The following is a 57,671-nucleotide window of genomic DNA, read 5'->3' on the forward strand; positions in this document are numbered from 1 at the left end:
AACGGAGCAACATCTTGGTACGGAATTGGAGGTATGACGTTTCAACCTAGTGAATTCGCTAAGGCAGCAACAGCACTAGCTATAGCTAAATATGTAAGTGATTTACAAACAGATATTCGTAGGTTTCCAGATCAGATTAGAACCTTTATAATCATATTAGTTCCTGCTTTTTTAATCTTATTACAAAACGATGCTGGAAGTACTATTGTTTATGGTGCATTCTTTTTTGTTTTGTATCGCGAAGGGCTTCCTCAAATCTATTTAACACTTGCCGTAAGCGTGGTATCTATTGCCATACTATCATTAAAATTCGGACCTATAGTTACATCTATAATTGGTGTAATAATTATATTTACTCGGTATTTTTTAAGCAAGAAAAAGCCTATAATTTTTCAGCCAATACTTATTACAATTATAGTTATTGCCATGTCTGCTAGTGTCCATTTTTTCTACGACAATGTACTTCAAGCACATCAAAAAGACAGAATAAGCTTATGGTTAAAACTAGAAAAGGACCCTACTAAAATTGCTGAAATGCGTCGCGATATCTTGTATAACCTTTACGAGTCTGAAAAAGCAATTAGCTCTGGAGGGTTTAGAGGAAGAGGCTTTATGGAAGGGACTAGAACAACTGGTAAATTTGTACCTGAACAACACACAGATTATATTTTTAGTACTGTTGGAGAAGAATGGGGATTTATAGGTAGCTCTTTAGTTATTATTTTATTTGTACTACTTATGTTACGTGTACTGCATCTGGCAGAATTACAAAAATCGCAATTCAGCAGAATTTATGGTTACGCCGTAGCAGCTATACTCTTTTTTCACTTCATGATTAATATTGGAATGGTAATGGGACTTATTCCTACTATTGGTATACCGCTGCCCTTCTTTAGTTATGGTGGTTCTGGTCTGTGGGGCTTTACTATTTTACTCTTTATTTTTATAAAATTAGATTCTAATAGAATTAACGAATGGTAGTAGATTATTAATTTCTAAAGTTTTAACACTAATTTTAGGTAATACAAATTACAAGAGCTAAAAAAAACAATAATTTTTAATTGTTAGTTAATAGCAATATCTTAATTTTAAGACATCCTACAAACAGGATTATTCTTTTATAAAAGAGCTATTATGAACAGGAAGCTTATATATTTTGTATTCTTTTTATGTATTACTTTCCAGACACAGAGCCAAAATCTATCTTCGGAAATTACAATAAAATCTCCATCAGGAAGATTAAATATTGATCAAGCGCTTAGCAAATACATTCAATTCAAATCTATTAGTGGGGACGAAAAAGAAGCCGGTATTTGGTTAAAATCGCTATGCGAACAAAACGGTTTATATGTCTCGCAAATGGGAGACACCAATGGAAACTACAATTTCACAGCATCTATTTATCCGTTAAGCAGTAAGCTTCCTAATATTATTTTATTAAATCATATTGATGTTGTTCCTGCAGGAGATCTAACTAAATGGGACCATGAACCATTTTCCGGAGACATTACAGATACCGAAATTTGGGGTCGAGGTGCTTTCGATAATAAAGGTAATGGTATTATGCATCTTTTTAGTGTAATCGAAATTTTAAAGAAATATGGTAAAAAGCAAATGCCCTATAATGTTACTTTACTTGCAGTCTCTTGCGAAGAAAAACAATGTGATGGTGGTGGTGCAGAATATGTAATAAAAAATCACTTCGAAGCATTAAACCCTGCTGTTGTTTTAGGAGAAGGTCCTCCGGGTTTTAACGGCATTTTAAAATCAAATCCTGACCAGAATTTATTTGGAATCTCTGTAACAAACAAAAGACCTTTATGGCTAGAATTGTCTCTTAAGGTAAAAACCTCTGCGCATGGCTCTATAACACCTATTAACTATGCCAACAAAGGCATGATAAGAGCTTTAGACAACCTTATAGATAAAAAGCAAAAAGCGGTTTACAACGAAACAAATCTTAATATATTAAAACAGTTAGGCGAGTTAGAAAACGGAGCAGAAGCCTTAGTACTTAAACACCCCAGATTATTTAAAATACTACTAGCTCCTGTGCTTAGACATAAGCCCGAATTATTCTCTTTATTTTCAAACTCTATAACCTTAACCAGTGTAGATAGTCACAATAATGTAATTAACGTAATTCCTGATGAAGTTACAGCCTTATTAGATTGCAGATTGCTTCCACACCAGACTAATAAAGAATTTGTTGCTTCTGTAAAAAAGCAATTAAAAAATAAACGCATTAAGATTAGAGTTATAAAAGAGTCTCCAATTGTACCTCCGTCAGATGATAAATCTATGTTTTTTGTAAATATTGATAATGCCATCAAAAAGAATTATCCAGAAGCCAATACATTAAGTGTTTCTGTCCCGAATTATAATGATGTAACCTTCTTTAGAGAAAAAGGAATTAGTTCTTATTGTTTCACACCTATAGAATTAGATCGCCATTATTTAGAACATATTCATAACGTAAATGAACGTATTCCTCGTGGTGTATTAACAATTGGAAAACAAACTTTTGTCGATTTTATAGAGAGTTGTCTTAATGAATAATCACAACCTCTAAAATTCAAACGTTTTAGTTAAAACAGTCTCGCAAAACCACCAATATCACTGACATAAAGCTTAATTTGAATCGTTAAGTTACATTTAAAATCATTTAAAAATTGGTGTATTTAAACTACCTTTATTCCTACAAAGTTTAAAAATTCACACACTATGAAAGTAGCTTTTTTTAGCACAAAATCTTATGATATTTCTTCCTTCGAAAAACATAATATTAAAGGTGCACATGAGATTATCTTTTACGAAAGTACATTAAACACAAAAACCGCAAAATTAACACAAGGCTGTGATGCCGTTTGTGCCTTTGTAAATGATCATTTACATGAGCGAACGATAAAATTGTTAAGTGAATATGGTGTAAAGCTTATTGCAATGCGTTGCGCTGGTTTTAATAACGTAGATTTAAAAGCTGCTGAAGCTGCAAACATTAAAGTTGTTCGTGTACCTGCCTATTCCCCAATGGCTGTTGCAGAACATGCCTCTGCTTTAATTATGACTTTAAACAGAAAAACACATAAAGCCTATAATCGTGTACGTGATGGAAACTTCTCTTTAGAACGTTTAACTGGTTTTGATATGTATGGCAAAACAGTAGGTGTTATTGGTACAGGTAAAATTGGCCAATATTTTAGCAAAATCATGATGGGTTTTGGCTGTAAAGTTATTGCTTACGATTTATACCCAAATGCCGATTTAAAAGCACTTGGCGTTACTTATGTCTCTGTAGATAAATTACTAGAATCTTCAGACATTATTTCATTACACTGCCCTTTAACAGACGATACACATCATTTAATTAATAAAGAAGCCTTTTCTAAGATGAAAAAAGGAGCCATGTTAATTAACACCAGTCGTGGTGCATTAATTAACACTGTTGATGCTGTTGAAGCTTTAAAAAACCAAACATTAGAATATTTTGGAATTGATGTTTACGAACAAGAAGAAAAATTATTCTTCCGTGATTTATCTGAAAACATTATTATGGATGATGTTATTTCACGTTTAATTTCGTTCCCTAATGTTCTAATTACTTCTCACCAAGGATTTTTAACTCGAGAAGCTTTAAATAAAATTGCAGAAGTTACTTTAAGTAACCTTACTGCCTTTGAAAACAAAGATGTATTAGAAAACGAAGTTGCTATATAACTTCTTAAATTTATAAAAACACTTACAAAACCCTGATATATTCAGGGTTTTTTTATTATATTTTTACAATATAATTTAAAATCATAACTATGTCCCTAGGCGCTTTTTCTATCAGTTTAAATGTAAAAGACATCAATGTATCAAAACTATTTTATGAAACTTTAGGGTTTACCGTTTTTGGTGGAGATATCGAAAAAAATTACCTCATCATGAAAAACGACCAAACGTTAATCGGGTTATTTCAAGATATGTTCGATAAAAATATTCTAACCTTTAATCCTGGTTGGGATCAAGATGCAAAAACACTTGATAAGTTTACAGACGTAAGAATCATTCAAAACGAATTAAAAGCAAAAGGAATTACATTGTCTTCTGAAGTAGACGAAACAACTAAAGGTCCTGGAAACATTATAATCATGGATCCAGATGGTAATCCAATCCTTATAGACCAACATATCTAGTCTGTTTTAACCTCAAGTTATAATTACACTGTTAAATATTAAAAACCAACAAGTTAAATGCATTGTTTTCATTATCTTGTTGTTCGTTTTAATTTTATATTTTATAAACAGTATAGTGTAAATATGGGAGAATTTTATTCATTTAAAAACAGTATTAAAACTCCTAGATTATTTAATTTAGGCCTAATTTGTTTATGTATTTCCACTAGTTTATGTGCTCAAAACACAGATTCTAAATCAGAAAAAGAACAAGAATACAATATCTCCACAGGCATTTCAACGTATAATCCTTTAAATTATCTCACATATTCACAGAAAACAAATAGCCAAGAGTATTATGCTTTAGGTCATTATAAAGTATTTAGCAATGCCTTTACTTTAGAGCCAATAGCAGACTTAAAACTAACTGCAGAAGGCGGCCCGGTAGAACAACAATCGTTTTTTAGCGTACTGCCACCAAATATTCATTTATACTATCGCGCAGAAGTTTCTTATGCAATATCAGATTATGTGCAACCTTACATTTACACACAACATCTAAGTAAGCCTATGAACCAGAATTCAGGTATTGAAAGTGCAAACTTACGACTGAATCCGTTTTTTATGCAATCGGAAATTGGTACCGGTATAAAAACACAAGTAAAAGGATATCTTTTAGAAACTGGCGTTAGAACAATGACAGATCCTACACTTGACAATCAGACATCTAAAACCCAAGTATTCTCTAAACTAAGTGCAAAATTTTAGAGCTTCAAATAAAGTCGTTTTCTAAAGCGTTAGAGTTAAAATTGATGATATTTTTCTCTTATCTTTATGTTAGTTTCAATATCATTACACATAAAACTTATTCTTTAAAATTTATATGAAAATACTTTTAACAGGTGCCACTGGCTACATTGGCAAACGTTTACTTCCCGTTTTAGTTGCTCAAGGTCATCAGGTTGTTTGCGCAGTAAGAGATCCTAAACGCTTTAATCCGCCAGACTCTATTGCACCAAAAATTAGTGTAATTACGATAGATCTTTTAGATAAGGACAGCTTAAAAAACATTCCAAAAGATATTGATGCTGCTTACTATTTAGTGCATTCCATGTCTACATCTAGTCATTATCAGGAGTTAGAAAAGCAATCTGCCATACTTTTCAGGGAAGCCATTAATAATACACAGGCCAAACAAGTTATTTATCTAAGTGGTATTATAAACGACGATAAATTATCTGAACATCTAAATTCACGCCAAACTGTAGAAAAAGAATTAAACAAAGGAACTTACAGTTTAACAACATTGCGAGCAGGAATTATTATTGGTTCTGGGAGTGCTTCCTTTGAAATTATACGCGATTTAGTAGAAAAACTTCCTGTAATGGTTACACCAAGATGGTTGGAAACTAAATGCCAACCCATTGGTATTACAGATGTTATTTCTTTTTTAAGCAAAGCTTTAAACAACAAAGAAACCTTCGATAAAAATTTCGATATTGGAGGTCCAGATGTCTTGTCTTACAAGGAGATGCTTTTACTATTTGCAGAAGCACGCGGACTAAAACGACACATATACATAGTGCCTGTTATGACGCCTCGCCTATCGTCTTATTGGTTATATTTTGTAACATCAACATCTTACAAACTCGCAATTGCACTTGTAAATAGTATGAAAGTTGAAGTAATTTGCAGAGATAATAAAATTGATACTATTTTATGCATTACCCCTATTTCTTATAAAGAAGCACTAAGTAAAGCCTTTAAAAAAGTAGAAACTAATGAAATTGTCTCGAGTTGGAAAGACGCATTAAGTAGTGGTAAAATGAATATTACCATGTCCGAATTTATACAAGTACCCACACACGGTTGCTTTATAGACAAACGTGAAAAAACATTTTCTAACAAAGCAGAATGCATCGATCGTATTTGGCGTATTGGAGGAGAAACGGGTTGGTATTACGGCAATGGCTTATGGAAATTAAGAGGTTTTGTAGACAAACTTTATGGTGGTGTTGGCCTACGTCGTGGACGTACAAATCTAGACGAACTTTATCCTGGTGATGCCCTAGATTTTTGGCGCGTTTTGTATGCAAATAAAGAAGAAGGAAGATTACTTTTGTTTGCAGAAATGAAACTACCTGGAGATGCCTGGCTAGAGTTTAAAGTTAAAGATAAAACCTTAGTACAAACAGCAACCTTTAGACCTGTTGGACTATCTGGCCGATTATATTGGTATAGCGTATTACCTTTTCATGGTTTTATTTTTAAAAACATGCTTAAACACCTTACAGCTTAGATACACAATTATTACAATTTATTTTTTATGACACATACCATATTTTGGTTTAGACGCGATTTAAGATTAACAGACAATACAGGCCTTTTTGAGGCTTTAAAGCACAATAAAAATGTACTTCCTATTTTTATTTTTGATGAACATATTTTAAATGAATTAGAGACAGATGATGCCCGATTACAATTTATTCATGAGTCTTTAAAACATATAAATTCTGAATTAAACACATTCAATTCTTCTGTTTTATGCTTAAAAGGGAAACCTTTAGACATTTGGAAACAGCTTATAAAAGATTACACTATTAAATCCGTATACACCAATACAGATTACGAACCTTATGCTAAAACACGAGACGCAGAAGTTGAAGCTTTATTAACCGAAAACAATATCTCTTTTCACAGTTTTAAGGATCAACTTATTTTTGAACCGCATGAAGTTTTAAAACAAGATGGAAACCCTTATACCGTTTACACACCTTTCAAAAATAAATGGTTAGAACATTTTAAAGGCGTCTCTCTTCTTACAACTCCTCAGTTTGAAAATTTACATAAACATACCTTCGATTTTCCAAGTTTAGAGGCTATCGGGTTTAAAGCATCTTCAATAACTATAAAACCATTTCAATTAGAACACGTAGGGCAATATGCTCAGTTCCGAGATTATCCTAATAAAGATATTGGTAGTTATTTGGGGCCGCATTTACGTTTTGGAACTGTTAGTATTCGTAAAATTATTTCAGAATTAAAACCTGAAGACAGCACCTTTTTAAGTGAATTAATTTGGCGAGAATTCTTTACCCAAATTTTATTTCATTTTCCGAAAGTAGTACATCATAATTTTAGAAGCAAATACGATGATATTGCTTGGCGAAATAATGAAGCTGAATTTAAATTATGGTGTGAAGGAAAAACCGGATACCCAATGGTTGATGCCGGCATGAGACAATTAAACAAAACAGGCTATCTGCATAACCGAGTACGCATGGTAACAGCCGCATTTTTATGCAAACATTTACTAATTCACTGGACGTGGGGAGAAGCTTATTTTGCAAAGCATTTATTAGATTACGAATTAGCATCTAACAACGGAAACTGGCAATGGTCTGCAGGAACAGGTTGCGATGCTGCGCCTTATTTTAGAATTTTTAATCCGATTACGCAATTAGACAAATTCGACAAAAATTTAGAGTATGTAAAAACATGGATTCCAGAATTTGGTACCGATGCATATCCAGAACCTATGGTAGACCATAAAACAGCAAGATTACGCGCCTTAGAAACCTATAAAGTTGGTATTAGAAATTAGTTTCGTTTAGATTCAAAATAACGATAACCTTCAATATTTAAAAAGATAAGAAGCAATCCATAAACGCTATCTTCAATAGGAATAGTAAACAACCTAACTCCCATATTTTCGGCATCATTATACCAAACTATGGGAGCTTCTAAAAAAGAACCTGTTAGCAAGCCATTACTTGCAAAAAAGAATGGCAAAATGAATAAATAGGTAAGATAATGGTAACTTAAATCTACTTTTTTCAATTTTAAATACAATAAATATAAAGCTGTAAATCCGAAAGCTGTTGCAGTATACCATCTATTAAAATAAACAATAGTAAGACCTATTAATAGAATAATTAAGACACTAGTAATATAATTCTGGTTATTTTTAAACGGACTATTTTTTACCAAATACGTAAAAGCAAAATACGAAAACACGCAACAAAACGGAATACATATAAAAAACAAAGCTTCTTCTAAAGGTAAATTACCAATAAATATGCCTGTTAAATAATCCGGATTAAAACCCCAAACGCCTATAGCAGTAAAAGCATAATCCCAAATTAAAAACAATAGAGTTATTATTACATTAGCTTTAAAAAAGGATAGCCAATGTTTGTAAAATGCATGTTTTGTATAAAAACTAGCAATTAAAGGTACAAACACACAAGCCAAGTCTATTATTAAATATGTGAATGGCTTCATTTATCTCTTGTATTGTTCATGATATTTTTTAGGCACGTTTAACATACCAAAACACTCACCTTCTTCTTTCCCTAAATGTTTATGGTGTACTTTATGTGCTTTTCGTAATCCTATTAAATATTTATTTTTAGTCTTACTAAACCACTTAAAACGCTGATGTATTAACACATCATGCACCAAAAAGTAAGCCATACCATAAAACATAATTCCTAATCCAATAAAAAACATAACATTTAATTCTGGATTAATTCCAAAGTACATTAATGCTATACTAGGAATAGCGAAAATGACAAAAAATATATCGTTCTTTTCAAACACATGTGGGTATTTTGGTTGATGATGGTCTGCATGTAAATACCATAAAAAACCATGCATAACAAATTTGTGAGTTAACCACGTAATCCCTTCCATAATTAGAAAGGTAGATAAAGTAACTGCTATGTATAATATGATTTGCATCATTATTTGTTTGTATGTTTTTTAATATTAAACAACATGATTTTCTTAAAATCTGCAGGTAAGTCTGCAGCCTGTAAATGCGAATTTATATATATTCTATCTTCGTCCTTAGTATCATAATTCAAGAAACTAGGCGCATTGAGCTGACAAAGTAAACGTATATATCGAGCCTCAACATTAGTGGGATTTTGTAGTATAAAATCATCTAAAATTTCTTTTCCCTCTTTAAAATAATTCAATTTTCTTAATGGCCAACTTGTAAATTCTGCTTGTCTCATCACAGCAGAAGCCCAATAAGGTGTTTTTAAATCGCAATCTACTTTTTCTATAGCTTCTAAGAATACAACAAGTTCTTTTTCGGTGATTATGGCGTGAAAGTCTGACCTTACAGTAGACATTTCATTACAGTGTGTTGCTGGATTCATTGATAATAGGAATAGTATGATAATAGATTTAAATAACATTGAGTTTATACCTTATATATGCTTTGGTTAAAATAACCAATTTTAACGGATTTGAGATACGAATTCGTTCATATAATAAGCGCTTAGAGTCTAACCTCTTTAATTTGAATAGTAATTTTAAATAATATTTATAGGCTAAATACACACCTAACCTGCTTTCCATTGGCAATTGCACAATTCCTTTATAAGCTTCGTTAAAATCGAATTCAATATCTTTTATAATATCTTCTTTCACCAAATTTGTAAGACCGTTTTTATTTACATTAGGAAAATATGAACGTCCTAAAATCTCAGTATCGTCTTTAATATCTCTTTAGAAAATTTACTTTTTGAAATGCAGACCCTAAGTATTTTGCAGATCCTTTTAAAGCATTAAACTGATCTTCGTTATTATTAACAAAAACACGCAAACACATTAAACCTACAACATCTGCAGATCCATAAATGTAATTTTTATAAGCTTCGTCTGTCTCGTAATCTGTAACCTGTAAATCACATTCCATTCGTTTTAAAAAATCTTCTACATACGTTTGTAAATTATAATTTCTTACAACTTCTTGAAATGCATTAATTATAGGGTTTAAACTTATTTTACGCTCTAATGCTTTATGATAATCTGCGACAAATTCATGAAATAACTCCTCCTGATTGTAACCCTCAAAAGAATCTACAATCTCATCTGCGTAACGTACAAAACCATAAATAGCATAAATATGCGGACGAATAGATGGTGCAAATAATTGAATACCCCATGAGAATGAGGTACTATATTCTTTAGTAATTATTTTACTACATTTTAAACTAGATGTGTCGAAAAGTGCTTTCATTATTTAGAATATTTTAAAAATTAATTCGCTTACAATCTTACCCGAAATAAGAGAAGGAGGAACTCCAGGTCCAGGCACAGTTAATTGTCCACAGAAATATAAATTATCTACTTTTTTACTTTTTAATTTCGGACGCAATACATGGGTTTGTAATAATGTATTTGCTAATCCGTAAGCATTTCCTTTATAAGAATTGTAATCGTCTTTAAAATCGTTTACACAATATGATTCTTTAAATAAAATATGAGATTTTACTTCGCAACCAGCCGTTTTTTCTAATCTAGAAATTAAAGTATCGAAATACTTTTCTCTAATTTCTGGTGTATCTTCTAAATCTGGTGCTATAGGCATTAAAAATATACCCGCTTCTTTACCTTCTGGAGCCGCAACAGTATCTGTTTTACTTGGGAAACTTGCATAAAACAAAGGTTTCTCAGGCCATGTTTTGGTATCGTAAATAGTTTCTGCGTGAGCTTCAAAATCTGTATCGAAAAATAAAGTGTGATGTGTTACATTTTCAATAGGTTTATCGAACCCTACAAAAAACAATAAGGCCGAAGGTGCAAATGTTTTCTTATCCCAATACGATTCTTTATACTGTCTGAATGTTTCTGGTAATAACGTTTCTGTGTGATGATAATCTGCGCCGCTTAACAATATATCGCAAGGATAATCTTGCTGTGCTGTAGAGACACTTTTTACCTTTTTATTTTCTAAATTAATAGAAGAAACAGCACTATCTGTTTCAAATTTAACACCTAAACTTAAGGCTAATTTTTCAATTCCTCTTACAACTTCGTACATACCTCCCATTGGATGCCAAGTTCCTAATTTAAAATCGGCATAATTCATGAAATTATAAAATGACGGCGTTGTACTTGGTTTTGCTCCTAAAAACAACACTGGGAATTCTAATATTTTTTGAAGCGATTCGTTTTTAACGTAACTCGCTACTTGTTTTTTTATAGTCTTTAAAAAGGCTCCCGATTTTGTTATAGTATCCCAATTAACAATTTCGAATACATTTTCTCCTGGTTTATAAACTAAATCTTTAATAGCAATGTTATAATTATCTTCAGATTTATTTATAAATTTTTGCAATGCCTCACCACTATTTGGTTCTACAGCTTCAAAAATTGATTTAATTTTTTCAAATTCATCTTCTATAGCAATCGATTCATTAGCATTAAAGTATATTTTATAAGCTGGATTTAACTTTTCTAACTTATAAAAATCTGCTGTAGACGATTTAAAATCATAAAAAAAAGATTCAAAAACATCTGGCATCCAATAAAAGGTTGGGCCAATATCAAAGACAAAACCATCCTTTTTAAACTGTCTAGCGCGACCGCCAATGGTAGCATTCTTTTCAAGTATAGTAACGTCAAACCCTGCTTGTGCTAAATAGCAACTTGCAGACAGTGATGAAAAACCAGAACCAATAATAACTACTTTTTTATTTTGCATACATTTTTTAATCTTTTAAATATTCCTGAGATTACATATATAACCTCAGAAATATACACCTCTAACTAATTATTTGTATATCAATCTAATATAACAATATATTTTTACCTTCTAAATATTAATTTAGCAAAAGCACACGACACTTGTCGTGTGCACATTATCCTCAATCTTATTATCACAAAAACAATTCAAGAACTAGATCTATGAATTATTATGAGCTGGTTAAATAATATTTTTACTAGAAACTATATCTATCTCTTTATAATTACAAAAAAACCACAAGGTTAATACACAGACAAGGAATTCTATTTCAAAACAAATTAATGTCCATGTTCTATATAGTAATTGTTTGACAAACCTATAACTTTATTTTCCTTTGTCCAACTTATTTTAAAAATACTTTGACAAATGTATTTTAACTAAAACCTTATAAAGTCCTTTTTTTGTTTAACTTTGCCTACCAAATACTTAGACATGAGTAATTATACAATGGCGCAAATTGTGTCTTTAACAGGCATAAAATCACATACATTAAGGAAATGGGAAAGTCGTTATAACTTCCTAGAGCCATTACGTACAGATACTAATATTAGATATTATACAGACAAACAACTAAAAAAACTGCTAAACATTGGGATACTAACACGTAATGGATTTAGGGTCTCTAAAATTGACGGCATGACTGATAATGAGATACATGAACAGGTATCTCATATATTATTAGAAGGATCTGCAGAAGATGAAATTACCGCTTTAATTTTAAGTATTATGACTTTAAATGAAGACGAGTTTGACAAAACTGTAAATGCAGAAATACTTAAAACAGGTATAATCTCTACCATTACAGGCCTTATTTATCCATTTTTAGCACAAGTTGGAGTACTTTGGGGCGTAAACAAAGTCATGCCTGCACAAGAACATTTTATATCTAACTTAATTAGACAAAAAATATTTACAGCTATAGAACTCTTGCCAAAACCTTTACCAGATGCACCAAGAGCTGTTTTATTTTTACCAGAAAATGAAAATCATGAAATAGGATTATTACTAGCGTCTTTTATTGCTCAAAAAATAGGATGGCGCGTGTATTACCTTGGACAAAATGTACCTAACGAAAACATTAAAATGGTTACAGAAATTACAAAACCAGATGTATTAGTTACTATGTTTATCACACACACCTTAAAGTCTATACAAAAAAGATTAACAAGTATTACTAACGAGCTTAACATACCAATAATAGTTTCTGGTTATATTGAAGAACCAGGAAGTATTGAATCTATTTCTAGTTCTATACATTATTTAAGTAAACCCGATGAATTTATACCGTTATTAAATTCTATTAAAGCATAACAAGAATATTATATCTTTTAATGAAATGTTTTTATAATTCTGAACCTAAAAACAATACCACTACGACAATGGCGTGTATTATGTAGCAGAAAATGATGGATATACCGTAGTTCAAGCACCAGTTGGCGCTACAGTACAAACATTACCTAAAGAGGCAGAAACAGTTGCCGTAACAGAAACCACGAATAACTATTACTACGGTGGTGCATACTACGAAAAAGATGCTAACGGATATACTGTTGTCCCTGCTACTGCCGGAACTATTGTTCCTAGCTTACCAGAAGGTAGTGAAGAAATTAAAATTAGAGATCAGACTTATGTTCAATTTAGAGACACATACTACCAACCTGTACAAGTAGATGGCAAAGACATGTATGAAATTGTAGAAGTAAAAGATGAAGAATAGATTATTCTTTCACTTATAAATTAAAAGCGCTTAAATTTAATTTAAGCGCTTTTTTTATGTTTTAAATTGTCTGTTACAAGTCCGCTTCAGGAGTATAGAATTTACCCTGCCAAATATTTAATTCTGTAAGTTTTTGATCTATTTTATCTACAATTTCAAAATTTTTAAGTCCATCCCATTTCGGAGCGATAAGCAAATCTTGTTGCGCTTGGCTTATAAAACGTTCTATAATAAGATTTGGTCTTAAAAGACCTATAAATTCAGCAATAAACTCAATGTAATTATCTTGACTAAACAAATTAAATTGTTCTGGTGCATGTTTATATTGATGCGCCATTACCGTTTTTTTTACAATTTGTAAATGATGTAGTTTTAAGGTATCTATCGGTAATTTTGAAACAGTTCTAGCGTGCTGTAATAATTCTGCTTTAGACTCTCCGGGCAAGCCCATAATAAGGTGTGCACCTAAATGCAACCCTTTATTTTTACATCTTTCAAAAACAGAAATGGTATCTTCAAATGTGTGGCAACGGTTAACACGTTCGAGTGTTTTGTTTAAGGTGCTTTCTATACCAAACTCGAGAGCGACATAATGGGTTTTAGAAAGGAGAGACAAATAATTTATAATCACATCGCTAATACAATCCGGACGAGTTCCAATAACTAAACCTATTACATTGGGCACACGAAGTGCTTCGTCGTACATTTTTTTTAAAGATTCAAAATCGGAATACGTATTGGTATATGCCTGAAAATAGGCTAAATATTTTTGAGTTTTATATCGGGCAGAAAAACGTCTAATTCCTTCCTCCAACTGTTTAGTAACACTATTTTCGGGTTCGCAGTAATCAGGATTAAAAGAATTATTATTACAGTATGTGCAACCTCCATACCCTTTAGAGCCATCTCTATTAGGACACGAAAAACCAATATCTATAGATACTTTTTGAACTCGCTCGCCAAATGTTGATTTTATGTACGACGAATAATCTAAATACCGTTTACCTGTAATCTGCATAATTTTAAAAAACTAAACACAAAATTACCGTAAACATTTATCTCAAAATATGATATAAGTTATACTATTAAAAGAAAAGCGACTTATAAAGATACTAGAACAAAGCTTACTTCTACTTTATTCATCTAACACACTTATTTCAGTAATAATGTTAAAAATGCGATATTCATTCAATTTTGGATCAAACAGTTCTTGTTCTATATAACTAAGGCTAACTCTCTTATCTTTTAATTTTTTATACTCATATTGTAAATTATCTATAGAATTAGAAATAAAAGAAAGCCAATAAAACTTTGCTATTTTCCCTTCATTATTCTTTAACATAAATACTACAAAATCTGTATTAGAAATTTGTTTTATTGTACCCTGAACATTAAAAGTAGTAACCTTTTCTTCCGTATCGTTTAAAGCGGCTAGTCGTTTTAAAGTCTCCGGACAATTCCCAAACATTTTCACACCAATTATACGCCCTAATTCTTCTCCATACTCATCAATATGTGTCATATCTATATTAAAATCTCTTAATATTTCATCTGGAAATTTTACGGCTTCACTCATTAAACAAATACCAACATTTTCTGTTGTAAACTCCTCATCCGGAATAGCTTTAACACAAGAGCAAGCTTGGTCTACAATTTGTTGCATATAATCTTCTTGAGCATAAAAGACAATAGATATAAGACTTATTACTAAAGTTAAAATATATTTTTTCATAATTGGTATTAATAATAATTAAGTGTTTTCTATTTATAATATTTTGATAATCGTTAATCTAAGCTCATTACAAATCCTCTTCATTAAAAACTATTTATCAGATAAATCTTACCTTAAAGATGAATTCAGAATGATGGTTAGATATTATGTTTTTCAGCAGAACGAGACTAAAAAACAAAGCTCTAATGTAAATAAGATATCACAAAATGTATTAAAAAACGGTGACTAATTATTATTTGCATACAATTTTGTAACCCAGTCAAAATTAATAGTACCTTCTAAAGAAACAAAATAATCCAACTGCCAAGACTGTGTACGTTTTGCCTGATTATTAGTTGGTAAATCCCAAGGCGGATATACCCGAAATCCGCGTTTTCCTTCTTTAGTTACTGTAGATACTAATCCCTTTGCCACACCAACAGCCTTAGGAATTACAAACTGACCAAACTGTTCGTCTTTACTCACGTTAATGACATAAAAATCGAAAGCATCAGTCTCACTAAAAGGTTCTGTAACGCCCTCTGTATTCCGTTTCCAAAACGTTACAAACTGCCCAATTTTCTTAGGTGTTATTTTAGCTGTCCGGCAAATAACATAACTATTATTTAATGTAAACCTACAAGCTTCGTAGGCAGCACCTTCTTTTTCTACTTTATAATTCGTAATTACAAGAGCACAAGGTTCGTATATTTTGGATTGTATTAGGTTCTGGATGGGAGTCATATTGTTATTAACGTCTAAACTCAAAAGTAAATAATTTAATAAAAAGCATGTACTCTAAACGCAATCATCTTTTTAAAGATATTTCAGTATTAAAAACTAAAAAGGCTTCACAATATAATATTATGAAGCCTTTTTATGTATTCTTTAGTAAAGATTTACTTTTTGTTTATCTCTAACTTTTCAGCAAAGTATTCACAGAAATCTTTCATTGTTGCTGTCATTTTTTCATCTTGAGTTGCACGATTAAACGTATCGCTCATGGCAACTAAAGTCTGATGAAAAAACACTTTCATTTCATCTACAGGCATATCTTTTGTCCATAGATCTATACGTAAAGATTCTTGTGCTTTACTGTCCCAAACCGAAAGCATCATGGCCTTAGCTTCTTCATTTTGTATACCACCATCTTCTGCCGTCCAATGTAAATTTTCAGGAACACGATTATCGTCTAATTCTACGGTTAATTGTATAGTTGATTTAAGGTTTGCCATTATTTCTTAGGTTTAAATTTTGATTGATTAAAAATATCTTCAGCACTCATGTTAAACATGTCTTTAAAAGATACATCTTTATGATGTTCCATATACGCTCTTACAATTTGCCAGCCCATATACGCTCCAATTCTTCCTGGAGACTCATTATCTATTTCTGCTAAATAAAATTTAGAAAATGGAGCTGGATTTATAAAACGAGAAGGTAATTTAGAGTCGGTACTATATAACAATTCGCGCTCTACAAAATACTTCCAAATATATGTTTCGTTTGCTGCAGCCCATTCTAATTGTGCAGTTGAATATTCTATTTTTTCTGCATCTGTTTTAAACGGAATCATAAGATCTTTAAAATATAAGCGTTTCCCTGCAGAAATCATTTCATCTAAAAGCGTTTTATTTTTAGTTGGCAAAATATAACTATCTGCATAAGCACCTGCTAAATCGACAACAATTAACCCTTTAGTAAATCCATTTCTTATGTATTCTTGAACGCCTAAATAAAACTCATGATCTGGCCCTAAATAAGTATCTAAAGCAATAATATCTATAGAATCTGTAACAATAACTTTGTTGCGATAATCTACATAAGATGTCGTACCTATAACACGTGGCTTATTAAATTCTGGATAATAATATATTAAATGCTGAAATAATGATGTAATATCTTTTTCAACATCATTTGTTTTAGGAAATGTTTTTAAAACAGCCTTAGATAAATCCTGTTGTAAAGTATCCTGAATTTTATTCATCCAAAATGCATCTGGATACGTTTTTGAAAACATAAACGGATAATTTGCTTTTAATCCGGCTAAATCTGCAGGAGTTGCTGCAGAAAATTCCTTATCGAAACGCTCAATATGCACTGGCATCTTAATTTTCGAAATCTCATCAGTAACTTTAGTCTCGTTTTTACAAGAAGCTAAAGTGACCATTATTAAAAGGAAAAAACTTAAATATTTCATAGAAAACTAAATGCTGTTAATTTTTGTTACTTAAACGATTCTTTTATTTTTGTTCGGCAAAGGTAAGATTCTTTGTTTTAAATCCTTCATAAAAATGCAAACAGAAAAAATTGTAGATCATATTGTTAATTGGTTAAAAGATTATGCAACACAGGCTAAAGTAAATGGTTTTGTTGTTGGAATTTCTGGCGGAATTGATTCTGCAGTAACCTCTACATTATGTGCTCTTACAGGTTTAGATATTTTATGTGTAGAAATGCCAATACATCAAGCTCCTAGTCATGTGTCTAGAGCTGTTGAACACATTACACAACTTAGCAATAAATTTCCTAATATTAGAGAGACTCGCGTAGACTTAACCCCTGTATTTGAGTCTTTTAAAACAGAAGTCTCTTTAGAAGGACAAGATGCCACAGTTGCTATGGCTTTAGCAAATACTAGAGCACGTTTACGTATGTCTGCACTATATTATTATGCAGGGTTACAAGATCTTTTAGTTGCAGGAACAGGGAATAAAGTGGAAGATTTTGGTGTTGGTTTTTTTACTAAATATGGTGATGGAGGAGTAGATTTAAGTCCGATTGCCGACTTAATGAAATCTGAAGTTTACGCTTTAGCCAAGGTGTTAAATGTACCAACTTCCATTATTAAAGCAACTCCTAGTGATGGTTTATTTGGCGATGCAAGAAGTGATGAAGACCAAATTGGAGCCTCTTATCCAGAACTAGAATGGGCTATGAAAATGACTAATCTCGGAAAAAAAGTTGAAGAATTTTCCGACAGAGAAAAAGAAGTTTTTACCATATACAGCAGCTATAACAAGACTAACAAGCATAAAATGGACCCAATTCCCGTGTGCAAAATTCCTCACAATTTTTTATCTAAAAACTAGCTTATAAATAAATAGTTTTTTTCTATATTTACATAGACTGGTTTCTTAATAGAATCTGCGCCCCAACAGTCGTTTTATTTTTAAAAACAAACAAACCAAACTATAAAATTATGATAAAACTGTTAGTAGCGGATCACCACCCTATTATTCGGAAAGGACTTGAGTTATTGTTCTTAACATCGCCTGTTATTAAGGTAGAAGGCGGTGTAGATGATGGAGAATCAATATTTGATTTTTTAAAATCTAACCCTGTAGATATTTTGATTTCTGAAATCGATTTACCAAAACTTAATGGTATAACTGCCTTAAGACGCTTAAAAAAAGAATATCCACACATTAAAGTATTAATGTTTAGTACACATCCAGAAGAAGTTTATGCTATGAGTTCTATTAAAGCAGGAGCATCTGGATACATTTCTAAAACAGCAAATATTTTAACTTTAAGAGAAGCTATTTTAAAAATAGACCAAGGCGGTATTTACTTAAGTAACGATTTAACGCATCGTTTAGCCTTTGGAGAACGCGTACAAAGAACCGGTTCTTTCTATAAAAAACTATCTACTCGCGAGGTCGAAGTCCTTAAATTACTTTCTATTGGAAAGAAAAATAAGGAAATTGCTAAAGAATTAGATATTAATGAAAAAACCGTAAGCACGTACAAAGCGCGATTAATGAAAAAATTACAAGCTTCTAACTTAGTAGAATTACTAAATCAAGCTAAATTATTAGAATCATAACACGCGTGTTAATTTTCTAGACAATAACATCTTTAGACCATAGTAATCTTTAACTTCTTCAAGAATACTTCTATTAGTTTCGTCTCTATGTTCTAAAGTTGTTTGTTGAAATTCAAGCACTTTTTGGTCAATTAAAAAACAGCGTAAACTTAAAATAGTTTCGCTAACTAATTGAGCAACACCTTCTGTTTTAGATTTTGGGAAAATATTATTTCGTTCCCAATCGTGTAACGTATGGCGTTCATCATCCATTAAAATACTTGTTATTTCTTGAGACAACTTCATATCTACCGTATTCACAAACTGTTCTAAAACAAAATTTGCATCCTGGTTTAATTTTTCAATAATAATATAATACAAGGTTTTAAAAGTCTCATTACCAAAATGCATTTCGTCTTCTTGTAAGTCTAAAAATATTTTTTCGTAGACTTTAGCTTGCTGCACAACGGGTTCTAAAACAAGATCTCCTTTCTCATTTTCTTTTAAAATTAAATCTTCAAAATCTTCTTCTCTATTTCCGTAAAGCAATAAGATTTCAATAATTTTTCGCTCTAAAAGATACTGAACATCAACTTTATTATTAGGTTGTTCTTCATTTCTTATTACTTCAAAAAAATCTGGTGGTGGCTCTTGACTACTCCCATAACCACCTCCGTAACTACTACCACTACTACTTTTACTACTATTACCTCCAGAAGGTTTATTAGCCTCCTTACTACTTATTTGCGCTAAAGAACTAAACAATACAGCTTCGCTAATATCCATAATTCTAGCACATTCTTGCAAATAGACTTCTTGCTTAATACGATCTGGAATTTTAGAGATACTCTGAATAATATCGCGAATAGTTTCTGCTTTTTTTATAGGATCGTTATTAGCATCTTCAACCAATAATCCTGCTTTAAACTGAATAAAATCTTTAGAATTAGACTCTAAATAGGCACGTAATTCTTCTTCCGTATTTTGTTTTGCAAAACTATCTGGATCTTCGCCTTGCGGAAATGTACATACACGCACATTCATACCTTGTTCTAGAATTAAATCTATACCACGAATAGAAGCACGCATTCCTGCAGCATCACCATCAAACAATACTGTAATGTTTTTGGTAAGCCTATTTATTAAACGAATTTGATCTGGAGTTAATGCCGTTCCAGAAGAAGACACCACATTTGTAATTCCTGTTTGATGAAACTGAATCACATCTGTATACCCTTCAACTAAAAAACAATTATCTTCTTTGGCAATCGCTTGTTTGGCATGATAAATACCATATAACACTTTACTTTTATAATAAATCTCACTTTCGGGAGAATTCATATATTTCGCAGCCTTCTTATCATTCGTTAAAATACGACCTCCAAAACCTAAAACACGACCACTCATACTTTGTATAGGAAACATTACACGTCCTTTAAAACGGTCGAAATACTTCTCTCCTTTTACAATAGTAAGTCCTGTTTTTTCTAGAAACTCTAACTTATAACCTTTCTTTAAAGCAGCATCAGAAAATCCTTGCCACTCATCTAAAGCATATCCTAAATCAAAAGACTTAATAGTTTCTGGTGTAAATCCACGTTCCTTGAAATAGCTTAAACCAATAGATTTCCCGGCATCGGTTTTATGCATAATTTCCTGAAAATGTTTACTAGCAAATTCACTTACCAAATACAAACTTTCGCGAGTATCTTGCTTTTCTTTTTCCTCGTTTGTTTGCTCGGTTTCTTCAATTTCAATACTATACTTTTTAGCTAGATATTTTATAGCCTCTGGATAAGTAAAATGTTCGTGCTCCATTAAAAAGGCCACAACATTTCCTCCTTTCCCACTAGAGAAATCTTTCCAGATTTGCTTTACAGGAGAAACTACAAAACTTGGCGAACGTTCATCACTAAAAGGACTTAATCCCTTATAATTGCTCCCTGCTTTTTTAAGCTGAACAAAATCGCCAATAACTTCTTCTAATCGTGAAGCTTCAAAAACAGTGTCTATGGAAGATTTTGAAATCAATGAAATATGGTTTTAAATGATATAAATTACAATACAAATATACTTTAAAGATTTTCTCTAAAGGCTCTAAAACAACTCCATTTTTACATATAAAATATTAAGTCTAGCTAATATTTTCTCATCACAGTATGTACCAAATGCTTAACTTAGCTTCTTATCCAAAATAATTTTTAAACCTCAAGAATGAAAAATAACACATTGTCCTACCTTTTAATTTTATGCCTTTGTATTTCGGCAAACCTTATTTCTGCACAAACAAAAGCAACTCCTGTTTTTAAAAACGGTGAAGCTCAAATAGTAAAAGCGTTTAGCAATCCTGAAAATTGGGTTAGACATGATTTATGGGTCGAAACAGAATTTGACACCGATGGCGATGGAAAATTAGACCGTATGCATGTAGATGTGACACGACCAAACCAAACAGATACAGAAGGCTTAAAACTACCTGTTGTTTACGAATCTAGTCCGTATTATGCAGGTGTTGCAGCAGATATTCCTGGAGTGTTTTGGGATGTAAACCATGAACTTGGCGAAAAAGCAAAAGAACGTGTACACCCAGAAGTGATTCGCACAGGCGAGGGTCCTATAATTTCTAATTCTCAAATCAGAAAATGGGTACCTCGTGGATATATTGTAGTACATTCTTCTTCGCCAGGAACCGGGTTATCTCAAGGTTCTCCAACTGTTGGAGGCGATAACGAATCTTTAGCTCCTAAAGCGGTTATAGATTGGTTAAATGGTCGGGCAAAAGGATATACAACCCCTTACGGAACAGAAACTGTAGTCGCATATTGGTCTACCGGAAAAGCAGGTATGACTGGAACATCTTACAACGGAACCATTCCTTTAGCGGCAGCAACAACTGGAGTAGACGGTTTAGAAGCGATTATTCCTGTATCTCCAAATACATCGTATTATCATTATTACAGATCTAACGGATTAGTCCGTTCTCCCGGTGGTTATTTAGGTGAAGATATTGATGTGTTATACGATTATATACATAGCGGAGACGAATCTAAACGTGCTTATAGTAACAAAACAATTCGCGATACCGAAATGAAAAACGGTATAGATAGAGAAACTGGTGATTATAATGATTTTTGGGCTGGACGTGATTATTTAAACGACATGAAACCTATGAAAGCCGCTTTATTAATGTCTCATGGTTTTAACGATTGGAATGTAATGCCTGAACACAGTTACCGTATTTATAAAGCTGCTGAAGAAAAAGGATTAGATGTACAAATTTATTATCACCAAGACGGACATGGCGGACCACCTCCAATGGTTTTAATGAATCGTTGGTTTACACATTATTTACACGGCGTAGATAATGGTGTCGAAAAAGATAAAAAAGCATGGATTGTAAGAGAAAACGATGAGCATGATAATCCGACACCTTATGATGACTATCCTAATCCGGAAGCTAAAATGGTTACATTACAATTACAATCGGGAGGACAAAAAGCAGGAAAGTTAGGCTTTACAAATACTAAAACTAAAGAAACGCTTATAGATGATGCCTCATTTTCTGGAGATTCTTTAGCTAAGTTACCAGAATCTAAACATCGTTTATTATATGTTACGGCTCCATTAACTAAAGACATTCACATCTCTGGATTGGCAAAAACGAATATTAAACTAGCAAGCAATAAGCCTGCCGCTAACTTATCTGTTTGGTTGGTATCTTTACCTTGGAATCCAGCAATGGAAGCGCCTATTACAGATAATATAATTACGCGTGGATGGGCAGATCCTCAGAATTCTAAATCTATTAGAACAAGTGAACCTTTGATTCCTGGACAATTTTACAACTTGTCTTTTAACTTACAACCTGACGATCAAATTATTAAAAAAGGACAACAAATTGGACTTATGATTTTTTCTAGTGACAACCAATTCACCTTACTGCCAAAACCTGGCACACAATTAACCATAGATTTAGACGGAACAACCTTAGAGTTACCCGTTATTGGTGGAGAAGATCTCTTAAAAAAAGCAATACATTAATAACAAAAAGGCTTCAATTAATTTTGAAGCCTTTTTTATTGTATTTAATCCATATCGAAACGTAAACCTACAGATATATTATTTTGGTCGAAGGCTTGATTTTTAAATATGGGAGACAAATCGTACTTAACATATAGCCCGACGCTTCCTAAAGACACATAACTACTAACCCCATATACAAAGCTATTTACTGCATCGTAATCTTTATATTTCTTTTTCTGATTACTTCCATCTTCTTTGTATTTCACTTTCTGAAGCGATGAAATATTGAAGCCACCATATCCTCCAATTCCGAATTTAAATTTTTTATGTGTAGAATATCTAAAGTAATCATCATGTTCAATCTTCTTAGAAGGTCCAAATTCAAAATGCACAGGAAAAACTAGATTTGTGGTTCTAAATTTTGATTTTCTCACATTATATGGAAATTCTTCAAAAACAACCTGATTACCATCTTCCTTAAAATACATATTATTCTTGATATCCAGTTTATTCCACTGTAACGAGAATCCATATTTTAAACGTAACGCATTAGAGTTTTCAAATACACGTGTTTTCCATGCCCAACCTAACTCTACAAACCCAGAACCACCAAGTTTATATGGAGAATCGTTAAGGCTTTCACCTTCAATTATTGCATTATTAAAGCCTATAGCAAAAACTAAATCACTTGTGGTACGTTTATCAAATATAGGAGTACGTTTAGATTCTTTACCTATAAAAATAGATGTTTGATCGCCAGAGACATCACTATCGTAATCTTTTCCTATTCTAATAACAATCTGTCTTTCATCTCCAAAAGTATACGATTCGGTATTCCGTTCCATTAAATCTATTTTATTATCGATTATGGCAACACGATTTTCAATGTTTAATGCTCGTTTTTTAGCAATTTCTTGTTTTAATATTTCTCCTTCTGCCGAAGTAATATAACCAGCATCTACTTTCTCGTTAATAGATTCTACTTCCTGTCTTAACAGTTCTTTTTCTTCACTTCTAACGGCTTCTTTCTCCGTTTTTAAAATCTGAATAGTCTCTATATTAAGAGAATCTTTCACCTCCGAAACTTGAGCAACACTAACTTGTGAAGCTAAAATAAAGGTGAGCGTAATTGTTAATTTAGTAATAATGTTCATACTCTTCGTTTTTTGATTGATTGATTGATTGATTGATTGATTTTGATGAAATATTTTAATTATTGCGTTCTACAACTGCTGTTTTAACCTTCACAAAGCCTGATTTTACAGCGTCGAAAACCTTTTCCCTAAAACTATACTCGATGTCATTTTCTACACTTTCTAGAAGCGTTTTTGAGTTTACCGTTTGCTGACTTTCTTTTAATGCTTTTTCTGAAACAATTTGTTGTTCTGCCTGTTGTAACAAATCTTCAATATAATCTTCACTAACATCTTCCTCTTCATGTACTAAAGCAGAATTTAATACCGTATCTTCTATAATAGAATTTAATTCTTTAGAAGTATTTTTCTCTTCCTTTTTATCTAAACTGGATGCAACTACAGAAGTAGATTTATTTATTTTAGCAGAAGAAACAACTTTAGAAGCAATAGCTTCTTTTACAGTTTCCACCACTTCTTCTTTTGGAAGTGCTACAAGCTCCTCTAAATTTGAAGCAGAAGAATCTATTACAGCTTCTGTGTTTTTAATAGTAGTTTCGGTATCTACAACTTGTAAATCAGGATTAGAGTTTGATGTAAACATCCAAGTACTCAATAATAAAACACCTATAAAACTCGCCGCAATACCTATAAACCAATACCGTTTAGAAGACTGTTTATCTTCCTGAGTATTTAATTGTGATTGCAATTGATTCCATGACTGGGCAGAAGGTTGTAACCGACGCTCTTCCAGATTTTTTTTTATGTTATTTTCGAAATTATTGGATGCCATAACTATCGGAATTTAGTGCGTTTAATTGTTGTTGAAGCAACTGTCTTGCTTTATACAATTGCGATTTAGAAGTTCCCTCAGAAATTTTAAGTATGCTGGCTATTTCATGATGCTTATAACCTTCGATAGCAGACATTACAAATACCATTCTATAACCTTCCGGTAAATTATCTATTAGATTTTGAATATCGTCTACGGCTAAATTCCCTTCACTAGAAAGTGGTGAAGCTTCGGTAGTATCATCATCAACTTCTACAAAAACAACTTGTTTTTTCTGCCTTAAAAATGAAATAGATTCTCGGACCATAATTCTACGAATCCAGCCTTCAAAAGAACCTTTATTTTCAAACGTTTTTAATTGTGTGAATACTTTTAAGAAACCATTTAGCATTGCCTCTTCTGCATGCTGTACATCTTTAATATAGTACCGGCAAACACTTAGCATTTTAGGCGCATGCCAATTGTACAACGCTTGCTGTGCTTCGCGGTTGTTTTGGATAGCCTTTTTTATAAGCTGAGTTTGGTTTTTATGTAATTGTATAACTTTCAAAAACGGTTTCATTTGGTCTTCTATTTATAAAGACGCAAAAACATTTAGAAAGGTTGCCTGAAGATTTTATTTTTTTCTATCGATAACATAATTCACCATTAAAATTAATGATGTTTTGAATGCAGACTCAGGATAAGGCTCTAACATTTTTAAAGCTTCTTCTTGAAATGCTTTCATTTTTGTAACGGCATAATCTAAACCACCATTATCTTTTACAAAAGCAACAACTTCTTTAACGCGTTTGGCATCTTTGTTATGGTTTTTAATAGAATTAATTAACCATTTATTATCTTTTTTAGACACCGTATTAAGCACGTAAATTAGTGGAAGTGTCATTTTTTGTTCTTTAATATCGATTCCGGTAGGTTTACCAATTTTTTCTTGGCCATAATCGAATAAGTCATCTTTAATCTGAAAAGCCATCCCGATAAGCTCTCCAAATTTACGCATAGTTTCTACATGTGTAGATTCTGGCTTAACAGATGCTGCACCTAAACTACAACATGCTGCAATTAAGGTTGCTGTTTTCTGACGAATGATTTCGTAATACACGTCTTCGGTAATATCTAACCGACGTGCTTTTTCTATTTGAAGTAATTCACCTTCGCTCATCTCACGAACAGCGATAGATATAATTTTAAGTAAGTCGAAATCGTTATTATCGATAGATAATAATAATCCTTTAGACAATAAATAATCACCAACAAGCACCGCAATTTTATTTTTCCAAAGTGCATTTACAGAGAAAAAACCGCGACGTCTGTTACTATCATCAACAACATCGTCGTGTACTAAAGTTGCAGTATGAATTAATTCGATTACAGAAGCACCACGATAAGTACGCTCGCTAACCTCGCCATTAGACACCATTTTAGAAACTAAAAACACGAACATTGGTCGCATTTGTTTTCCTTTTCTATTTACAATATAATGTGTAATTCTATTAAGCAAAGCCACTTTAGAAGACATAGAAAGTAAGAACTTTTGTTCAAAAAGTTCCATCTCGTAAGCTATAGGTTGCTTTATTTGTTCTACAATTTTCAACTAGAAGAAGATGCTATTTATTATCTATACAAACCTAATAAAAATGCACGTTATAAACTATTTAATAGTTCTGAATACTATTTAAAAAAGGACAAAATTAACTTTTATTAGCTAATTGTCCGCAGGCAGCATCTATATCCTTTCCTCTAGAGCGTCTTATAGTGACAGTAATATTATTTGCTTCTAAAACTTTAACGTACATATCTAGAGCATCGTCTGGAGCTTGCTGAAATTCGCCATCATCAATAGGGTTATATTCTATTAAATTAACTTTACTTGGCGCAAATTTGCAAAACTGAACCAAAGCATCTACATCTTTACGTTTATCGTTAATACCTTTCCACACTACATATTCGTAAGTAATTCTACTTTTTGTTTTACTAAACCAATATTCTAAAGCAGATCTTAAATCGGCTAAAGGAAATGTTTCGTTAAATGGCATAATAGACGTTCTTACCTCATCTATAGCAGAGTGTAAAGACACTGCAAGTTTAAATCTAACTTCATCGTCTGCCATTTTTCTAATCATTTTTGGCACACCAGACGTAGACACCGTAATACGTCTTGGAGACATCGCTAAACCTTCTACATCTGTAATTTTATCAATGGCTTTAACTACGTTATTATAATTCATAAGAGGTTCTCCCATTCCCATGAATACAATATTACTTAGTGGTCTGTCTTGATATAAACGACTTTGGTTATCTATTGCAACAACCTGATCGTAAATCTCGTCCGGATTTAAGTTACGCATACGTTTTAAACGTGATGTTGCACAGAAACGACAATCTAAACTACAACCTACTTGGCTAGACACACAAGCTGTTGTTCTTGTTTTTGTTGGAATTAAAACAGACTCGACAACCAAACCATCGTGCAATTGCACAGCATTTTTAACGGTACCATCGCTACTACGCTGCATGGTATCGACTTTAATGTGATTAATAACAAAATTGTCTTCTAACATTTGTCGGGTCTCTTTCGAAATATTTGTCATATCGTCGAAATGATGCGCACCCTTGCTCCATAACCATTCGTAAACTTGATTTCCACGAAATGCTTTGTCGCCTTGAGATTCAAAAAAAGTTCTAATTTGATCTTTTGTTAATGCCCGAATGTCCTTTTTCTTGTCTGCCATAATACTGCAAAAGTAATTAAAATGTGATTAGCAAATTTTGCTTCTCTTAGCTTTTAAAAGCTATAAAAAAAGCCTTGATTAACAAGGCTTTTAAAATGTGTTTTGTAAGTTGTTATACTTATATAATTAGCATGGCATCACCATAGCTATAAAATTTATATCCTTCTTTTACAGCTTCTTCGTAAGCACGTTTAATAAAATCGTGACCTGCAAATGCAGAAACCATCATTAAAAGTGTAGATTTTGGAGTATGGAAGTTTGTAATCATACAATTCGCGATACTAAATTCGTAAGGAGGGAAAATAAATTTATTTGTCCAACCGTTAAATTCATTTAAGGTACCGTGAGACGACACAGAACTTTCTATAGCACGCATAGATGTTGTACCAACAGCACACACACGTCTCTTTTCTTTAATTCCTGTATTGATTATGTTTACCGCTTTTTCTTCGATAATAGCCTCTTCACTATCCATTTTGTGTTTAGACAAATCTTCTACTTCTACAGGATTAAAAGTTCCTAATCCAACATGTAAAGTAACATCTGCAAATTTTACACCTTTAATTTCTAAACGCTTAAGTAAGTGTTTAGAGAAGTGTAATCCAGCAGTTGGAGCAGCAACAGCACCTTCATTTTTAGCATAAATGGTTTGGTAACGCTCTTCGTCTTCTGGTTTTACTTCACGTTTAATATATTTTGGAAGCGGAGTTTCTCCTAATATTTTAAGTTTGTTTCTAAATTCTGTATAAGACCCATCGTATAAGAAACGTAATGTACGCCCTCTAGAGGTTGTATTATCTATAACTTCTGCAACTAAAGTGTCATCATCACCGAAATATAATTTATTTCCAATTCTAATTTTACGAGCAGGATCTACCAAAACATCCCAAAGACGTTGTTCTTCGTTTAATTCTCTTAATAAGAATACTTCGATACGTGCTCCCGTTTTTTCTTTGTTTCCGAATAAACGTGCAGGAAATACTTTAGTATCATTAAGAATCATCACATCATCCTCATCAAAATAATCAATGATATCTTTAAACGATTTGTGTTCAATAGTTTGATTTTTTCTATCCAAAACCATTAGACGAGCCTCATCTCTATTCTCTGATGGGTCTTCTGCTAATAACTCTTCTGGCAGGTTAAAATTAAAATGTGATAATTTCATGTTCTGATATTTATATTTTAAATATTGCAAAAATTACTATACAAATAATTTCACAATACTATTAATAGGAAATGCAAATATACGACCTGAAAATAGGCCTTGTCAAGTAAATTGCTATTTATTATTCATTTAATTAACAAATCCTAGTGAGAATCGGCTTTATTTCCTATATTTTTTAGTTTTCTACGACCTTAAATCCTATTTTTTCCAAATCTATCCAGAATTCCGGGTATGATTTAGAGACTACTTCTGCATTATTTACACGCATTTTAGCACATAAAGCTAACGGTGCAAATGCCATTGCCATTCTATGATCGTTATAAGTATCGATAGCGACATCTTGATTTATGTGATTTGAAGCTTCTAAAACAAGTGTTTTATCGGTAACATGAACTTGACCTCCTAACTTACCAAGTTCTGTTTTTAAAGCTTCTAATCTATCTGTTTCTTTAATTTTTAAAGTATGTAATCCAGATAAATCACAAGACAAACCTAAACCAAAACAACTTACTGCTATAGTTTGGGCAATATCTGGTGCATTTACTAAATCTAGTTTAATAATGTGCGCTTTAGAAACTGCTTTTACTTTTTTAAGTGTAATGGTATTATTTTCGAACGTAGTTTCTACTCCAAATTCTTTATAAATTGAAGCTAAAACAGAATCTCCTTGTAAAGACGTTTCTTTGTATGCAGATAATGTAATAGTTGTTCCTATTGGACTTAAAGCAACAATACTAAAAAAATAAGACGCCGAAGACCAATCGCTTTCTACTGTTAACGTTTGATTTGCAACAATCTCTTTTTTGGGTTGAACAATAATAGTTTGACCTTTAAATTCTGCTTCAATCTCTAATTGACGCAATAAATTCAATGTCATTTTTATATAAGGCACCGAAGTTATTTCGCCGTCTAAAGTTAGCTTTAAACCATTTTCTAAAGACGATCCAATTAATAGTAATGCTGATATATATTGACTACTTACATTGGCTTTAAGCGTCACTTCGTTTTGCGTAATTTTTTTACCTGAAATTTTTATTGGCGGATAACCGTCGTTTTCTACATAAGAAATATCTGCACCAAGGTCGCGTAAGGCATCGACTAGAATTTTAATCGGACGTTCTTTCATACGCTTAGAACCTGTTAAGGTTACAGATTTCCCTTCGCGACTAGAAAAATAAGCCGTAAGGAATCGCATAGTTGTTCCTGCATGATGAATATCGACAATCTCATCTTCAGATTTTAAAGCCATTTGCATAACATCTGAATCGTCTGAATTTGATACATTCTCTAAAGAAATATTCGGAAATAAGGCTTGTAAAACTAATAAGCGATTCGACTCACTCTTAGACCCTGTAATGGTAATATTTAAGGGTTTTTGAATAATTTCAGACTGTTCTAAAGTGATATTCATGATGTACTATTTTAATTTTTTATTATTGTGATGCCTATCGTGGTCGCGTTTTGTTTTTACATCTAATTTCTTATCGAACGCCTCTTGTAAATTAATTCCGGTTTGGTTTGCCAAACATAAAACAACAAAAACAACATCGGCTAATTCTTCACCCAAATCTTTATTTTTATCACTTTCTTTTTCACTTTGTTCGCCATAACGTCTTGCTATAATTCTAGCTACCTCCCCTACTTCTTCTGTAAGTTGTGCCATATTAGTAAGCTCGTTAAAATAGCGAACACCATGTTCTTTAATCCAAGAATCTACGGCTAATTGTGCGTCTTCAATATTCATGTATAACTCCTTTATATAAAATCGCCAAGTGTTTAAGCTTTCTAAAAAAGCACAAAGACCTGACGACTTGTTTACTTTATAATGTAAAACTACTATTTTATTTTTTCAAACTTAAAAAAACAAAAACTTATTCTGTCTTTTAAATTAGCTTTTTGCTAATACCATTTTCTCTGTTTCTTTTTTAACTAGCATACCAAAATATTGTTTAAACTGGTCGTAATCAATAGCCAATATAAAGGAACGATTAATTTGAAAACTCACTTTTAAAACCACCATATTAGAAGATCCTGAAGTTAAAAACGAAAACATGCCTTCTCCTCCGTTAAATTGCACTTTTGCACTTTCAGGCATAGACTCTACAACATAACCCTCTGGCAACATAATAGAAACATTGTAATTATACACATTAGGATATGTAAACTCTATTGGAAAATTTCGTTTTTCTTGTTTAAATGTATTCTCTGTTGTTGCGTAAAATAACATTGGAGACACATAAAGTTTATCTCCTATAGACTCGACAGCATTTTCTAAAGTGTAAGAAAAAGAATATTGCAAACTCGGACTATTTAAATCGTCTTCGTTTTTTACCACATAATTAGAAATTTCTATTTCACCTTTATCTTGTTCTAAATTACGCAAGCGCTCATCGTCTCCCATATTACTATATTTAGATCGGAATTTCATTGCAGATGAATTTTCTAATTTCACAAAAACGCGGCCTTGGACTGCTAAATCTGGTTTTATTTTATATTGTAATGTGTAATTTTCTTCTCCAGATGTAGGACTCATTAAATCTACCCAAGCAGAACCACCATGTTCGCGAACAATACGACCTTGCCAGTTTATTGCACGAGAAGGCAACACGTTTGGTAACGCATAACGATATGTGGCATCTAGAAGTATTATATTATCTAACATTTCTACAGCCGAAATAACATAATTAAATCCATTTCGTGTTGGATACAACGGGATCCCATTACTTTTTGTACTAATTAAAACCGGACTTGCATTTAAACCTGCATAACGCAACATAGCAGTTAACATTAAGTTGATGTCTCCTACATTTCCTGAACCGTCTTTATATGCTTTTTTAACGCCATTTTCTGCGTAATATCCTAAATATTCATTCCAAGCCACTTTAGATTTTACAAAATTGTAAATTAAAGAAATACGTTCTGTACTGCTTGTAACGTTAGCAAGAAGAGCATCTAGATCTTTCTCGAAATATCCAGTTTTAGATAACTGACCTCCAAAACTACTATTATCATAAATAGTTTTTATTACGCTTTCCCAGTCTGTAGAATACTTTTTAATTGAATTATCCTGTCCTTTATACATGGCATATTCCCACTTTACATTAGCACGATATACATCCATATTATCTACATAAGGTTCTTCTTTTAATGCAGGAACATCTACTAAATCTGCTTTAAATTCAGTTTCATGAAATTCCCATTTAGAATTATCAACACTAGTTGTACTACTATTGAAACCTCCCCCTCCAGAACGCTGTTTAGAAGTTATATTTTCAACTCTATTTCTTTCAGTTTCGGTTATCTTAGCTGTGTATTTTGCCTTTGGATTAAAATACTTATTGAAGTAAAAATATTCTGGAATACGAGCATTAAACTCTAACTTTTTAACAGGAATATCGTATTGTAAATCTACATCGTCTAAGGCTATAAAAGGAGATTCTTTTCTGTATCTAAACTCTACAATACAGCCGTCTGTAATATTTGGCATAGTAAATTTAAGTTGTCCCCAATACTGATTGGTTTCTTCTTTAAATATATTGTCTTTATCTAATTTATCTTTTTCAATCTTGCCATCTTTTAAATAATAAGTATATCCTTTTAATTCAGACAATTCTTCTACATTAGACCCGCCATTGTCATAAAAAGGAACAATTTCTGTGGCCCAATCTACACCTTCTTTATCATAGATTTTTATTCGTTTTTGAACTTCTTTAACTACGATAAAACCTTCGCTAGGATTATATTGAAAATAAACATTTTCATTTACATATAAGATAGTCGCATGTGCTTCCTGAGCTTTAGGGTTTGCTGTTTCTTTTAATTCTGCTTTAGAGATTTTTCCGAATTTATAATCTTGAGCAGATGTGTAGGAGATTATTAGTAAACATAGTAGGCTGAATACATTTTTCATTGATTAGGTTATTTGGTTAGTAGAACTATTTTAGAGTTATCATGTTTTGAAATAGAAGACCAGAAGGCTCTATAGGCTTTATAATCTTCTTTAGGATATGTGCCTTTTTCTAGTTGTAATTTTCGTTTATAACGTAATTTTCCATCTCCCAAATCTTCTATAGACATTGCATAAGACCCAAATTTTGTTTCAATTGCAACTGGAGATTGCAAGGCTTCTACGTCTAAACCAGCTTCTAAATGAAACACATATTCATCTTGGTCTAAAAACCCTCTATCTATCTCTAGAGACATGGTTCGTTTAGAATAGCGTGGCGGAATATGAGATAGTTTATTAAAAACATCAGGAACAAGCAAGAGTCTGTTTCCTGTTTTAGAAGCATAAGACTTAGCAGATACTTTTACATTTTCTGTAAAGACAACTTCATTTTTATTATTTGTAAACTGAATAGATTCTACAACCAAATCATTTACATTATCCCACATGTTTTTAAATCTAAGTTTTTGGTTCTTTTCGGTCTCTTCTTCTAAGCCATCGCTACCTCTGTATTGAGAACCATAAGATTTCATTTCTACCTGACTTGTAAAGCCTCCTTCTAAGTTTAAATTAATATCTGCGGTTGTCGCTAAAACATTCGCTTTGGTATCGTAAACTGTGGTATGTATAATTTTACCACCTTCGGGTGTAATTATTAACGCATCTCTATCGTCTGTAAAATTAGCAATGTAACCAAATGGAGTGTCCTGGCTGGTACATTCTAACCAAATATAATCGTCTCCATTAGGAATGGTTAACACGGCATGGTTTCCTTCTGTTGCAGAAAAGTCACGATCAAAACTTCTAATATTTTTTCCGCCATAAATCACAGCGTAATATGATGGTACACCAACCACATCTAACAATGCTTTTGTATAATTAGAAAGCCCTTTACAATCGCCATAACTTAATCGATCTACGTCTTCTGCCAACATGGGTTTCCAACCGCCAATACCAACTTGCACACTAATATATCTTGTGTTTTGCTGAAGATATTGATAAACAATTTTTGCTTTTTCAATATTTGTAGGAGCCTCTTTAGTAAGCCCTAATATTTCTGTTTTTACAGATTCTGGTAGTGTTCTCGTATCTACTAATAAAGTATTGTACATCCATTTTCCAAAATCGGTCCAATTGGTATTTACGCCTTTTACACCTTTCATATCAAAGGTCTGCATCGCCACTTTCACGCGTGGAGCATAAGTGTAAAAATCTGGACTTAAAGTTTCTGGTTTTATGGCTAATAAGTTTTCTGCCACATAATGATAATCTCCTACTTTCTTGATATTATAATCTTCCAAATGTTCTTCCTTAATTGCAAGCGGGACATCTGTTTCATTAAAAATTTGATAAGAAGATTCTATCACACCTGTATAATGGTCTTCTAGAGGAGACCAACTAGGAACAAAAGCTGTCATTTTATGTTCTACTTCCGATATATAATCTATAGTATATGGATACTCTACCGCTGCATATTTTAAATACTTTACGCGATTATCATTATAAATAGAAATACCATCTGCAGCTGCAACATCTGTAAAATCTTTTTCTTTATAACGTTTAATTTTTTCACCTGCAGCGTTATAAACTGTAGCTTCTAAAGTTTTAATTTTTGTAGTCTCATCATAATATTCGTAGGCTTGACCTTTATAATCGCCTGTTTCGTTATAAATGGTTACTATACGGTGAGATTTTACAAGCATTTTATTGTAGGCTTGAATGTGAATTTCTACATCATTAGCTTTTACTAATGCATTCGCATTTTTTCCAATAGTTGCTTTTTCGAGAATGTTTGAACTGAAATTTGTTTGGGCAAATACGTTCATTGTTAGGCATAACAAAAATATGCCCAAAGAGGACTTTAAATACATAGATAGGTTAAGTTGACTCACTAAATTTAACATTATTTTATGTTAAAAAAAACAAAAAACTTAACTTTTACTCTTTATTCTTACTGTCTATAATTATAGTTACTGGACCGTCGTTTAACAGCTTAACTTTCATATCTGCACCAAACCTGCCTGTTTGAACTTTATTGTCTAAATCCTTCTCTAATTGATTTATAAAAGATGTATACAACGGTATTGAGATATCTGGTTTTGCAGCTTTTATATAACTGGGTCTGTTTCCTTTTTTTGTAGCTGCATGAAGAGTAAATTGACTGACTACAATAACTTGTCCTTTTGCATCGATTACAGAGGTATTCATAACGCCATTTTCATCTTCAAAAATACGGAGATTTGCTATTTTTTTAGATAACCATAAAATATCTTCTTGAGTATCGTTATTTACAATACCAACAAGAACTAGGAGTCCGTGTTGTATATTAGCAACAACCTCTCCTTCAATGGTAACACTTGCTTCTGAAACACGTTGAATGACTACTTTCATTAAAAATTGGTCTTAATCTTTATCCCAAATATCTGTACGGTAATGCTCGTCTTCTCCTTCTATAATTTGCACGTAACTTCTGTAACGAGAAAAGGCAATTTCGTCGCGATCTAAAGCTGCTTTTACAGCACATTTAGGTTCTTCGATATGGAGACAGTTATTAAATTTACAATCTTGTTTTAATGCAAAAAATTCAGGAAAATAATCCCCTACTTCTTCCTTTTCCATATCTACTACGCCAAAACCTTTTATACCTGGTGTGTCTATAATTCTAGCATCGAAACTTAGATCGAACATTTCTGCAAAAGTTGTTGTATGTTGCCCTTGCATGTGTTGCGTAGAAATGGCTTTTGTTTTTAAATCTAAAGTAGATTCTAAGGCGTTTACCAAAGTAGATTTTCCTACTCCAGAATGCCCAGCAAACATGCTTACTTTCCCTAGCATTAAGTCTTTTACTTTATCAATATTTTTACCAGTTTCGGCAGAAATACCAATACATTCATAACCAATTGCTCTGTAAATTGAAGCTAAATAACGGACCTCTAAAATAGTATCGGCATCGTAAACATCAATCTTATTAAAAAGTAAAACTGTTTTAATAGAATACGCTTCTGCTGTAACTAGAAAACGATCTATAAAACTTGTAAGTGTTGGCGGATTATTAATGGTAATTAACAGAAAAACCTGATCTATATTAGCCGCAATAATATGCGTTTGCTTAGATAAATTTACAGATTTACGAACAATATAATTCTTCCTATCGTGAATATGATGTATTACTCCTGTAGTTACACTATCTAAAGTTTCTACTTCAAAATCGACTATATCTCCTACAGCAATTGGGTTGGTACTTTTTATACCTTTAAGTCTAAATTTACCTTTTATTCGGCAATCGTAAGTCTCACCCGAATGTGATTTTACGGTGTACCAGCTTCCTGTTGATTTATATACTGTTCCTGTCATGAAATACAAAGATGCCACAAAAATAGAAGATTAAAAAATGATTACTCACTTAAGCTTTAATCTGATCCATTTTTATGGCATCTGTTAAAAAATTATCTTTTTATTTTTTGATGATTTTTTCTTGGTGGTTGATAGATTCTTGGTGAATAGCTTTGAACATCTTTAAGATAAATTCTTCGCTTAAACCGTGATCTTGACCTTCTAAAACCATAGCTCCTAAAATCTCATTCCAACGTTTACTTTGTAAAATAGATACATTTTTCTGACGTTTTAAAGTCCCAATACCATCTACAACATTCATACGTTTTCCTAAAAGCTCTATAATTTGATTATCAATAACATCAATATTAGCTCTTAACGTATTTAAAGCATTATTATATTCTGCTTCTTCATCTGTCTCTTTTCTAATTTTAAGATCTTTCATGATCTGAACTAAAACAGAAGGTGTTACTTGTTGTGCAGCATCAGACCAAGCATTTTCAGGATCGTAATGTGTTTCAATCATTAACCCGTCAAAGTTTAAATCTAAAGCTTTTTGAGAAACATCAAAAATCATATCGCGTTTCCCTGTAATATGAGAAGGATCGTTAATTATAGGTAAATCTGGAAATTTAGATTGTAATTCAATCGCTAATTGCCATTCTGGAGTATTTCTATATTTTGTTTTTTCGTAAGTAGAAAATCCTCTGTGAATAACTCCTAATTTTTTAATATCTGCAGTTGCTAAACGCTCTACGGCACCTAACCACAATGCTAAATCTGGGTTCACTGGGTTTTTAATCAATACAACTTTATCTGTACCTTTTAAAGCATCTGCAATTTCTTGTACAATAAATGGGCTCACTGTAGAACGTGCTCCAATCCATAATAAATCTACATCGTGTTCTAAAGCTAACTTTACGTGTGCTGCATTTGCAACCTCTGTAGCGATTTTCATTCCAGTTTCAGCCTTAACACGTTGTAACCATTTTAAGCCTAAAGCACCAACACCTTCAAACATCCCTGGTCTAGTTCTTGGTTTCCAAATTCCCGCTCTAAAATAACTTACATCGGTATCTTTTAACTCGTGTGCAATTTTTAATACTTGTTCTTCTGTTTCTGCACTACAAGGACCTGCAATTACTAAAGGGTGATCTAATTGTAAATCGTCTAACCAGGTTCTTAATTCTTTCTTGTTTTCCATAATGTTACTACTGTTTAAGCAATTCCTTTTAAAATATCTTTAATTCGATTTGTATTTTTCATCTCATCAAAAATAGCCTCAAAGTCATCCTGTTCTAATAAATTTTTAAATTGATTAAGGTTTTCTATATACTCGTCTAACGTTTCTATTACGTTTGTTTTATTCTGTTTAAAAATGGCTGTCCACATGTTTGGAGAACTCTTAGCTAAACGTACTGTAGAAGCAAATCCACTTCCTGCCATATCAAAAATATCACGTTCATTACGTTCTTTATCTATTACGGTTTTTACCCAACATAAAAGAGCTAATATGCGATAAATGCGACACATAAGCAATGTGTTTGTCGTGAGATTCCGGATTCATATAACGAATACGCATTCCTAAATCTGAAAACACAGTTAAAGCACGTTCTTGTAGCTTAAATGCTGTTTGTTCTACCTCGCAAATAATGTTTGTTTTATTCTTAAACAAATCGTTAATTGCTGCTTCTGGTCCAGAAAATTCTGTTCCTGCAATAGGGTGACATGCTAAATAATTTCTTCTATTAACATGGTGTTCTACTTTTTTTACAGATATCTAATTTTGTAGATCCTACATCTATAACCAATGTATCGTCTGAAACTAAATCTAAAACATCTGAAAGTAAATCTACAGACACATCTACAGGTATTGATAGAATAACAAGATCTGCATCTTTTACTGCATTTAAATCTCCCTTTTCATCAATAAGTCCGCTTGCTAAAGCTTCATTAATGTGATCTGCATTTTTATCTACACCTATTATTTTGGTGTCTGGATGAATCTTTTTAAGATCCTTCACAATACTACCACCTATTAAACCAATACCAATTACTACAATATTATTCATAAGTATTTAGCTTTTAATTCGGTTAATCGATTCTTGTAAGTCTTCTTCTGATGCACATAAAGAAAATCTAATATATCCTTTCCCTTGTGTTCCAAAAATAATTCCTGGCGTAATAAAAATAGATTTATCGTATAAAATCTTATCTATAAATGCTTCTGCATCTACGCCTTCTGGCAATTTAGACCACACAAACAATCCAGATGTATTTTTATCGTAAGTACAGTCTAATAAATCTGCTAATTTCCAGACTAATTCACGGCGTTTTTGGTAGGCATCATTTAAATCTTTAAACCATTTATCTGTACTTTTTAAAGCTTCAATTGCACCTTTTTGAATACCGTAAAACATCCCAGAATCCATATTACTTTTCACTTTTAGGATGGCACTAATATGGTCTGCATTTCCTAAAACCATACCTACACGCCAACCTGCCATGTTAAAGGTTTTGCTTAAAGAATTTAGTTCTACACATACATCTTTTGCTCCAGGAACACTTAAAATACTTTTAGGATTGTTGTTTAAAACAAAACTATACGGATTATCGTTTACAATTAAAATATGATTTCGTTTTGCAAAAGCAACCAACTCTTCAAACAATGTTTCTGTGGCATTTGCTCCTGTTGGCATATGCGGATAATTAATCCACATTAGTTTTACTTTACTTAAATCTTTTTGCTCTAAAGCTACTAAATCTGGCAACCAACCATGGGCTTCGTCCAAATCGTAAGTCACCGCTTTCGCTTCTACTAATTTTGTAACAGATGCGTATGTTGGATATCCTGGATTAGGAATTAAAACTTCGTCTCCTGGATTTAAAAAAGCCATAGAAATATGAAGAATCCCTTCTTTACTTCCCATTAAAGGCAAAATTTCTGAAGCTGGATTTACATCGACATGAAACTGTGTTTTATAAAAACCACACATCGCTTCGCGCAATTCTGGCAATCCCTGATAACTTTGATATTGGTGTACATTTGGTTGTTTAAAACTTTCCGTAATAGCATTTACTACACGTTGTGGTGGCATTAAATCTGGACTTCCTATTCCTAGATTTATAATCGGTTTCCCACTCGCTTTTAAAGCATTTACTTCTCTTAATTTTTTAGAAAAGTAATATTCTTCTACCGTTTGTAACCTGTTTGCTACAGTTATCATAATTTTGCATTTTTATATTCGCCAAGTACTTTAAATTCTTTTGCCATAATGTCTAAAATAGCTTTCGCCTTTTCAAAATTTTCATATTTCGAAAATGTTACATCTACAAAAAAAGCATATTGCCAAGGCGTTTCTATTTTTGGCAGCGACTGAATTTTTGTTAAACTCATTCTGCAATCGCTTAATACATTTAATACACTTGCTAAACTTCCTCGTTTATGATCTAATTCAAACCTTAAAGACGCTTTCGTTATATCGCATTTATCTATAACAGAGTTCTTTGTTTTTACAATCACAAAACGTGTTTCATTCTCTTTTATGGTTTGTATACTTGCTACTAAAATTTCTAAATCAAAAATTTCGGCAGCAATTTTACTAGCAACAGCCGCAACACCTTGTAACTTATTTTTGTTAATACGGTCTGCGGTTTCTGCAGTATCCTTATCTTCTATAAGTGTAATATGTGGGTAATTTTTAAAAAACTCCTTACACTGTAACAAAGCCATTGGATGCGAATGAACTTCTTTAATATCTTCTATATTCTGACCAGGAAAAGCCATTAAATTATGCTGAATATCTAAATAATGTTCTCCAATTATATGTAGGTTATACTTATCTATTAACGCATAATTAGGTAAAATTGAACCCGCAATAGAGTTTTCTAAAGCCATAATGGCAACATCACTTTTTTTAGTAATAAGATTATCTACAACCTTATCAAAAGACATACATTCATCGATCTCCACATCGCTATCAAAATATGTTTTTGCAACAATATGATGGAATGATCCCTTTATACCTTGAATTGAAACTGTTTTTGCCATATATAAAAAAAGTCCCGATTTTCATCGAGACTTTATATTAAAATTTATATTTATAAATTACACATACAATGTCTCGTTCCTTCTGCTAAAAAAGAAATAGAAAAAATTAAAATATGTGAAACTTGTATTTTGCATGTTTTGCTTTTCGTTGGCACTAAAGTAATTAATAATTTCACATTACAAAACGTTTCATTTATTTATTTTAAATTCTTGTTATAGTTTTAAAGATTTTAAGGTAAATCTTAAAATAAATTATATAATGTTTACTTTTGAACAAACTATTACAAAATGTCAATAAAGGTAGAACAGCTAACTAAAGTGTACGGCACACAAAAAGCTTTAGATAATATTACTTTTTCTGTAGGAAAACCCGAAATAGTTGGTTTTCTGGGTCCAAATGGTGCAGGAAAGTCTACAATGATGAAAATTCTAACCACTTATATAGACGCTTCTTCTGGCGAGGCTGAAGTAAATGGATTTAATATTCATACACAATCTAATCAAGTTCAGCAAAGCGTAGGATACCTTCCTGAACATAACCCGTTGTATTTAGACATGTATGTAAAAGAATATTTAGCCTTTAATGCAGACATTTATAAAGTTTCTAAACAGCGTATTGCAGAAGTTATAGCACTTACCGGATTAACTCCAGAAGTACATAAAAAAATCAGTCAGCTATCTAAAGGATATCGCCAACGCGTAGGTTTAGCAAATGCGTTATTACACGATCCTGAAGTTTTAATTTTAGACGAACCCACAACAGGACTTGATCCAAATCAATTAGTAGCTATTCGCGAACTGATTAAAAACATAGGAAAAACAAAAACGGTATTTCTTTCTACACATATTATGCAAGAGGTTGAGGCCATGTGCGATCGTGTTATTATTATTAATAAAGGACAGATTGTTGCAGATAAAACCTTGAAAGATTTACATACAGGAAATTCGCAAGTTATTGTGGTTGAATTTGATTTCCGTATAGAAGATACCTTTTTACTACGCTTACCACATGTTACAGCGGTAAAGAATACTTACGATTTTGTTTATGAAATTACATTCTCTACAACAGAAGACATGCGCCCTAAAGTCTTCGATTTTGCACATGATAATGAACTAAAAATTCTTCAACTAAATAAGAAAAACGAAAGTTTAGAAGAGTTATTTAGAGAGTTAACTCACGATTAAGATAACTTATGAGATAAAGAAACAAGTTCAGTATGACGTACTTTCATTTTCCCGTCACCCTGAATTTATTTCAGGGTCACACATACAACTCATCTATTCTAAATAATGAGATAAAGAAACAAGTTCTGCATGACGTACTTTCATTTTCCCGTCACCCTGAATTTATTTCAGGGGTCACATATACAACTCATCTATTCTAAATAATAAGATACAGAAAGGAGTTCAATTTGATGAATACAAATAGTCCTTTTCGAGACTAATTAATCTTCAAATAGTAATTCACCTTTATATTGTACATTAACATCTACAATTTCAGGTCTGTTTTTAGCTATTAAATCTCCAGTGCTTACAAGTTCTCCTGTTAAGGATTCTTGCGGGTTTACAATAATATCGTTGCTTCCTCTATGGTAAACATCTACTGTATTTGCTATTAAATTGGCACCTTCAAAACGACCTGATCCAGCATAAAAACCAACGCTTAAATTATTAGCTTCTCCAGAAATGTAAAACACAGAGATATTATTAGACACAACGTTTAAAGTTTCTACATCTAATTCTAATCTAAAATCGCCAACATTAAAACTTTCAGAAGCATTAAAATCTTCAGAAAGCAATTCTAATTTATCAAAAGTTAGCACACCTTCAGACTTTACTTCAAACTGAGTAGAACTTCTAATTTGTACAAGGTTTGGCGTTGTAATTGTAATTTTTGTGGGATCGTAATCTCTAAATAAATTACACGTATTATTATCTGTTAACTGTAATTCACCATCTACAACCTCAACTACAACATCGTTCATTAAGTTTTCGCCTGTCTCGACATATGCTTTTAGATTGTCCCCCTGTATTATGGTTAATTCTATGTTTCTATTGACTAGAATATCTTCAAAAGCATCAATATCTATAGTTTTAGAAATGGTTTCTCCAGATGTTTGAAAGCAGTCGCTAGCACTTTCACTATCGCAAGCACACACAACAAGTGCAACTAGTAAGGTTATTATTTTTCTCATCTTTTACAATCGTATTCCTACTCCAAATTCAACACATTCTGCTTTTGCTCCATGCGATTTTAAGGTAACCGCTCCAAACCATTTTTCTCCAAAATAGCGTTTTAACCCAATTCTTAAATACGTTCGACCTTCAAAATCGTAAGGATAATACACATAATATCCGACTTGGGTTTCTACAGAAAGTTTATTTATAAATAACTCGTGCCCGGCAAACAAACCTATACGTCTGTAATCTGTATCGGGATCTATGTTTTCTTCAGGAAATGCAACTACATTATACGCTATTAAATCGTCTAGAAATTTTGAAAAGAAAAAATCTGTACCAAATTGTACGGCACTTTTTCTAGACAAACGCTTGTCTGCATAAGCAGAAATAACATAAAAAGCAGATTGCCCCATACCAATAATATCGCTTTCATTAAAACCACCACGAAGTGCAATATTGTATTTTATAGGTTCTGTAAATTTTTCTTTAACGTCTGAATGTATAAACTCCGGATCTTCTTCATCTAAATTATAAGTTACACCAACATTAAAAGCCACTGTATTTATACTCCCATTTGGAGCCACAACATTGGCATTAGAATAATGAATAAGCGATAAACCTGCTTGAAGTCCGAAACGGTCAAAAATGCGTTCGCGCTTATAATTAATCATTAGATACGTACTACTTAAAATGGTAGAACCGAAGGCGGTATTTTTATAATTATCGTATTTATCGTACGGATTGGTATTGTAAGCTAAACCTTGACCAATACGCAGCATTAAATTACGTTTTAAGAAATAAAAATTATAATGCGCGTATAAAGCGTAGTTATTACCTAGGGTTTCGTTTTTTAAATTCTGATACGAAAAAGACACACCATAATCTGGATAGTTATAACGTTCTTCCCATGCTTGGTCTCCAAACGTTTTCTTATTCCAACTTATAATTGCGCCTTCAGGATGCCCCTTAATTAAATGTAAAATATAATTATTATGAAGTGCAATATTACCGTGAAAATAATTTACATCTACGTAAGACGAATGTAATGTCTCTTGAGAAAACACTACAGATGATACGACAAGACATAAAAAAAAGAATAGTTGCTTCATAAGTTTAAATAAGCCGCAAAAGTAACAGAATTCTTAAAATATAGCAGAAGCTATGCGTTTTATATTATCACTTTTTCCCATGGAATAGTAATGTAAAAATGGTACTCCAACCTCCTTTAATTCTTTAGATTGTTGAATAGCAAACTCGATTCCTACTTCTCGTACTGCTTTATTGTCTTTACACCCTTCTACCGCATCTATTAAATCTTCGGGTAAATCTATTTTAAAAACTTGAGGTAAAATTTGTAAATGGCGTTTTACTGCCAAAGGTTTAATTCCCGGAATAATAGGCACAGTAATACCAATTGCTCTTGCTTTTTTTACAAAATCGAAATATTTCTGATTATCGAAAAACATTTGCGTCACCACATAATCCGCTCCAGCATCTACCTTAGCCTTTAAGCGTTTTAAGTCTGTGTTTAAAGACGGTGCTTCCATGTGTTTTTCAGGATATCCAGCAACACCAATACAGAAATCGTAATTATGCTCTACTTTAATATCGTCGTGAAGGTATTTCCCTTGATTTAAGTTTGAAATTTGCTCTACCAATTCACTGGCAAAATGATTTCCTCCTTTAGTCGCTGTAAAATACGATTCGTCTTTACGTGCATCGCCTCGTAAAGCCACAACATTATCTAAGCCTAAATAATGACAATCGACTAAAACATACTCGGTTTCCTCTTTAGTGAATCCACCACAAAGTAAATGCGGAATAGCATCTACCTTATATTTATGCATAATTGAAGCACAAATACCAACAGTTCCCGGACGCATACGGGTAATACGTTTATCTAAAAGTCCGTTACCTTTATCTACATACACATACTCTTCACGAGAGGTTGTGACATCTATAAATGGTGGATTAAATTCCATTAGCGGATCTATATTATTATATAAATCTTGAATATTTTTACCTTTCTGAGGCGGAATAACTTCAAAAGAGAATAATGTTTTCCCGTTGGCCTGTTTTATATGATCTGTTACTTTCATTATTTAGTCAATACCTTTTTTATCATTTTATAGTCGTCTTGATACTCCCAATATACAAGACGCCCATTTGAATAATCTGTTAAAATAAAATCTTCACTAACCGATTTAATTCGTGAAACAGCAACTATTTTCTTAGTGAATTCACTAGCCTCTACGCGTTCTGTTATTTCTTTATTATCAGCATCGAAACCATGAACAATAATGTGGCCTCCCATATGTATTTCTATAAATTTCTTACTCATAATATTATAAATTTAATCTGCCAATGTTGGACTTAACCACTTTTCAGCTTCTTCATTACTAATTCCGCGACGTTTTGCATAATCGACTAATTGGTCTTGCGTAATTTTTCCTAAACCAAAATACTTCGCTTCTTTATTTGCAAAGTAGTATCCGCTTACACTTGCTGCTGGCCACATGGCTAAACTATCTGTAATTTCTACACCAATTTCTTCTTTCACATTTAAAAGTTTCCAAATGGTTTTCTTTTCTAAATGATCTGGACACGCAGGATATCCGGGAGCAGGACGTACACCTTTATAGGTTTCTTTAATTAAATCTTCGTTTGAAAGCGTTTCGTTAGAATCGTAACCCCAATAATGTGTTCTAATTTCTTTATGAAGATATTCTGCAAACGCTTCAGCTAAACGATCTGCAAGTGCTTTAATCATAATTGAATTATAATCGTCATGATCTGCTTCAAATTGTTTTGCTAATTCTGCAGTACCAAAACCTGTACTTACACAGAAACAGCCCATATAATCTTCAATTCCTGAATCTTTTGGAGCAATAAAATCTGCTAACGCAAAATTAGGAACACCTTCTCGTTTATCTAATTGCTGACGCAATGTTAAGAATGTTACTTTAGTTTTTCCATTTTCATCATAAATCTCAACATCATCATCATTTACGGTATTTGCAGGAAACAATCCAAAAATGGCTTTTGCTCCTAGTAATTTCTCATCAAACACACGTTTTAATAATTCTTTTGCGTCTGCAAATAATTCTTTAGCCTGTTCACCTACAACCTCATCTTTTAAAATATCTGGATATTTACCATGTAAATCCCAACTTCTAAAAAACGGACTCCAATCTATAAATTCTTCTAATTTTTTAAGGTCGAAATCCTGAATAACCTGTACGCCTAATTTATTAGGTTTTACAATTTCTGAAGTCTTCCAATCTATTTTAAATTTTCGTTTTCTAGCATCTTCAATCGTAACAAAATTTTTCTTTTTACCACGTTTTAAAAACTGCTCACGGAATTTGTCGTATTCCTCACGAATCTGTTCTTTATATACTTTATTATCGGCATTTAATAAATTACCAACTACAGTAACTGCTCTAGAAGCATCATGTACATGCACTACAGCATGCGTATAATTTGGTGCAATTTTTACTGCAGAATGTGCTCTAGATGTTGTTGCTCCTCCAATTAGTAACGGAATCGTGAATTTTTGTCGTTCCATTTCTTTAGACAGATATACCATTTCATCTAAAGAAGGCGTAATTAATCCACTTAAACCAATAACATCTACATTTTCAGCTTTTGCTCTTTCTATAATTTTTTCTGGCGGCACCATAACTCCAAGATCTACAATCTCGTAATTGTTACAACCAAGTACAACGCTTACTATATTTTTACCAATATCGTGTACATCTCCTTTTACAGTTGCCATTAATATTTTACCAGCAAACTCTTGTTTTCCGTCTTTTTCTGCTTCAATAAAAGGCTGTAAATAGGCTACAGCTTTTTTCATTACACGTGCAGATTTCACTACCTGAGGTAAGAACATTTTTCCGCTTCCAAACAAATCCCCAACCACATTCATACCAATCATTAAATGTCCTTCAATAACTTCTATTGGTCGTTTAGATTCTTGTCTTGCTTGCTCTACATCTTCAATAATAAAAGCATCTACTCCTTTAACTAAAGCATGTGTAATTCTATCTTGAAGCTCATAACTACGCCATTCTAAAACCTTCGCTGCATCTACTTTTTTATCGCCTTTTACGGTTTCAGCGAAGTCTAATAAACGTTCTGTAGCATCTTCCTTACGGTTGAATAAAACATCTTCGACATGTTCTAAAAGATCTTTCGGAATTTCATCGTAAACCTCCAACATTGTAGGGTTTACAATACCAATATTTAAACCATGTTTAATAGCATGATATAAAAATGCTGAATTTATAGCTTCTCTAACAACATTATTTCCTCTAAAAGAAAACGACACATTACTTACACCACCAGAAACATTAGCATAAGGTAAATTTTCTCTAATCCATTTTGTTGCATTAAAGAAATCTAACGCATTTAAACGGTGTTCTTCCATTCCTGTTGCAACTGGAAAAATATTAGGATCGAAAATAATATCTTGAGGAGGAAAGCCTACTTTGTCGACTAAAATATCGTAAGAACGCTTACAAATATCTATTCTTCGTTGATACGAATCTGCTTGACCATTTTCATCGAACGCCATAACAACCATCGCTGCTCCATAACGTTTTACTAATTTAGCATGATGTACAAAGGCTTCTTCTCCTTCTTTTAAACTAATAGAATTTACTATAGATTTACCTTGAACTACTTGAAGACCTGCTTCAATAATATCCCATTTAGAACTATCTATCATGATAGGCACACGAGCAATATCTGGTTCTGAAGCTATTAAATTTAGGAATTTTACCATGGCTTCTGCACCATCTAACATTCCTTCATCCATATTCACATCGATAATTTGCGCGCCACCTTCTACCTGATCACGGGCAACATCTAGAGCTTCATCGAATTTTTCTTCTTTAATTAATCGTAAGAACTTTCTAGAACCCGTAACATTGGTTCGTTCTCCTACGTTTATAAAATTACTATCTGGAGTAACCACTAAAGGCTCTAATCCAGAGAGTGATAAATATTTTGGTTTGGTATTTTTTGACATGCTGTTTTTTCTTTTCAATCCTCAATTAAGCGCCAACAACGACTTGTCTTGGTTTATATTTTGCAGCAACTTCTGCAATAAGTTTAATATGCTCTGGCGTTGTTCCGCAACAACCTCCTATAATATTAATAATATTTGCTTTTAAATAGCCTTCTATTAAGTCTTGCATTTGCTTTGCTGTTTGATCGTATTCACCAAATGCATTTGGCAATCCTGCATTAGGATGCGCAGATGTAAAAAACTCTGTTTCGTTTGATAAACGTTGTAAATAAGGTTGTAATTGATCTGCACCTAAAGCACAATTAAACCCAACACTTAATAAAGGTATATGAGAAATAGACAGTAAAAAAGCTTCTACTGTTTGTCCTGATAATGTTCGTCCTGAAGCATCTGTAATCGTTCCAGATACCATTATAGGAACCTTAATACCGCGTTCTTCTTGAACTTGATCGATAGCAAATAAAGCCGCTTTGGCATTAAGAGTATCAAAAATAGTTTCAACTAAAAGCATATCTACACCACCATCAAGCAAGGCTTCTGTTTGTTGTTTATATGCCTTTCGTAAATCTTCAAAAGTCACTGCTCGATATTCTGGGCGGTTAACATCTGGAGATAAACTTGCCGTACGGTTTGTTGGACCTATACTTCCGGCTACGAATCTTGGTTTATCTGGATTTTGTTTGGTAACTTCTTCAGCAACTTGTTTTGCTATTTTAGCCGACTCAAAATTAAGTTCGTAAACCAAATCTTGCATATTATAATCTGCCATAGCAATTGTTGTCCCCGAGAATGTATTGGTTTCAACAATATCTGCTCCAGCTTCAAAATATTTACGATGCGTATCTGCAATAGCCTGAGGCTGTGTTAAAGACAACAAATCGTTATTTCCCTTTAAAGGAGACGGATAATCTTTAAAACGTTCGCCTCTAAAATCTGCTTCAGAAAAATTATAACGTTGCAACATCGTACCCATAGCTCCATCTAGGACTAAAATACGTTGTTGTATGGCTTTATAAATATTTGACATGTTTGATGTTTTATATCAGTATGTCATCAGGAAAGAAAAAGAATTTCTTGGGTTATCTGCCCCTTTGAAAATGGTTCATCGAGTAGAATGTAGCACCTTCTTTAAGTGTGGTAAAGGGTTGCTAAGGCTTCACCGGGTCTATCCCTCTGCCTTTCGTGATAACAAATCAATATGATTATGAACTAAGCTACAAATTAAGGTAATAATTTTTTATTTACCGCATATAAGTAGCAATTATTATACTAATTCTCAAATAAAGGAGAAGATAAATAACGATCTCCGCGATCGCAAATTATAGCAACTACAATACCTGAATCTATATTTTTTATAACTTTTAAGGCACTTGCTACAGAACCTCCACTACTCATGCCTGCAAAAACACCTTCTTCTTTTGCCAATCGTTGTGTTGTAGTTTTAGCTTCTTCTGCAGTAACTTCAACAACTTGGTCGACTTTAGATTTATCGAAAATTGCAGGAAGGTAAGCTTCTGGCCATTTACGAATACCTGGTATTTTAGCACCATCTGCAGGTTGCGCTCCTACAATAGTAATGTTTTTATTTTGTTCTTTAAGGTAAGTAGACACGCCCATTATAGTTCCTGTTGTTCCCATTGCAGACACAAAATGTGTAATTTTACCTTGAGTGGCTTCCCAAATTTCTGGTCCAGTAGTTTTATAATGTGCTTTCCAGTTGTCTGGATTAGAGAATTGATTTAACATAAAATATCCTTTCTCTTCATGCAACTTTATAGCATAATCTCGAGCACCTTCAATACCAACATCTTTAGAAGTTAATATTAATTCTGCACCATAAGCACGCATGGTTTTAATACGTTCTACAGTAGAGTTTTCTGGCATTATAAGCACCATATTTACACCTAATAAAGGCGCAATAAACGCTAAAGCAATTCCGGTGTTACCACTTGTTGCCTCAACTAAAGTATCTCCTTTTTTAATATCTCCACGTTTTAAAGCTTCGCTTATCATATTAAATGCAGCTCTATCTTTTACACTTCCTCCTGGATTATTTCCTTCTAACTTAAGAAGTAATTTTACATTTGGATTAGACTGTAAATGACTCGCTTCAATTAATGGCGTATGACCTATTTGATCTAAAATACTTTTAGTTTTTATCATTTCTTCTAGGTCTAATATTAAATTCTTTTTGGTACGTTAAAATAGATCTTTCGGGCACAGACACTGTTACACAAACATTTGCTCCAATAATACTATCTGCACCTATAACAACATCGCCACCTAAAATAGTAGCGTTTGCATAAATAATAACATTATCTTCTATGGTTGGGTGACGTTTTGTAGACGATAAACTTTTTTTAACCTGAACACCTCCCAAAGTTACCCCTTGATAAATCTTCACATTATTTTTTATTATAGAAGTTTCACCAATTACAATTCCTGTAGCGTGATCTATAAAAAAAGAATCCCCAATATGTGCTCCTGGATGAATATCTGTACCTGTAATACCGTGTGCATATTCACTCATCATTCTTGGTATTATTGGCACATTTAATAGGTGTAATTCATGGCTTAAACGATAAATAGCAATTGCATAAAAACCAGGATAAGCCAAATACACTTCTTCTAAACTTTTTGCAGCAGGATCGTGCTGTTCTATAGCTACAGCATCTAAATCTAGACGACGTCTTATATTTGGTAAATTAAACTTGAACGTTTCCCAAATTTTAAAAGCATCTTCTATCTCTAGTTTCTCGCCCATATGCATGAACAAGTGCTCTAATTCTTGTAATTCTGAAGCAGGCTCGTCGTCGAACATTACATAAAATAAATTTTTAGTAAATGTTGCAATCGACTCTTTTAGTCTGACATTATATATTTTTGAAACTAGTTTATTTTGCAATTTCGTGTCTTCAATCATAAAAAAACGTCTTATTATTTTTAATAATAGTCGGAAAAATTTCAACTAATTTACAGTCTATTTTACAAAACGACTAATTAAAAAATAAGATTTTATATAATAGCTTTTACAACTGCTTTTGGCGCTTCTTTACGTGTACCGTCAAAACCATCAATACCACTTACAGTTGTATATTTAAGCACATACTTCTTACCTGGATTAATACGTTTATAAGCAGACTGACACATTAATGTTGCTTCATGAAAACCACAAAGAATTAATTTTAATTTCCCAGGATACGTATTTACATCTCCAATAGCATAAATTCCGGGAATGTTAGTTTGGTAATCTAAGGCATTATCTACTTTAATGGCATTTTTTTCAATATCTAATCCCCAGTTTCCAATAGGTCCTAATTTTGGAGACAATCCGAATAATGGAATAAAGAAATCTGTTTCTATTTGAAACTCTTCATCTGCTTTCTTAACTGTTACACTTTCGATATGATCTTCTCCAGAAACGCCTACAACTTCTGAAGGTGTTACTAAATTAATTTTTCCTAAAAGTTTTAATTCCTGAACTTTTTCTACAGAATCTAAAGCCCCACGGAATTCGTTACGTCTGTGAATTAGTGTTACTTCTGAAGCGATATCGGCTAAAAAGATACTCCAATCTAGAGCAGAATCTCCACCACCAGAAATTACAACACGTTTATTTCTATATTTTTCTGGATCTTTAATAAAATAATCTACACCATGATCTTCATATTTAGTAATATTTTCAATCAAGGGTTTTCTAGGCTCAAAACTACCTAAACCACCAGCAATAGCAACAATTGGTGCTTGATGTTGTGTTCCTTTATTTGTTGTTACAATAAACGATCCGTCTTCTTGTTTATCTATTGTTTCAGCACGTTCTCCTAAAGTAAATCCAGGCTCGAACTGTCTCCCTTGCTCTAATAAGTTTTTCGTTAAATCTCCTGCTAAAACATCTGGAAATCCTGGAATATCATATATCGGTTTTTTAGGATAAAGTTCTGAACATTGCCCACCAGCTTGTGGTAAAGCATCAATTAAATGACATTTCAACTTTAATAACCCTGCTTCAAACACAGTGAATAATCCTGTTGGTCCTGCTCCTATTATTAATATATCTGTTTTTATCATTTTAAATAATTTTACTGAAATGTGATTTGATTTTTTTTACTAAAACACCGATTTTAAATCGTGTAATTCTGTTTTAATTCTATCTAGACTTGTACGCTCCCGAACAACTTCACCAATAACTATTATGGCTGGAGAACTTAACCCTTGTTCTGTAACTACATTTTGAATAGAATTTATAGTCCCAAAACCAACCTTTTCGTTAGCATAAGTTCCGTTTTGTATGATTGCAATGGGAAGATCATGCTTATTTTCGTTTGAAAACAATTGCACAATTTCCGATAATTTACTCATTCCCATTAAAATAACAATAGTTGCCGATGATTTGGCTGCTAAAGCGATATCGCTAGAAATGACGTGGTTTTTTGTTGTTCCTGTAATCACCCAAAAACTTTCGGAAACCCCGCGTTTTGTTAACGGAATACCTTGGTTTGTTGGCACTGATAATGCCGAAGACATACCAGGAATAACATTTACTTTAAGGTTTTTTGATTTTGCATAATCGATTTCTTCTGCACCTCTTCCAAAAACAAATGGATCTCCGCCTTTTAGACGAACCACATGACCAAAACGTTTTGCATGTTCTACAATAAGTTCATTAATTTGTTCTTGTTGATAGGCGTAACACCCTTTTCGTTTCCCCACAAAAATAACCTCTTGTGCCGAAGAAGCATATTTAAGTAAGTCAACATTTATAAGTGCATCGTACAAAATAACATCTGCAGATTCTATAGCTTTAATTGCTTTAAGCGATATTAAATCTGGATCTCCCGGGCCAGCACCTACTACCGTTAATTTTGGTATGTTATTAGTTTTCTGCATTGACTAATTCACGTGATCTAAAAACGTCTATGGTATTAAAGAAAGCTTTGGTTTGGTTAATATATGTGGTTGCAAATGCTTTGCTTGGTTCGTTTTTATTGATTTGGTAAACAAAATCTGAAAAACTTGTATTAGTATCTAATGTAATTTTATTAGTTTCTACAAACGTATCATCAAACAAATTAATAATATTTGCTTGAGAATTTGTTTTCACATCTTCAGATAACAATAAGGCTTTTGCAGCATTTACATTTGCTGTATATGCTAAATAAATAGCATCTGCCCATTTATCTGTGGTCTTGAAAACATCTTCTGCTCTATCTAATTTTTCTTTAGCTTCAAATAATAAAGTTGCTACTAAATCTATAATAACTCCAGCACATTCCCCGACACCAACTTCTTGCTTATATGCTTCATTTGTTCCCCAATCTATAAAATCGCTTGGTTGTAAATTTTCTGTATCTGATAAAGTTACTAAGAAATTATAAAAATATTTTTGTCCGTCTTGACGGTCGTAATATTCTAAAAACGATTCTCCAGGATTACCATTAGCTTCAAAATCGTCTAAGATTAAACGTAATGCTTGTGGCCCTCTTTTAGATGGTAATTTAATTACTTTATCTGCAAAACGTCCTTCTCCATTTCCTAAAACACCACCACCTAATAATACTTGTACTGCAGGCGCAACTAATTTATCCTTAGTACGAATAGACATCCCTTGAAAACCAATGTGTGCCATATTGTGTTGTCCACAAGCATTCATACAACCACTAATTTTGATTGCAATATTTTGATTATTGATGTACTGTGGATACTCAGAATATAATACTTTCTCTAACTCATCTGCCATTCCTGTACTACTTGCAATACCTAAATTACACGTATCTGTTCCTGGACATGCTGTAATATCTGTAGTCGCATTAAAGCCAGTTTCAACAAAATCTAAAGCTTTTAATTCCTGATAAAAAAACGGTAATAGGTCTTCTTTTACATGACGGATTAAAATATTTTGTCTTAAAGAAAAACGCAATTCATCTGCAGCATAATCTTTTATTAAAGCAGCTAATTTTCTAGCTTTATCGGTATAAAAATCACCTAACTTTATTTTAATTCCAATTGCAAATAGACCATCTTGTTTCTGTGGAAGTACATTTAAAGCCCTCCAGCTGTTATAAGCATTTTCATCTTCTATCTCTACTTCCGGAACAGCAACATCTGCAAGATTTATGGCTTCATCATTTGCATCAATATGTACTTCTTGATTAGATAATGCTTTTTGTTCAGCTTCAACTAATTCTAAGAATTTCTCTGCACCATATTCTTTAATTAAGAATTTCATACGCGCTTTCATACGTCTGGCACGTTCACCATGACGATCGAAAATACGCAATACACTCTCTATTAAAGGAATAACCTTATACGTCGGTAAAAACTCATAGATTAAATCTGCATGTCTTGGCTGAGATCCTAAACCTCCTCCTAATACAACTCTAAAACCGCGTTCTCCATCTTTTATCTTCGGAATAAATCCTAAATCATGAATGTAACTTAACGCTGTATCAGCATCGGAAGAAGAGAACGATATCTTGAATTTACGCCCCATTTCTTGACAAATTGGGTTACGTAAAAAGAATTGAAACACAGCATGAGCATACGGCGTAACGTCGAAAGGCTCGTCTACATCTATCCCAGCTGTTTCACTAGCTGTTACATTTCTTACGGTATTACCACAAGCTTCACGCAATGTAATATCGTCTTGTTCTAATTGCGACCATAATTCTGGTGTATCATCAATACTTACGTAGTGAATTTGAACATCTTGACGGGTCGTAATATGTAATCGTCCTGTAGAAAAACGATCTGAAACATCAGAAATTCTTAATAACTGATTAGAAGTTACTTTACCATAAGGCAATTTAATACGAATCATTTGTACGCCTGGTTGACGCTGACCGTAAATACCACGTGCCAATCGTAAGCTTCTAAAACTCTCGTCTGTTATATTACCTTCATTGAATAATCGAATTTTCTTCTCTAATTCAATGATGTCCTGTTCTACTAAAGGGTTCTCTATTTCTGATCTAAAACTCTGCATGATTTTGTTTCATTTATTGAAAGTGTATTCCACACTCTCGATTTTGTAAGGCTTTGGTCGGGTCAAAATAAAATTTATTTTTCGGAAGTTTTTCTTCTGCGATATATGCATCTAAATCTTCATCCGACCAATAATAAAAAGGACTAACTTTTAAGACATCATCCTTGCTCCAACTTAAAATATCTTTAGATTTTCTGTATTCTGTTTGTCTAACACGAATATTAGTAAACCAAAGTTCTGGAGATTGTTCTGTTAAAGCTCTTCTAAAAGGCTCTAGCTTTACAACTTCCGTAAATTCGGCATGTTTTGGGCTGGTTACTTCTGGGATACCTATTGTTGAATCTATTACCGATTTACTCAACAAAGGCTCATATTTTTCAATGTTTAAATTGAATGTGTCTATTAAATTTTTAGCGTGATCGTAAGTCTCTGGTGTATTATACAACGTATCGCACCACACTACTTTTATATTATTATCTTGTTTTGAAATACTACTTAAAAGCACTGATGAATACACGCCAAAACTTGTAGTAACTATTTTCTTATCTGTTAAAGCCAAAGCCCAAGTAATAATTTCTTCGGGTGTTTTGTCTCTTAATTCTTTATTCCAGTATGAAATATCTATTGTGTTATCCAACATAACTCATCTTTTTCATCTACTTCTATTCCCCTATCGGGATAGTAGGTTATTTGACAAATGTATATGATGTAGTTTAGATATGCAAACTTTAAATCAAAAAAAAAAGTTAAACTAAATCTGCTAACGACTTGTGATTGAAGATGTCAAGCGTTTGATCGCGAACTTCTGCCATAAGAGTATGTACACCACAAAGGGCTTCGTCTGGGCAGTCGTCGCATTTTTCGTAAAAATTTAAACTGACACAAGGCACCATAGCAATAGGACCTTCTAGGGTTCTCATCACTAAAGACATCTTAATATCTTGAGGTTCTTTTAATAAATAATAACCTCCATTTTTACCTTTTTTAGAACCTAACACTCCAATTTTTCGGAGTGTTAGTAAAATACTTTCTAAAAATTTTTGTGAAATATTTTCGCTCTTAGAGATTACACTAATTTGAACTGGTGTATTATTCTCCTGACGCGCTAAAAATATAAGGGCCTTTAAGCCGTATTTGGTTTTCTTTGAAAGCATGGTGCAAATATACTGCTTTTTAAGATTTAATTTAAAGCCTGATTTAAATCGTTTATAATATCGTCAGTATGCTCTAAACCAACAGATATACGTACCAATCCGTCTGTAATTCCTGTTTCCATTCTATCTTCTTTACTCAATTTACTGTGTGTTGTAGATGCTGGATGTGTTACAATTGTTCTAGTATCTCCTAAATTAGCAGATAGCGATAATAATTTTATTTTATTTAAAAATGCACGTCCACCTTCTACGCCGCCTTTAACCTCAAAAGCAATAATGTTTCCACCAAGTTTCATTTGTTTTTTAGCAATTTCGTATTGCGGGTGCGATTTTAAAAACGGATATTTTACTAAAGAAACATTATCATGTCCTTCTAAAAACTCGGCCACTTTTAGTGCATTCTCGCAATGTTTATCTACACGAACGGCCAATGTTTCTAAACTTTTAGATAACACCCAAGCATTAAAAGGTGATAATGCTGGACCTGTATTTCTTGAGAATAAATAAATCTCACGAATTAAATCTGCTCGACCTACAGCAACTCCTCCAAGAACACGCCCTTGACCATCCATTAATTTTGTAGCAGAATGTATTACAATATCTGCTCCAAATTTAATTGGGTTTTGTAAATAAGGTGTTGCAAAGCAGTTATCTATTACTAATAGAATATTATGCTTTTTAGCAATTTTTCCTAACAACTCTAAATCTATAATATCTACAGCAGGATTTGTTGGACTCTCCGCATATAAAATTTTAGTACTTGGCTTTATTAAGCTTTCTATTTTATCTACATCATTTATATTAAAGTATGATGTTTCTATATTCCACTTTGGAAGAAACTTAGTAAACAAAGCATGTGTAGAACCAAAAACAGAACTTGCAGACACAATATGATCGCCACTGCTTAAAAGTCCTGCAAATGTTGAAAACACAGCAGACATTCCTGTTGCAAAAGCATAACCACTTTCTGCACCTTCCATTTTACAGACTTTATCTATAAACTCTGAGGTGTTTGGATTTGTAAAACGGCTATAAATATTACGTTCTTTTTCTTCTGTGAATGATGCTCGCATATCTTCAGCATCTTCAAAAACAAAACTTGAACTTAAATATAAAGGTGTAGAATGTTCTAAAAATTGTGAACGCTCTGTTTGCGTACGAATAGCTTCTGTTTCGAAATGATTATCTTTCATGGTATTAATACGTGTTTTTTTCTGTTAATCTTAAAATATCTCCAAATACACCACGGGCTGTTACTGCTGCTCCTGCACCTGCGCCTTGAATCACGACTGGCTGATCGCCATAAGATTCGGTGTAAATTTCGAAAATTGAATCCGATCCTTTTAAAGATCCTAATGGTGAACTTTCTGGCACCGACACTAATTTCACTTCTAACTTCGCTCCTTTTTCATCGGCTAAGTCTCCGTGTAAATCACCAATATATCTTAAAACATGACCTGGTTTTTGTTCATCTTTTTTACCTTGATACAAATCGTCCATTGCTGTAAAAGACTTTAAAAAGGTATTTGCATCTATACTTCGCAACTCTTCAGGAATTAAATTCTGAATATTTACATCTGTAATCTCGTTATGTAAGTCGAGTTCTCGTGCTAAAATTAACAATTTTCTAGCAACATCGTTCCCACATAAATCTTCTCTTGGATCTGGCTCTGTAAATCCTTTATCTACAGCTTCCTGTAACACCTTAGAAAAAGGCTCGTTTTTTAGCGAATAATTATTAAACAAATAACTTAACGATCCAGAAAACACACCTCTAATTTTAGTAATATTTTCTCCAGATAAATGTAAGAGTTTAATCGTATCTATTAATGGTAAACCTGCACCTACATTGGTTTCGTAAAGATAGTTTTTCTGGTTTTTAGCTAATACTTGACGTAATTCACTATAGAATTTAAAATCTATTGTATTTGCAATTTTGTTAGAAGATACTAAATCGAAACCATGTTCTACCAACGAAATATAATTAGACACAAAAGCTGCACTCGCGGTATTATCTATGGCAATTAAATTTTCTAAATGATTTTTTTTAGCATAAGAAACTAAACTATCAAACGTATATGGCTTGCCGTTTTCTTCTAATTCTGCTTTCCAATTTTCATCTATTCCTTTTCTATTTAATAAGGCTTGTTTTGAATTTGCAATCGCAAAAATATTCAGTTTAATACCTTTACGTTTTTCAATAT

The 57,671-nt window shown here is 32.6% G+C and carries 52 protein-coding genes, 3 pseudogenes and 1 riboswitch (2 of these 56 running past the window's edge); of the genes and pseudogenes, 13 read left to right on the plus strand and 42 right to left on the minus strand.

The window, feature by feature from the left end:
- From rodA to GQR95_RS02910, 7 genes are all read left to right on the plus strand, one after another.
- Nucleotides 1-981, plus strand: partial view of a rod shape-determining protein RodA gene (rodA, locus tag GQR95_RS02880; protein ID WP_159021713.1) — the 3' portion only. Its footprint begins 297 nt before the window's first position; 981 of the gene's 1,278 nt are visible here — the last part of the coding sequence; the start codon falls outside the window, past its left edge; its stop codon occupies nucleotides 979-981.
- 153 nt (nucleotides 982-1,134) lie between these two features.
- Nucleotides 1,135-2,559, plus strand: coding sequence for a M20/M25/M40 family metallo-hydrolase (locus GQR95_RS02885; protein WP_159021714.1), 1,425 nt, complete (start codon nucleotides 1,135-1,137; stop codon nucleotides 2,557-2,559).
- 165 nt (nucleotides 2,560-2,724) lie between these two features.
- Nucleotides 2,725-3,717: a 2-hydroxyacid dehydrogenase gene (locus tag GQR95_RS02890; RefSeq protein ID WP_159021715.1), complete on the plus strand. Its 993-nt coding sequence runs from the start codon at nucleotides 2,725-2,727 to the stop codon at nucleotides 3,715-3,717.
- A gap of 89 nt (nucleotides 3,718-3,806) precedes the next feature.
- The gene (locus tag GQR95_RS02895; protein WP_159021716.1) at nucleotides 3,807-4,178 is read left to right on the plus strand and encodes a VOC family protein; all 372 of its coding nucleotides are present in this window, start codon (nucleotides 3,807-3,809) and stop codon (nucleotides 4,176-4,178) included.
- A 57-nt stretch (nucleotides 4,179-4,235) separates the two neighbouring features.
- Nucleotides 4,236-4,925 (plus strand): hypothetical protein, encoded by a 690-nt coding sequence (locus tag GQR95_RS02900; RefSeq protein WP_159021717.1) that lies wholly within the window; start codon nucleotides 4,236-4,238, stop codon nucleotides 4,923-4,925.
- A 115-nt stretch (nucleotides 4,926-5,040) separates the two neighbouring features.
- Nucleotides 5,041-6,456, plus strand: a complete 1,416-nt coding sequence (locus GQR95_RS02905; protein WP_159021718.1) for an SDR family oxidoreductase — start codon at nucleotides 5,041-5,043, stop codon at nucleotides 6,454-6,456.
- A 27-nt stretch (nucleotides 6,457-6,483) separates the two neighbouring features.
- Complete coding sequence (locus GQR95_RS02910; protein ID WP_159021719.1) at nucleotides 6,484-7,761, plus strand: deoxyribodipyrimidine photo-lyase; 1,278 nt, start codon at nucleotides 6,484-6,486, stop codon at nucleotides 7,759-7,761.
- On the opposite strand, the gene GQR95_RS02915 is transcribed toward GQR95_RS02910, so the two are convergent.
- The 5 genes and pseudogenes from GQR95_RS02915 to GQR95_RS02935 all read right to left on the minus strand — a co-directional run bounded on the left by GQR95_RS02915 (nucleotide 7,758) and on the right by GQR95_RS02935 (nucleotide 11,658).
- Nucleotides 7,758-8,441 (minus strand): lycopene cyclase domain-containing protein, encoded by a 684-nt coding sequence (locus GQR95_RS02915; protein WP_159021720.1) that lies wholly within the window; start codon nucleotides 8,439-8,441, stop codon nucleotides 7,758-7,760. The two genes, GQR95_RS02910 and GQR95_RS02915, sit on opposite strands and share 4 nt — an antisense overlap.
- On the minus strand, nucleotides 8,442-8,900 hold the full coding sequence (locus GQR95_RS02920; protein ID WP_199269656.1) for a sterol desaturase family protein: 459 nt from the start codon (nucleotides 8,898-8,900) through the stop codon (nucleotides 8,442-8,444). It abuts the gene before it with no gap.
- A gap of 2 nt (nucleotides 8,901-8,902) precedes the next feature.
- Nucleotides 8,903-9,325 carry a hypothetical protein gene (locus GQR95_RS02925; protein ID WP_159021721.1) on the minus strand — a complete coding sequence of 141 codons (423 nt, stop codon included), beginning with the start codon at nucleotides 9,323-9,325 and terminating at the stop codon, nucleotides 8,903-8,905.
- A gap of 28 nt (nucleotides 9,326-9,353) precedes the next feature.
- Nucleotides 9,354-10,191 (minus strand): annotated as a pseudogene (locus GQR95_RS02930) (phytoene/squalene synthase family protein).
- A gap of 3 nt (nucleotides 10,192-10,194) precedes the next feature.
- On the minus strand, nucleotides 10,195-11,658 hold the full coding sequence (locus GQR95_RS02935; protein WP_159021722.1) for an NAD(P)/FAD-dependent oxidoreductase: 1,464 nt from the start codon (nucleotides 11,656-11,658) through the stop codon (nucleotides 10,195-10,197).
- A gap of 474 nt (nucleotides 11,659-12,132) precedes the next feature.
- Between GQR95_RS02935 and GQR95_RS02940 the strand changes: the two genes are divergently transcribed.
- Together GQR95_RS02940 and GQR95_RS02945 are read left to right on the plus strand one after the other, a co-directional pair.
- Nucleotides 12,133-13,011 (plus strand): MerR family transcriptional regulator, encoded by an 879-nt coding sequence (locus GQR95_RS02940; RefSeq protein ID WP_159021723.1) that lies wholly within the window; start codon nucleotides 12,133-12,135, stop codon nucleotides 13,009-13,011.
- Nucleotides 13,012-13,072: 61 nt separating this feature from the next.
- A pseudogene (locus GQR95_RS02945) lies at nucleotides 13,073-13,417 on the plus strand (DUF6515 family protein); the annotation flags it as partial.
- A 73-nt stretch (nucleotides 13,418-13,490) separates the two neighbouring features.
- Here GQR95_RS02945 and GQR95_RS02950 read toward each other — a convergent pair.
- The 5 genes from GQR95_RS02950 to gldB all read right to left on the minus strand — a co-directional run bounded on the left by GQR95_RS02950 (nucleotide 13,491) and on the right by gldB (nucleotide 17,328).
- Nucleotides 13,491-14,435, minus strand: coding sequence for a TIGR01212 family radical SAM protein (locus GQR95_RS02950; RefSeq protein WP_159021724.1), 945 nt, complete (start codon nucleotides 14,433-14,435; stop codon nucleotides 13,491-13,493).
- A 117-nt stretch (nucleotides 14,436-14,552) separates the two neighbouring features.
- On the minus strand, nucleotides 14,553-15,149 hold the full coding sequence (locus GQR95_RS02955; RefSeq protein ID WP_159021725.1) for a hypothetical protein: 597 nt from the start codon (nucleotides 15,147-15,149) through the stop codon (nucleotides 14,553-14,555).
- Nucleotides 15,150-15,374: 225 nt separating this feature from the next.
- Nucleotides 15,375-15,896 (minus strand): MepB family protein, encoded by a 522-nt coding sequence (locus GQR95_RS02960; RefSeq protein WP_233265989.1) that lies wholly within the window; start codon nucleotides 15,894-15,896, stop codon nucleotides 15,375-15,377.
- 131 nt (nucleotides 15,897-16,027) lie between these two features.
- A complete protein-coding gene (gene gldC / locus GQR95_RS02965; RefSeq protein ID WP_159021726.1) occupies nucleotides 16,028-16,363 on the minus strand; it encodes a gliding motility protein GldC in 336 nt (111 codons plus the stop codon).
- On the minus strand, nucleotides 16,363-17,328 hold the full coding sequence (gene gldB, locus GQR95_RS02970) for a gliding motility lipoprotein GldB (protein WP_159021727.1): 966 nt from the start codon (nucleotides 17,326-17,328) through the stop codon (nucleotides 16,363-16,365). Before gldB ends, gldC begins: the two co-directional genes overlap by 1 nt.
- A 94-nt stretch (nucleotides 17,329-17,422) precedes the next feature.
- On the opposite strand from gldB, the gene nadE reads away from it, so the two are divergent.
- Nucleotides 17,423-18,220, plus strand: a complete 798-nt coding sequence (gene nadE, locus GQR95_RS02975; protein WP_159021728.1) for an NAD(+) synthase — start codon at nucleotides 17,423-17,425, stop codon at nucleotides 18,218-18,220.
- Between the two features lie 110 nt (nucleotides 18,221-18,330).
- On the plus strand, nucleotides 18,331-18,957 hold the full coding sequence (locus GQR95_RS02980) for a response regulator transcription factor (protein ID WP_159021729.1): 627 nt from the start codon (nucleotides 18,331-18,333) through the stop codon (nucleotides 18,955-18,957).
- Here GQR95_RS02980 and dnaG read toward each other — a convergent pair.
- Nucleotides 18,952-20,967, minus strand: a complete 2,016-nt coding sequence (dnaG, locus tag GQR95_RS02985; protein WP_159021730.1) for a DNA primase — start codon at nucleotides 20,965-20,967, stop codon at nucleotides 18,952-18,954. The genes GQR95_RS02980 and dnaG overlap by 6 nt on opposite strands.
- 183 nt (nucleotides 20,968-21,150) lie before the next feature.
- On the opposite strand from dnaG, the gene GQR95_RS02990 reads away from it, so the two are divergent.
- On the plus strand, nucleotides 21,151-22,977 hold the full coding sequence (locus GQR95_RS02990) for a Xaa-Pro dipeptidyl-peptidase (RefSeq protein ID WP_159021731.1): 1,827 nt from the start codon (nucleotides 21,151-21,153) through the stop codon (nucleotides 22,975-22,977).
- 44 nt (nucleotides 22,978-23,021) lie between these two features.
- On the opposite strand, the gene GQR95_RS02995 is transcribed toward GQR95_RS02990, so the two are convergent.
- The 16 genes and pseudogenes from GQR95_RS02995 to GQR95_RS03070 all read right to left on the minus strand — a co-directional run bounded on the left by GQR95_RS02995 (nucleotide 23,022) and on the right by GQR95_RS03070 (nucleotide 40,115).
- Complete coding sequence (locus tag GQR95_RS02995) at nucleotides 23,022-24,113, minus strand: hypothetical protein (RefSeq protein ID WP_159021732.1); 1,092 nt, start codon at nucleotides 24,111-24,113, stop codon at nucleotides 23,022-23,024.
- Nucleotides 24,114-24,168: 55 nt separating this feature from the next.
- Entirely contained in the window at nucleotides 24,169-24,885 is a 717-nt protein-coding gene (locus GQR95_RS03000; RefSeq protein WP_159021733.1) for a hypothetical protein, read from the minus strand.
- Nucleotides 24,872-25,435 (minus strand): RNA polymerase sigma factor, encoded by a 564-nt coding sequence (locus tag GQR95_RS03005; RefSeq protein WP_159021734.1) that lies wholly within the window; start codon nucleotides 25,433-25,435, stop codon nucleotides 24,872-24,874. The genes GQR95_RS03000 and GQR95_RS03005 overlap by 14 nt, the downstream gene beginning before the upstream one ends.
- A 66-nt stretch (nucleotides 25,436-25,501) precedes the next feature.
- Entirely contained in the window at nucleotides 25,502-26,479 is a 978-nt protein-coding gene (locus GQR95_RS03010; RefSeq protein WP_159021735.1) for a polyprenyl synthetase family protein, read from the minus strand.
- Between the two features lie 97 nt (nucleotides 26,480-26,576).
- A complete protein-coding gene (rlmN, locus tag GQR95_RS03015; protein WP_159021736.1) occupies nucleotides 26,577-27,617 on the minus strand; it encodes a 23S rRNA (adenine(2503)-C(2))-methyltransferase RlmN in 1,041 nt (346 codons plus the stop codon).
- Nucleotides 27,618-27,735: 118 nt separating this feature from the next.
- Nucleotides 27,736-28,785 carry a tRNA preQ1(34) S-adenosylmethionine ribosyltransferase-isomerase QueA gene (gene queA / locus GQR95_RS03020; RefSeq protein WP_159021737.1) on the minus strand — a complete coding sequence of 350 codons (1,050 nt, stop codon included), beginning with the start codon at nucleotides 28,783-28,785 and terminating at the stop codon, nucleotides 27,736-27,738.
- Nucleotides 28,786-28,960: 175 nt separating this feature from the next.
- Nucleotides 28,961-30,196, minus strand: a complete 1,236-nt coding sequence (locus GQR95_RS03025; protein WP_159021738.1) for a 3-phosphoshikimate 1-carboxyvinyltransferase — start codon at nucleotides 30,194-30,196, stop codon at nucleotides 28,961-28,963.
- A gap of 6 nt (nucleotides 30,197-30,202) precedes the next feature.
- Nucleotides 30,203-30,529 carry a nucleotide pyrophosphohydrolase gene (locus tag GQR95_RS03030; RefSeq protein WP_159021739.1) on the minus strand — a complete coding sequence of 109 codons (327 nt, stop codon included), beginning with the start codon at nucleotides 30,527-30,529 and terminating at the stop codon, nucleotides 30,203-30,205.
- A gap of 144 nt (nucleotides 30,530-30,673) precedes the next feature.
- Nucleotides 30,674-32,695, minus strand: a complete 2,022-nt coding sequence (locus tag GQR95_RS03035) for a DUF3857 and transglutaminase domain-containing protein (protein WP_159021740.1) — start codon at nucleotides 32,693-32,695, stop codon at nucleotides 30,674-30,676.
- Between the two features lie 8 nt (nucleotides 32,696-32,703).
- The gene (locus GQR95_RS03040) at nucleotides 32,704-34,557 is read right to left on the minus strand and encodes a DUF3857 domain-containing protein (RefSeq protein ID WP_233265990.1); all 1,854 of its coding nucleotides are present in this window, start codon (nucleotides 34,555-34,557) and stop codon (nucleotides 32,704-32,706) included.
- 112 nt (nucleotides 34,558-34,669) lie between these two features.
- On the minus strand, nucleotides 34,670-35,122 hold the full coding sequence (gene dtd / locus GQR95_RS03045) for a D-aminoacyl-tRNA deacylase (RefSeq protein ID WP_159021741.1): 453 nt from the start codon (nucleotides 35,120-35,122) through the stop codon (nucleotides 34,670-34,672).
- Nucleotides 35,123-35,134: 12 nt separating this feature from the next.
- Nucleotides 35,135-36,085 carry a ribosome small subunit-dependent GTPase A gene (gene rsgA / locus GQR95_RS03050; RefSeq protein ID WP_159021742.1) on the minus strand — a complete coding sequence of 317 codons (951 nt, stop codon included), beginning with the start codon at nucleotides 36,083-36,085 and terminating at the stop codon, nucleotides 35,135-35,137.
- Nucleotides 36,086-36,185: 100 nt separating this feature from the next.
- Nucleotides 36,186-37,268: a bifunctional 3-deoxy-7-phosphoheptulonate synthase/chorismate mutase type II gene (locus GQR95_RS03055; RefSeq protein ID WP_159021743.1), complete on the minus strand. Its 1,083-nt coding sequence runs from the start codon at nucleotides 37,266-37,268 to the stop codon at nucleotides 36,186-36,188.
- A 14-nt stretch (nucleotides 37,269-37,282) separates the two neighbouring features.
- Nucleotides 37,283-38,136: pseudogene (locus GQR95_RS03060) on the minus strand (prephenate dehydrogenase).
- A 6-nt stretch (nucleotides 38,137-38,142) separates the two neighbouring features.
- Nucleotides 38,143-39,291 carry a pyridoxal phosphate-dependent aminotransferase gene (locus tag GQR95_RS03065; protein WP_159021744.1) on the minus strand — a complete coding sequence of 383 codons (1,149 nt, stop codon included), beginning with the start codon at nucleotides 39,289-39,291 and terminating at the stop codon, nucleotides 38,143-38,145.
- Nucleotides 39,288-40,115: a prephenate dehydratase gene (locus GQR95_RS03070; protein ID WP_159021745.1), complete on the minus strand. Its 828-nt coding sequence runs from the start codon at nucleotides 40,113-40,115 to the stop codon at nucleotides 39,288-39,290. Before GQR95_RS03070 ends, GQR95_RS03065 begins: the two co-directional genes overlap by 4 nt.
- Nucleotides 40,116-40,403: 288 nt before the next feature.
- Between GQR95_RS03070 and gldA the strand changes: the two genes are divergently transcribed.
- Entirely contained in the window at nucleotides 40,404-41,300 is an 897-nt protein-coding gene (gldA, locus tag GQR95_RS03075) for a gliding motility-associated ABC transporter ATP-binding subunit GldA (protein ID WP_159021746.1), read from the plus strand.
- Nucleotides 41,301-41,560: 260 nt separating this feature from the next.
- Here the strand turns inward: gldA and GQR95_RS03080 are convergent, their stop codons facing one another.
- The 15 genes from GQR95_RS03080 to thrA all read right to left on the minus strand — a co-directional run.
- Nucleotides 41,561-42,310, minus strand: a complete 750-nt coding sequence (locus GQR95_RS03080; protein WP_159021747.1) for a head GIN domain-containing protein — start codon at nucleotides 42,308-42,310, stop codon at nucleotides 41,561-41,563.
- A gap of 3 nt (nucleotides 42,311-42,313) precedes the next feature.
- Nucleotides 42,314-43,405 carry an acyloxyacyl hydrolase gene (locus GQR95_RS03085; RefSeq protein WP_159021748.1) on the minus strand — a complete coding sequence of 364 codons (1,092 nt, stop codon included), beginning with the start codon at nucleotides 43,403-43,405 and terminating at the stop codon, nucleotides 42,314-42,316.
- 33 nt (nucleotides 43,406-43,438) lie between these two features.
- Nucleotides 43,439-44,395, minus strand: coding sequence for a methylenetetrahydrofolate reductase [NAD(P)H] (gene metF / locus GQR95_RS03090; RefSeq protein WP_159021749.1), 957 nt, complete (start codon nucleotides 44,393-44,395; stop codon nucleotides 43,439-43,441).
- Nucleotides 44,395-44,637, minus strand: a complete 243-nt coding sequence (locus tag GQR95_RS03095) for a hypothetical protein (protein ID WP_159021750.1) — start codon at nucleotides 44,635-44,637, stop codon at nucleotides 44,395-44,397. Before GQR95_RS03095 ends, metF begins: the two co-directional genes overlap by 1 nt.
- A 12-nt stretch (nucleotides 44,638-44,649) precedes the next feature.
- Nucleotides 44,650-47,331: a methionine synthase gene (gene metH, locus GQR95_RS03100; protein ID WP_159021751.1), complete on the minus strand. Its 2,682-nt coding sequence runs from the start codon at nucleotides 47,329-47,331 to the stop codon at nucleotides 44,650-44,652.
- Between the two features lie 25 nt (nucleotides 47,332-47,356).
- On the minus strand, nucleotides 47,357-48,358 hold the full coding sequence (locus GQR95_RS03105; protein ID WP_159021752.1) for a homocysteine S-methyltransferase family protein: 1,002 nt from the start codon (nucleotides 48,356-48,358) through the stop codon (nucleotides 47,357-47,359).
- Between the two features lie 49 nt (nucleotides 48,359-48,407).
- Nucleotides 48,408-48,523, minus strand: a riboswitch (SAM riboswitch).
- 77 nt (nucleotides 48,524-48,600) lie between these two features.
- A complete protein-coding gene (gene cysM, locus GQR95_RS03110) occupies nucleotides 48,601-49,494 on the minus strand; it encodes a cysteine synthase CysM (RefSeq protein WP_159021753.1) in 894 nt (297 codons plus the stop codon).
- Nucleotides 49,481-50,152, minus strand: coding sequence for a serine O-acetyltransferase EpsC (gene epsC / locus GQR95_RS03115; protein WP_370514527.1), 672 nt, complete (start codon nucleotides 50,150-50,152; stop codon nucleotides 49,481-49,483). Before epsC ends, cysM begins: the two co-directional genes overlap by 14 nt.
- Nucleotides 50,153-50,346: 194 nt before the next feature.
- The gene (locus GQR95_RS03120; protein WP_159021755.1) at nucleotides 50,347-51,399 is read right to left on the minus strand and encodes an NAD(P)/FAD-dependent oxidoreductase; all 1,053 of its coding nucleotides are present in this window, start codon (nucleotides 51,397-51,399) and stop codon (nucleotides 50,347-50,349) included.
- Between the two features lie 39 nt (nucleotides 51,400-51,438).
- Nucleotides 51,439-52,218: a uroporphyrinogen-III C-methyltransferase gene (gene cobA / locus GQR95_RS03125; protein WP_159021756.1), complete on the minus strand. Its 780-nt coding sequence runs from the start codon at nucleotides 52,216-52,218 to the stop codon at nucleotides 51,439-51,441.
- Nucleotides 52,205-54,313: a HEPN domain-containing protein gene (locus tag GQR95_RS03130; protein ID WP_159021757.1), complete on the minus strand. Its 2,109-nt coding sequence runs from the start codon at nucleotides 54,311-54,313 to the stop codon at nucleotides 52,205-52,207. Before GQR95_RS03130 ends, cobA begins: the two co-directional genes overlap by 14 nt.
- 13 nt (nucleotides 54,314-54,326) lie before the next feature.
- On the minus strand, nucleotides 54,327-54,953 hold the full coding sequence (locus tag GQR95_RS03135) for a phosphoadenosine phosphosulfate reductase family protein (protein ID WP_159021758.1): 627 nt from the start codon (nucleotides 54,951-54,953) through the stop codon (nucleotides 54,327-54,329).
- A 106-nt stretch (nucleotides 54,954-55,059) separates the two neighbouring features.
- Nucleotides 55,060-55,467, minus strand: a complete 408-nt coding sequence (locus tag GQR95_RS03140) for an Rrf2 family transcriptional regulator (protein WP_159021759.1) — start codon at nucleotides 55,465-55,467, stop codon at nucleotides 55,060-55,062.
- A 26-nt stretch (nucleotides 55,468-55,493) separates the two neighbouring features.
- Nucleotides 55,494-56,660 carry a PLP-dependent aspartate aminotransferase family protein gene (locus GQR95_RS03145; protein ID WP_159021760.1) on the minus strand — a complete coding sequence of 389 codons (1,167 nt, stop codon included), beginning with the start codon at nucleotides 56,658-56,660 and terminating at the stop codon, nucleotides 55,494-55,496.
- A gap of 4 nt (nucleotides 56,661-56,664) precedes the next feature.
- A protein-coding gene (gene thrA / locus GQR95_RS03150) for a bifunctional aspartate kinase/homoserine dehydrogenase I (RefSeq protein WP_159021761.1) crosses the window boundary here: on the minus strand, nucleotides 56,665-57,671 show its 3' end. Its footprint extends 2,395 nt past the window's final position; only the last 1,007 of its 3,402 coding nucleotides appear in the window; the start codon falls outside the window, past its right edge; its stop codon occupies nucleotides 56,665-56,667.

The organism is Formosa sp. L2A11 (assembly GCF_009796865.1).
GTDB lineage: Bacteria > Bacteroidota > Bacteroidia > Flavobacteriales > Flavobacteriaceae > Formosa.

What these genes read in the sequence shown, in the direction of transcription:
- GQR95_RS02885 (WP_159021714.1), top strand. Translation starts at nt 1,135, where the DNA reads ATGAACAGGAAGCTTATATATTTTGTATTCTTTTTATGTATTACTTTC.
- GQR95_RS02890 (WP_159021715.1), top strand. Translation starts at nt 2,725, where the DNA reads ATGAAAGTAGCTTTTTTTAGCACAAAATCTTATGATATTTCTTCCTTC.
- GQR95_RS02895 (WP_159021716.1), top strand. Translation starts at nt 3,807, where the DNA reads ATGTCCCTAGGCGCTTTTTCTATCAGTTTAAATGTAAAAGACATCAAT.
- GQR95_RS02900 (WP_159021717.1), top strand. Translation starts at nt 4,236, where the DNA reads ATGCATTGTTTTCATTATCTTGTTGTTCGTTTTAATTTTATATTTTAT.
- GQR95_RS02905 (WP_159021718.1), top strand. Translation starts at nt 5,041, where the DNA reads ATGAAAATACTTTTAACAGGTGCCACTGGCTACATTGGCAAACGTTTA.
- GQR95_RS02910 (WP_159021719.1), top strand. Translation starts at nt 6,484, where the DNA reads ATGACACATACCATATTTTGGTTTAGACGCGATTTAAGATTAACAGAC.
- GQR95_RS02915 (WP_159021720.1), bottom strand. Translation starts at nt 8,441, where the DNA reads ATGAAGCCATTCACATATTTAATAATAGACTTGGCTTGTGTGTTTGTA.
- GQR95_RS02920 (WP_199269656.1), bottom strand. Translation starts at nt 8,900, where the DNA reads ATGCAAATCATATTATACATAGCAGTTACTTTATCTACCTTTCTAATT.
- GQR95_RS02925 (WP_159021721.1), bottom strand. Translation starts at nt 9,325, where the DNA reads ATGAATCCAGCAACACACTGTAATGAAATGTCTACTGTAAGGTCAGAC.
- GQR95_RS02935 (WP_159021722.1), bottom strand. Translation starts at nt 11,658, where the DNA reads ATGCAAAATAAAAAAGTAGTTATTATTGGTTCTGGTTTTTCATCACTG.
- GQR95_RS02940 (WP_159021723.1), top strand. Translation starts at nt 12,133, where the DNA reads ATGAGTAATTATACAATGGCGCAAATTGTGTCTTTAACAGGCATAAAA.
- GQR95_RS02950 (WP_159021724.1), bottom strand. Translation starts at nt 14,435, where the DNA reads ATGCAGATTACAGGTAAACGGTATTTAGATTATTCGTCGTACATAAAA.
- GQR95_RS02955 (WP_159021725.1), bottom strand. Translation starts at nt 15,149, where the DNA reads ATGAAAAAATATATTTTAACTTTAGTAATAAGTCTTATATCTATTGTC.
- gldC (WP_159021726.1), bottom strand. Translation starts at nt 16,363, where the DNA reads ATGGCAAACCTTAAATCAACTATACAATTAACCGTAGAATTAGACGAT.
- gldB (WP_159021727.1), bottom strand. Translation starts at nt 17,328, where the DNA reads ATGAAATATTTAAGTTTTTTCCTTTTAATAATGGTCACTTTAGCTTCT.
- nadE (WP_159021728.1), top strand. Translation starts at nt 17,423, where the DNA reads ATGCAAACAGAAAAAATTGTAGATCATATTGTTAATTGGTTAAAAGAT.
- GQR95_RS02980 (WP_159021729.1), top strand. Translation starts at nt 18,331, where the DNA reads ATGATAAAACTGTTAGTAGCGGATCACCACCCTATTATTCGGAAAGGA.
- GQR95_RS02990 (WP_159021731.1), top strand. Translation starts at nt 21,151, where the DNA reads ATGAAAAATAACACATTGTCCTACCTTTTAATTTTATGCCTTTGTATT.
- GQR95_RS02995 (WP_159021732.1), bottom strand. Translation starts at nt 24,113, where the DNA reads ATGAACATTATTACTAAATTAACAATTACGCTCACCTTTATTTTAGCT.
- GQR95_RS03000 (WP_159021733.1), bottom strand. Translation starts at nt 24,885, where the DNA reads ATGGCATCCAATAATTTCGAAAATAACATAAAAAAAAATCTGGAAGAG.
- rlmN (WP_159021736.1), bottom strand. Translation starts at nt 27,617, where the DNA reads ATGGCAGACAAGAAAAAGGACATTCGGGCATTAACAAAAGATCAAATT.
- queA (WP_159021737.1), bottom strand. Translation starts at nt 28,785, where the DNA reads ATGAAATTATCACATTTTAATTTTAACCTGCCAGAAGAGTTATTAGCA.
- GQR95_RS03025 (WP_159021738.1), bottom strand. Translation starts at nt 30,196, where the DNA reads ATGAATATCACTTTAGAACAGTCTGAAATTATTCAAAAACCCTTAAAT.
- GQR95_RS03030 (WP_159021739.1), bottom strand. Translation starts at nt 30,529, where the DNA reads ATGAATATTGAAGACGCACAATTAGCCGTAGATTCTTGGATTAAAGAA.
- GQR95_RS03035 (WP_159021740.1), bottom strand. Translation starts at nt 32,695, where the DNA reads ATGAAAAATGTATTCAGCCTACTATGTTTACTAATAATCTCCTACACA.
- GQR95_RS03040 (WP_233265990.1), bottom strand. Translation starts at nt 34,557, where the DNA reads ATGAACGTATTTGCCCAAACAAATTTCAGTTCAAACATTCTCGAAAAA.
- dtd (WP_159021741.1), bottom strand. Translation starts at nt 35,122, where the DNA reads ATGAAAGTAGTCATTCAACGTGTTTCAGAAGCAAGTGTTACCATTGAA.
- rsgA (WP_159021742.1), bottom strand. Translation starts at nt 36,085, where the DNA reads ATGACAGGAACAGTATATAAATCAACAGGAAGCTGGTACACCGTAAAA.
- GQR95_RS03055 (WP_159021743.1), bottom strand. Translation starts at nt 37,268, where the DNA reads ATGGAAAACAAGAAAGAATTAAGAACCTGGTTAGACGATTTACAATTA.
- GQR95_RS03065 (WP_159021744.1), bottom strand. Translation starts at nt 39,291, where the DNA reads ATGATAACTGTAGCAAACAGGTTACAAACGGTAGAAGAATATTACTTT.
- GQR95_RS03070 (WP_159021745.1), bottom strand. Translation starts at nt 40,115, where the DNA reads ATGGCAAAAACAGTTTCAATTCAAGGTATAAAGGGATCATTCCATCAT.
- gldA (WP_159021746.1), top strand. Translation starts at nt 40,404, where the DNA reads ATGTCAATAAAGGTAGAACAGCTAACTAAAGTGTACGGCACACAAAAA.
- GQR95_RS03080 (WP_159021747.1), bottom strand. Translation starts at nt 42,310, where the DNA reads ATGAGAAAAATAATAACCTTACTAGTTGCACTTGTTGTGTGTGCTTGC.
- GQR95_RS03085 (WP_159021748.1), bottom strand. Translation starts at nt 43,405, where the DNA reads ATGAAGCAACTATTCTTTTTTTTATGTCTTGTCGTATCATCTGTAGTG.
- metF (WP_159021749.1), bottom strand. Translation starts at nt 44,395, where the DNA reads ATGAAAGTAACAGATCATATAAAACAGGCCAACGGGAAAACATTATTC.
- GQR95_RS03095 (WP_159021750.1), bottom strand. Translation starts at nt 44,637, where the DNA reads ATGAGTAAGAAATTTATAGAAATACATATGGGAGGCCACATTATTGTT.
- metH (WP_159021751.1), bottom strand. Translation starts at nt 47,331, where the DNA reads ATGTCAAAAAATACCAAACCAAAATATTTATCACTCTCTGGATTAGAG.
- GQR95_RS03105 (WP_159021752.1), bottom strand. Translation starts at nt 48,358, where the DNA reads ATGTCAAATATTTATAAAGCCATACAACAACGTATTTTAGTCCTAGAT.
- cysM (WP_159021753.1), bottom strand. Translation starts at nt 49,494, where the DNA reads ATGATAAAAACTAAAAGTATTTTAGATCAAATAGGTCATACGCCATTA.
- epsC (WP_370514527.1), bottom strand. Translation starts at nt 50,152, where the DNA reads ATGTTCGACGACGAGCCTGCTTCAGAATTACAAGAATTAGAGCACTTG.
- GQR95_RS03120 (WP_159021755.1), bottom strand. Translation starts at nt 51,399, where the DNA reads ATGATAAAAACAGATATATTAATAATAGGAGCAGGACCAACAGGATTA.
- cobA (WP_159021756.1), bottom strand. Translation starts at nt 52,218, where the DNA reads ATGCAGAAAACTAATAACATACCAAAATTAACGGTAGTAGGTGCTGGC.
- GQR95_RS03130 (WP_159021757.1), bottom strand. Translation starts at nt 54,313, where the DNA reads ATGCAGAGTTTTAGATCAGAAATAGAGAACCCTTTAGTAGAACAGGAC.
- GQR95_RS03135 (WP_159021758.1), bottom strand. Translation starts at nt 54,953, where the DNA reads ATGTTGGATAACACAATAGATATTTCATACTGGAATAAAGAATTAAGA.
- GQR95_RS03140 (WP_159021759.1), bottom strand. Translation starts at nt 55,467, where the DNA reads ATGCTTTCAAAGAAAACCAAATACGGCTTAAAGGCCCTTATATTTTTA.
- GQR95_RS03145 (WP_159021760.1), bottom strand. Translation starts at nt 56,660, where the DNA reads ATGAAAGATAATCATTTCGAAACAGAAGCTATTCGTACGCAAACAGAG.